The 46,208-nt window shown below is 73.5% G+C and carries 39 protein-coding genes (1 of these 39 only partly in view); 9 read left to right on the top strand and 30 right to left on the bottom strand.

The annotated features are described in order from the left end of the window. On the bottom strand, window positions 1–137 hold a 137-nt coding region (locus AB0K05_RS40705; protein WP_364236648.1), incomplete at its 3' end, for a polyketide synthase docking domain-containing protein. Further along, entirely contained in the window at window positions 127–8,841 is an 8,715-nt protein-coding gene (locus AB0K05_RS40700) for an SDR family NAD(P)-dependent oxidoreductase (RefSeq protein ID WP_364236639.1), read from the bottom strand. The genes AB0K05_RS40700 and AB0K05_RS40705, both read right to left, overlap by 11 nt. A 257-nt stretch (window positions 8,842–9,098) precedes the next feature. Between AB0K05_RS40700 and AB0K05_RS40695 the strand changes: the two genes are divergently transcribed. Together AB0K05_RS40695 and AB0K05_RS40690 are read left to right on the top strand one after the other, a co-directional pair. Next, on the top strand, window positions 9,099–10,469 hold the full coding sequence (locus AB0K05_RS40695) for a condensation domain-containing protein (RefSeq protein WP_364236636.1): 1,371 nt from the start codon (window positions 9,099–9,101) through the stop codon (window positions 10,467–10,469). Between the two features lie 19 nt (window positions 10,470–10,488). Further along, on the top strand, window positions 10,489–11,997 hold the full coding sequence (locus tag AB0K05_RS40690) for an amino acid adenylation domain-containing protein (protein WP_364236634.1): 1,509 nt from the start codon (window positions 10,489–10,491) through the stop codon (window positions 11,995–11,997). A gap of 9 nt (window positions 11,998–12,006) precedes the next feature. Here the strand turns inward: AB0K05_RS40690 and AB0K05_RS40685 are convergent, their stop codons facing one another. Then, window positions 12,007–12,213, bottom strand: a complete 207-nt coding sequence (locus tag AB0K05_RS40685; protein ID WP_222708855.1) for a phosphopantetheine-binding protein — start codon at window positions 12,211–12,213, stop codon at window positions 12,007–12,009. A gap of 295 nt (window positions 12,214–12,508) precedes the next feature. On the opposite strand from AB0K05_RS40685, the gene AB0K05_RS40680 reads away from it, so the two are divergent. Genes AB0K05_RS40680 through AB0K05_RS40670 form a run of 3 tightly spaced genes read left to right on the top strand, consistent with a single transcriptional unit; the run spans window position 12,509 to window position 16,241 of the window. After that, window positions 12,509–14,158, top strand: a complete 1,650-nt coding sequence (locus AB0K05_RS40680; RefSeq protein WP_364236631.1) for a condensation domain-containing protein — start codon at window positions 12,509–12,511, stop codon at window positions 14,156–14,158. Window positions 14,159–14,163: 5 nt separating this feature from the next. Further along, complete coding sequence (locus AB0K05_RS40675) at window positions 14,164–15,069, top strand: LPD16 domain-containing protein (protein WP_364236628.1); 906 nt, start codon at window positions 14,164–14,166, stop codon at window positions 15,067–15,069. Between the two features lie 5 nt (window positions 15,070–15,074). Further along, window positions 15,075–16,241 (top strand): cysteine desulfurase family protein, encoded by a 1,167-nt coding sequence (locus tag AB0K05_RS40670; protein ID WP_364236625.1) that lies wholly within the window; start codon window positions 15,075–15,077, stop codon window positions 16,239–16,241. A gap of 45 nt (window positions 16,242–16,286) precedes the next feature. On the opposite strand, the gene AB0K05_RS40665 is transcribed toward AB0K05_RS40670, so the two are convergent. From AB0K05_RS40665 to AB0K05_RS40570, 20 genes are all read right to left on the bottom strand, one after another. Further along, window positions 16,287–17,291, bottom strand: coding sequence for a hypothetical protein (locus AB0K05_RS40665; protein WP_148030036.1), 1,005 nt, complete (start codon window positions 17,289–17,291; stop codon window positions 16,287–16,289). Window positions 17,292–17,306: 15 nt separating this feature from the next. Next, the gene (gene rfbA / locus AB0K05_RS40660) at window positions 17,307–18,185 is read right to left on the bottom strand and encodes a glucose-1-phosphate thymidylyltransferase RfbA (protein WP_364236620.1); all 879 of its coding nucleotides are present in this window, start codon (window positions 18,183–18,185) and stop codon (window positions 17,307–17,309) included. 22 nt (window positions 18,186–18,207) lie between these two features. Then, window positions 18,208–19,359 carry an ABC transporter permease gene (locus AB0K05_RS40655; protein ID WP_364236617.1) on the bottom strand — a complete coding sequence of 384 codons (1,152 nt, stop codon included), beginning with the start codon at window positions 19,357–19,359 and terminating at the stop codon, window positions 18,208–18,210. Continuing rightward, window positions 19,356–20,528, bottom strand: a complete 1,173-nt coding sequence (locus AB0K05_RS40650) for an ABC transporter permease (protein WP_271280389.1) — start codon at window positions 20,526–20,528, stop codon at window positions 19,356–19,358. The genes AB0K05_RS40655 and AB0K05_RS40650 overlap by 4 nt, the downstream gene beginning before the upstream one ends. Before the next feature lie 14 nt (window positions 20,529–20,542). Beyond that, entirely contained in the window at window positions 20,543–21,481 is a 939-nt protein-coding gene (locus AB0K05_RS40645; protein ID WP_271280388.1) for an ABC transporter ATP-binding protein, read from the bottom strand. Further along, the gene (locus AB0K05_RS40640; protein ID WP_271280387.1) at window positions 21,478–22,506 is read right to left on the bottom strand and encodes a right-handed parallel beta-helix repeat-containing protein; all 1,029 of its coding nucleotides are present in this window, start codon (window positions 22,504–22,506) and stop codon (window positions 21,478–21,480) included. Before AB0K05_RS40640 ends, AB0K05_RS40645 begins: the two co-directional genes overlap by 4 nt. Beyond that, complete coding sequence (locus AB0K05_RS40635) at window positions 22,503–23,030, bottom strand: 4'-phosphopantetheinyl transferase superfamily protein (RefSeq protein WP_345483254.1); 528 nt, start codon at window positions 23,028–23,030, stop codon at window positions 22,503–22,505. Before AB0K05_RS40635 ends, AB0K05_RS40640 begins: the two co-directional genes overlap by 4 nt. Further along, window positions 23,027–23,827 carry an alpha/beta hydrolase gene (locus AB0K05_RS40630; RefSeq protein ID WP_261808376.1) on the bottom strand — a complete coding sequence of 267 codons (801 nt, stop codon included), beginning with the start codon at window positions 23,825–23,827 and terminating at the stop codon, window positions 23,027–23,029. The genes AB0K05_RS40635 and AB0K05_RS40630 overlap by 4 nt, the downstream gene beginning before the upstream one ends. 35 nt (window positions 23,828–23,862) lie before the next feature. Next, window positions 23,863–24,720 carry an ester cyclase gene (locus AB0K05_RS40625; protein WP_271279720.1) on the bottom strand — a complete coding sequence of 286 codons (858 nt, stop codon included), beginning with the start codon at window positions 24,718–24,720 and terminating at the stop codon, window positions 23,863–23,865. After that, a complete protein-coding gene (locus AB0K05_RS40620) occupies window positions 24,713–25,243 on the bottom strand; it encodes a phosphopantetheinyl transferase (RefSeq protein ID WP_271279721.1) in 531 nt (176 codons plus the stop codon). The genes AB0K05_RS40625 and AB0K05_RS40620 overlap by 8 nt, the downstream gene beginning before the upstream one ends. Then, on the bottom strand, window positions 25,240–26,148 hold the full coding sequence (locus AB0K05_RS40615; RefSeq protein WP_148030029.1) for an ACP S-malonyltransferase: 909 nt from the start codon (window positions 26,146–26,148) through the stop codon (window positions 25,240–25,242). Before AB0K05_RS40615 ends, AB0K05_RS40620 begins: the two co-directional genes overlap by 4 nt. Window positions 26,149–26,162: 14 nt before the next feature. Beyond that, on the bottom strand, window positions 26,163–27,032 hold the full coding sequence (locus AB0K05_RS40610) for an alpha/beta fold hydrolase (protein WP_148030028.1): 870 nt from the start codon (window positions 27,030–27,032) through the stop codon (window positions 26,163–26,165). After that, window positions 27,029–28,267, bottom strand: coding sequence for an FAD-dependent oxidoreductase (locus tag AB0K05_RS40605; RefSeq protein ID WP_148030027.1), 1,239 nt, complete (start codon window positions 28,265–28,267; stop codon window positions 27,029–27,031). Before AB0K05_RS40605 ends, AB0K05_RS40610 begins: the two co-directional genes overlap by 4 nt. A 5-nt stretch (window positions 28,268–28,272) precedes the next feature. After that, a complete protein-coding gene (locus tag AB0K05_RS40600) occupies window positions 28,273–29,001 on the bottom strand; it encodes a nitroreductase family protein (protein ID WP_364236608.1) in 729 nt (242 codons plus the stop codon). Beyond that, the gene (locus AB0K05_RS40595) at window positions 28,998–31,397 is read right to left on the bottom strand and encodes a beta-ketoacyl-[acyl-carrier-protein] synthase family protein (protein WP_364236605.1); all 2,400 of its coding nucleotides are present in this window, start codon (window positions 31,395–31,397) and stop codon (window positions 28,998–29,000) included. Before AB0K05_RS40595 ends, AB0K05_RS40600 begins: the two co-directional genes overlap by 4 nt. Before the next feature lie 33 nt (window positions 31,398–31,430). Next, window positions 31,431–32,507 (bottom strand): glycine cleavage T C-terminal barrel domain-containing protein, encoded by a 1,077-nt coding sequence (locus AB0K05_RS40590; protein WP_271279724.1) that lies wholly within the window; start codon window positions 32,505–32,507, stop codon window positions 31,431–31,433. Window positions 32,508–32,510: 3 nt separating this feature from the next. Then, window positions 32,511–32,999 (bottom strand): 3-hydroxyacyl-ACP dehydratase FabZ, encoded by a 489-nt coding sequence (gene fabZ / locus AB0K05_RS40585; RefSeq protein WP_148030023.1) that lies wholly within the window; start codon window positions 32,997–32,999, stop codon window positions 32,511–32,513. Next, complete coding sequence (locus tag AB0K05_RS40580) at window positions 32,996–33,286, bottom strand: phosphopantetheine-binding protein (protein ID WP_148030022.1); 291 nt, start codon at window positions 33,284–33,286, stop codon at window positions 32,996–32,998. The genes fabZ and AB0K05_RS40580 overlap by 4 nt, the downstream gene beginning before the upstream one ends. 48 nt (window positions 33,287–33,334) lie before the next feature. After that, the gene (gene fabG / locus AB0K05_RS40575; RefSeq protein WP_187281015.1) at window positions 33,335–34,084 is read right to left on the bottom strand and encodes a 3-oxoacyl-ACP reductase FabG; all 750 of its coding nucleotides are present in this window, start codon (window positions 34,082–34,084) and stop codon (window positions 33,335–33,337) included. A gap of 75 nt (window positions 34,085–34,159) precedes the next feature. Next, the gene (locus AB0K05_RS40570; RefSeq protein ID WP_261808894.1) at window positions 34,160–34,306 is read right to left on the bottom strand and encodes a hypothetical protein; all 147 of its coding nucleotides are present in this window, start codon (window positions 34,304–34,306) and stop codon (window positions 34,160–34,162) included. On the opposite strand from AB0K05_RS40570, the gene AB0K05_RS40565 reads away from it, so the two are divergent. After that, window positions 34,253–35,818: an FAD-dependent monooxygenase gene (locus AB0K05_RS40565; RefSeq protein WP_364236646.1), complete on the top strand. Its 1,566-nt coding sequence runs from the start codon at window positions 34,253–34,255 to the stop codon at window positions 35,816–35,818. The genes AB0K05_RS40570 and AB0K05_RS40565 overlap by 54 nt on opposite strands. 269 nt (window positions 35,819–36,087) lie before the next feature. Here AB0K05_RS40565 and AB0K05_RS40560 read toward each other — a convergent pair whose 3' ends face one another. Beyond that, window positions 36,088–37,527 carry a BTAD domain-containing putative transcriptional regulator gene (locus AB0K05_RS40560; RefSeq protein ID WP_148030020.1) on the bottom strand — a complete coding sequence of 480 codons (1,440 nt, stop codon included), beginning with the start codon at window positions 37,525–37,527 and terminating at the stop codon, window positions 36,088–36,090. Next, the gene (locus AB0K05_RS40555) at window positions 37,527–38,693 is read right to left on the bottom strand and encodes a macrolide family glycosyltransferase (protein ID WP_364236600.1); all 1,167 of its coding nucleotides are present in this window, start codon (window positions 38,691–38,693) and stop codon (window positions 37,527–37,529) included. The genes AB0K05_RS40560 and AB0K05_RS40555 overlap by 1 nt, the downstream gene beginning before the upstream one ends. Window positions 38,694–38,899: 206 nt before the next feature. On the opposite strand from AB0K05_RS40555, the gene AB0K05_RS40550 reads away from it, so the two are divergent. Beyond that, window positions 38,900–40,000: a DegT/DnrJ/EryC1/StrS family aminotransferase gene (locus AB0K05_RS40550; RefSeq protein WP_271279804.1), complete on the top strand. Its 1,101-nt coding sequence runs from the start codon at window positions 38,900–38,902 to the stop codon at window positions 39,998–40,000. A 4-nt stretch (window positions 40,001–40,004) separates the two neighbouring features. On the opposite strand, the gene AB0K05_RS40545 is transcribed toward AB0K05_RS40550, so the two are convergent. The 3 genes from AB0K05_RS40545 to AB0K05_RS40535 are packed head-to-tail and all read right to left on the bottom strand — an operon-like array spanning window position 40,005 to window position 42,450. Beyond that, complete coding sequence (locus AB0K05_RS40545; RefSeq protein WP_219548604.1) at window positions 40,005–40,577, bottom strand: dTDP-4-dehydrorhamnose 3,5-epimerase family protein; 573 nt, start codon at window positions 40,575–40,577, stop codon at window positions 40,005–40,007. A gap of 40 nt (window positions 40,578–40,617) precedes the next feature. Then, complete coding sequence (locus AB0K05_RS40540) at window positions 40,618–41,838, bottom strand: class I SAM-dependent methyltransferase (RefSeq protein WP_271279805.1); 1,221 nt, start codon at window positions 41,836–41,838, stop codon at window positions 40,618–40,620. Between the two features lie 18 nt (window positions 41,839–41,856). After that, entirely contained in the window at window positions 41,857–42,450 is a 594-nt protein-coding gene (locus tag AB0K05_RS40535) for a DUF1707 domain-containing protein (protein WP_271279806.1), read from the bottom strand. 133 nt (window positions 42,451–42,583) lie between these two features. Here AB0K05_RS40535 and AB0K05_RS40530 point away from each other — a divergent pair, with 133 nt between their 5' ends. Next, entirely contained in the window at window positions 42,584–43,966 is a 1,383-nt protein-coding gene (locus AB0K05_RS40530; protein WP_271279807.1) for an NDP-hexose 2,3-dehydratase family protein, read from the top strand. On the opposite strand, the gene AB0K05_RS40525 is transcribed toward AB0K05_RS40530, so the two are convergent. Continuing rightward, complete coding sequence (locus tag AB0K05_RS40525) at window positions 43,947–44,792, bottom strand: TIGR03621 family F420-dependent LLM class oxidoreductase (RefSeq protein ID WP_148030013.1); 846 nt, start codon at window positions 44,790–44,792, stop codon at window positions 43,947–43,949. The genes AB0K05_RS40530 and AB0K05_RS40525 overlap by 20 nt on opposite strands. After that, entirely contained in the window at window positions 44,789–45,493 is a 705-nt protein-coding gene (locus AB0K05_RS40520) for a 4'-phosphopantetheinyl transferase superfamily protein (protein WP_148030012.1), read from the bottom strand. The genes AB0K05_RS40525 and AB0K05_RS40520 overlap by 4 nt, the downstream gene beginning before the upstream one ends. Window positions 45,494–45,805: 312 nt before the next feature. On the opposite strand from AB0K05_RS40520, the gene AB0K05_RS40515 reads away from it, so the two are divergent. Further along, window positions 45,806–46,208, top strand: the start of a protein-coding gene (locus AB0K05_RS40515; RefSeq protein ID WP_148030011.1) for an aldo/keto reductase. It continues 551 nt past the right edge of the window; 403 of the gene's 954 nt are visible here — the first part of the coding sequence; its start codon is at window positions 45,806–45,808; its stop codon lies beyond the right edge, outside the window.

Here is a 46,208-nt window from a genome sequence, read left to right as displayed (position 1 = left end):
GGAAAACGACACGCCATCCCCACGATCGCCACCGGCTCATGCCTGCGCCCCTGATCCTCAGCCAGCCGCTGACGCGTCTCCGCCAGCTCGACGGTGACCTTCTTCAGATAGGCGCGAAGCTTGTCCTCATTCGCCATGGTCCAGCCCTTCCTGTGGCGATCTCAGAGGAGATGTCATCGTTCGGTTGTCGATCAAGGCGAAGATCTCCTCGTCGGAGGCGGACACGATCTCCTCCGCGGCGCCGTTGGACCTGGTGGGCGCGGCAACCAGCGTGTCCGCCGGGGTCGCGCCGATCCTGGTGAGAGCGCTCTGCAGAATGGCGACGAGCCGGTCGCGTACGGCGTCCGCCTCGCCGTTGGCGGCGAGCATCACGGATTCGGCCTGGTCCACCGCCGTCCGCAGGGCGTCCTCGGCGGAGGGCGTCTCGGGGGCCAGCGTGCGGAACAGGTACTCGGCGAGCGAGCGGACCGTGGGGTGGTCGAAGACCAGCGTGGACGGCAGCCGCAGCCCGGTGCCCGTGGTGAGGCGGTTGCGGAGTTCGACGGCGGTCAGGGAGTCGAAGCCGAGCTCGTTGAAGGCCCGGTCCACGTCGATCGAGTCCGCGCCGCCGTACGCGAGGACGGCGGCGACGTGCGAGCGGACCAGCTCGGTGAGGTGGGTCAGCGCGCCGGCCTCGCCCAGCGCGGCGAGACGCTCGGTCAGCTCGGCCGGTCCCGCCGAGGGCTGGGCCTCGGCCCCGGCCGCCGCCCGTCGGGGCATGCGGACCAGGCCGCGCAGCACACTCGGCAGCTCCTCGTTCTCCGCGCGTGCCCTCAGTCCCGCCATGTCCCAGCGGGCCGCCACCACCACCGGATCGGCGTCACCGGCCAGGGCGGCGTCGAACAGCGCGAGCCCTTCCTCCACCGGCAGCGGGGCGATCCCCGCGCGGGCCAGCCGCGCCCGATCGGCCTCGCCCATGGCGCCGCTCATGCCGGACTCGACATCCCAGAGCCCCCACGCCACCGACACCGCAGGCAGCCCCGCCGCACGCCTGGCGACCGCCAGCCCGTCCAGGAACGCGTTCGCCGCCGCGTAATTGCCCTGACCCGCGTTGCCGACCACCCCGGCCAGCGACGAGAACAGCACGAAGAAGCCCGGCTCGGAGGACCCGGTCAGCTCGTGCAGGAACCAGGCGGCGTCCGCCTTCGGCCCCAGCACCCCGGCCACCCGCTCCGGAGTCAACCCCTCCACCAGGCCGTCGTCCAGCACCCCGGCGACGTGCACCACACCGGCCAGCGGACCAGCCGACGCCACCACGTCCGCCAGTTGCGCGTGATCGGACACGTCGCAAGCGGCCACCCGCACCCGGGCACCGGCTTCCTCCAGCTCCGCCACCAGCCCGGCCGCGCCCGCGGCCTCAAGCCCACGCCGCGACAGGAGAACCAGGTCCCGCACCCCGTGCCGCGCCACCAGCCGACGCGCCACCAGAGCACCAAGCCCACCGGTCCCTCCGGTCACCAGCACCGCACCAGCCACCTCAGCGGGCTCGGAGACGGCGGGAGCGGTGGCTGCCGGGCGGCGCACCAGGCGGGGGACGAGGACGGTGTCGTCGCGGCCGGCGATCTCGGTCTCGCCCGCGGCCACGGCTGCGGCCAGCAGCCCCCAGGCGGAGAACTTCTCGGGCACGTCGGCCAGCACGAACCGGCCCGGCTGCTCGCTCTGCGCCGCCCGCACCAGCCCTCGCACCGCCGCGCTCGCCGGGTCGTCACCCCGGGTGAGGCAGACCAGCCGCGACCCGGCGAACCGCTCGTCCCCGAGCCAGCCCTGGACGAGGTCGAGCGCCTGGCCCACCGCGTCGTGCGCGGAGTACGGCAGGTCGCCGGGGTCGGCCTGGCAGGGGGCCAGGACCAGGTCGGGGACGCCGGCCGCGCTCATCTCGGCCAGTGACGCGAGGTCGTAGTAGCGGGGCGGCTCGATCCCGGCCGCCGCCAGCTCGGCGCCGATCTCGTCGGTCAGCTCGTCGGAACCGGCCAGCGCCCAGCGCAGCTCGGACGCCCCGGCCACGACCGGCTCGACCCACTCGACGACGTGCGCCGCGGAGCCGGTGGAGCTGACGGGGGCGGCGTTCCTGGGCATCCGGCGCAGGACCAGCGTGTCCACGCCGCCGATCCACTGCCCGGCGCCATCGAAGATCGTCAGCGAGACGCGGTCGTCGCCCGACCCGTCGATCCGCACCCGCAGCGTCCGCGCGCCGGTCGCGACCACCCGGACCCCGTTCCAGGAGAACGGCAGCAACAGGCCGGAATCGTCCGCCGACTCCAGCACCACCAGGTGCAGCGCGGCGTCCAGCAGCGCGGGGTGCAGCGTGAAGCGCCCGGCCTCGCCGCTCACCGGCTCGGGCAGGGTCACCTCGGCATAGGCGTGATCGCCCGCGCGCCAGGCGGCCCGCAGCCCCTGGAACGCGGGGCCGTACTCGTAACCGCGCTCGGCGAGCCTGCCGTACAGGTCGTCCAGGTCCACGGGCTCGGCCTGCGGCGGCCACGAGATCGGCGCGGCCGGGGCGGTGCCGGAGAGCCGACCGGCAGCCTGGGCAGCGAGCGGACCGGCGGCCTCGGCGGTGCCGCCCAGCGGACCGGCGGCCGGGGCGGTGGCCGAGCCGAGCAGGCCGGTCGCGTGCCGGATCCAGCCCTCCTCGGCGTCGCCGCCCGTGCGGCCGTGGACGGTGACGGTGCGGCGGCCCTGCTCGTCCGGCCCGCCGACCGCGAGCTGCAGTTGTACGGCTCCCGTCTCCGGCAGGAACAGCGGGGCCTCCAGCGTCAGGTCCTCGACCTCGTCGCATCCGACCTTGGCCGCGGCCTCCAGTGCGAGCTCGACGAAGGCGGTGCCGGGCAGCAGCACCGCACCCTCCACGGCGTGGTCGCCGAGCCACGGCGCGGTGGCCAGGGACAGCTGCCCGGCCAGCAGGAACCCGTCCTCGGCGGCGAGCGGGACACCGGCTCCGAGCAGCGGGTGCCGGGACGGGGCCAGCCCGCCGCCGGCGGTGACCGGCTCCGCGTCCAGCCAGTGCCTCGCGGCCTCGAAGGGGTAGGTCGGGAGCCCGTCGTCGTGGCTCGTCGCCGGGCCGAGCGCCGCGGGCCAGTCCACGTCCACGCCGAGCACCCAGGCCTGGGCGGCGGACTTGAACAGGCGGGCCGCGCCGCCGTCGCCGCGCCTCAGCGTTCCTGTGGCGCCGCCGGACGCGTCCGCGAGCGTGTCCTCGACGTGCCCGGTGAGCACCGGGTGCGGGCTGCACTCCACGAACACGGGGGTGCCCGAGCCGGCGAGCGACTCCACCGCCTGGCGGAACAGCACCGGTCGCCGCAGGCTGGTGAACCAGTAGTCAGCCGTCAGCCTGTCCGTGTCGATCGTGCCGCCTTCCAGCGACGAGCAGAACGCGACCTCGGCCGGGCGTGGATGGACGCCGCCGAGCGTCTCCAGCAGTTCGTCGCGCAAGGCGTCGATGTGCGGGGTGTGGGCGGCGTAGCCGATCGCGACCCGGCGGATCCGTACGGTGTCGCCGTGGGCGGCGGTGAACTCCTCCAGCGCGTCGGCGTCGCCCGCCACCACCGAGCTGTCCGGTCCGCTGTGGATGGCGAGCCAGAGCCTGCCGGCCCACGGCTCCAGCATCCGGGCGGCCCGCTCCGCGTCGACGGGCACGGCGAGCATGCCGCCACGATCGCCCAGCCTCGTCAGCGCCCGGCTGCGCAGGGCCACGATCTTGGCGGCGTCCTCCAGCGAGAGCGCGCCCGCCACGCACGCGGCGGTGATCTCGCCCTGGGAGTGGCCGAGCACCGCGGCCGGCCGCACGCCGAGGGAGCGCCAGACCTCCGCCAGGGAGACCATGACCGCGAACAGCACCGGCTGGATCACGTCCGACCCCTCCAGCGCGGGCGCGCCGGGAGAACCACGCAGCACGTCCACGACCGACCAGCCGATGTGCGGGCGCAGCGCCTCCTCGCAGCGGAGCAGGGCGGCCCTGAACGTCTCGTCCTCGTCCAGCAGGTCCACGGCCATGCCCGCCCACTGCGAGCCCTGACCGGGGAACACGAACACCGGCCGGACCCCGGGCGCCGCCACCCCGCTCACCACCGCGGCACTGGACCCGCCTTCCGCCAGCGCGGCCAGCCCCGCCAGCAACTCCCGCCGATCCCCCGCCACGATCACGGCTCGGTGCCCGAAGCTCGCGCGCCGGGCCAGCGCCCGCCCCGCACCGGCCAGGTCCCGATCAGCGACGCCTTCCCCGTACGCGAGCAACCGCGCAGCCTGCGCCCGCAACGACTCCGCCGACCTCGCCGACACCGGCCACACCAGCGGACCACCACCGGCCGCGAACGCCTGCGCCAGCGGACCGTCACCGGCCGCCGACACGGGCTCCGGCGGACCGTCACCGACTTCCGGCACCCGTGCCAGCGGACCGCCAGATGACGGAGCCGGCGCGCCCTCCAGGATCACGTGCGCGTTCGTACCGCTGACCCCGAACGAGGAGACCCCGGCCCGCACCGGACGCTCGCCGGGCAGCTCCACCGCTTCGGTCAGCAACCGCACGCCGCCGGACTCCCAGTCCACGTGCGGCGTCGGCTCGTCAGCGTGCAGGGTCGGCGGGAGCGTACGGTGCTCCAGCGCTTTCACCATTTTGATCACACCGGCCACCCCGGCGGCAGCCTGGGTGTGACCGATGTTCGACTTCAGCGACCCCAGCCACACCGGCCGCTCGGCCGGACGTCCACGCCCGTACGTGGCCAGCAACGCCTGCGCCTCGATCGGGTCGCCCAACGTCGTGCCGGTGCCGTGCGCCTCCACCACATCCACATCGCGGGCGTCGAGCATCGCGTCGGCCAGCGCCTGACGGATCACCCGCTCCTGCGCCGGGCCGCTCGGCGCGGTCAACCCGTTGGAGGCGCCGTCCTGGTTCACGGCGCCGCCGCGGATCAGGGCGCGGACCGGGTGGCCCAGGCGGCGCGCGTCGGAGAGGCGCTCCAGCAGGAGAACGCCCGCGCCCTCGGCCCATCCGGTGCCGTCGGCCGCGGCCGAGAACGCCTTGCAGCGCCCGTCGGCGGCCAGCCCGCCCTGCCTGCTGAACTCGACGAACATCCCGGGGCTGGACATCACGGTCGCGCCGCCCGCCAGCGCCATCGCGCACTCACCCCGCCGCAGCGCCTGCACGGCCAGGACGACCGAGACCAGCGAGGACGAGCAGGCGGTGTCGGTGGTGAGGGCCGGGCCCTCCAGGCCGAAGGTGTAGGCGATGCGGCCGGAGACGACGCTGAGCGCGGTGCCGGTCAGCAGGTGGCCGTCGGCGAGGCCGGCGGTCCGGTGCAGCCGGGGGCCGTACTCGGGGGCCATCGCGCCCATGAACACGGCGGTGGCCGAGCCGCGGAGGTCGGCGGGGTCGATCCCGGCCCGCTCGATGCTCTCCCAGCAGATCTCCAGGAGGAGCCGCTGCTGCGGGTCCATGGCCGCCGCCTCGCGCGGGCTGATGCCGAAGAAGGCCGCGTCGAACCGGTCGGCGTCGTACAGGAAACCGCCGTACCTGGTGTCGCTGGTGCCCGAGCGGTCGGGGCCGGTGGCGAAGAGCGCGTCCAGGTCCCAGCCCCGGTTGGCGGGGAACTCGCCGATCGCGTCCTGGCCGGTGCCGGCGAGCCGCCACAGGTCCTCCGGCGAGGCCACCCCACCGGGGTAGCGGCAGCCCATCCCGATCACCGCGATCGGGTCGTCGGCTTCCGCCTGCCTCGGTCGCGGCCGTACGACCGGCGTGTCCGGCGCCGAGGCGGTGAGCAGGGCGTACAGATGGTCGGCGAGGCGGGCGGGCGTCGGATGGTCGAACAGCAGCCCGGTCGGGAGCTTCAACCCGGTCGCGGCGCGCAGCCGGTCGCGCAGTTCGAGCGAGGTCGCCGACTCGAAGCCCAGGTCCTTGAACGTCCGGGCAGGCTCCAGCGCGGCCGCGTCATCATGGCCGAGCAGCCGGGCAGCGGTCTCCAGAACCAGCTCCCGCACCTCAGCCGAACTCCGCGCGGACCGCACCTCCCGCTCCTCGCGCGACACCGCGTCCGGCGTCCCGCCGTCGCCATCACGCACCACGTCCGGCTCTCGGCCGGGCACGCGATCGCCGGGGAGGTGTGACGGTCGGTGAGCGTCCGGGGTGGCGGGCCCGTACGACCGGCGCTGGAAGGGGTACGTGGGAAGGTCCGCGAGGCAGGAGCGCGGCGTCTCGCGCACGGCGGGCCACTCGACCGGGGCGCCCGCCGCGTACGCCCGGGCGAGCGAGCGCAGCACGCGGCCGGCCCCGCCCTCGCCGCGGCGCAGTGTGCCGATCACCACGGCCTCGCCCCCGGCGTCCTCCGCCGTCTCCTCCACCGCCGTGGCGAGGACCGGATGCGGGCTGCACTCCACGAAGAGGTCGCAGCGTTCCCCGATCGCCACCCGCACGGCCTGGGCGAACCGGACCGGGTTGCGCAGGCTGCGGTACCAGTAGCCGGCGTCGAGCCCCGAGGTGTCCATCGGCTCGCCGGTGAGCGTGGAGACGAACGCCGTCGCGGCGCTCACCGGGCGGATCGGGGCCAGCGCGGCCAGCACCTCGTCGCGTACCTGCTCCACCTCGGCGGTGTGGGAGGCGTAGTCGACCGGGATGGCCTTGGTGCGGTGGTCGGTGAGCCGACCGGCCAGCTCGTCGAGCAGCTCGCGCGGCCCGGCGACGACCACCGCGCGCGGCCCGTTGACCGCCGCCACGGACACCGCCAGCGGGCCGATCGCCCGCTCGACCACGTCGAGGGGCGCCGCGACCGACAGCATGCCGCCCCGGCCCGCGATGCCGGCGATGGCGCGGCTGCGCAGCGCCACGACCCGCGCCGCGTCGGGCAGGCTGAGCGCGCCGATGACGGTGGCGGCGGCGATCTCGCCCTGGGAGTGGCCGACGACCAGGTCCGGCTCGACGCCGTGGGAGCGCCACACCTCGGCGAGCGCGACCATGACCGCCCACAGCGCGGGCTGGACCACGTCCACCCGGTCGAGTCCGGGGGCGCCGGGCCGCTCGCCGAGCACGTCGACCAGGGAGAAGTCCGTGTGCGGCGCGAGCGCGTCCGCGCACTCGGCGACGCGGGCGGCGAACACCGGCGACGCGGCCAGCAGTTCGCGGGCCATCCCCGGCCACTGCGACCCCTGGCCGGGGAAGACGAAGACGCGCCGCCCGCCCGTCGCCGCGCCGAGCACGACGTCGTCGTGCGGCAGGCCGCCGGCCAGCGCCCGCAGCCCGGACAGCCTGGCCTCCCGGTCCGCGCCCAGCACCACCGCGCGGTGCTCGAAAGCGGTGCGGCTCCTCAGCAGGCCGGCCGCGATCCCGTCCGGCTCGGCGCCGGGCTCCGCCGCGACCTCCGCGAGCCGGCCCGCCGCCGCGCGCAACGCCTCCGGTGACCGCGCGGAGACCACCCACGGCCACCCGGCGTCCCCGCCCGCGCGGGCTCCGGGGGCAGGGGAGTCCCCGGACCGCCGCAGGTCAAGATCTTCGGGGCGGGTCCGGGCGAGGTCCTCCGGTTCGGGGGAGCGCGGGGGTGGTTCGGCGAGCAGGAGGTGGCAGTTGGTGCCGCCCATGCCGAAGGAGCTGACGCCCGCCACCAGCCGCCCGCCCGCGGCCCAGGGGACGGTCTCGCGTACCACGCGCAGGCGCAGATCCGTCAGCGGGATCTCCGGCGGCGGCGACGCGAAGTGCAGGCTGGCGGGCAGCTCGCGGTGCTTGATGGCGAGCACCACCTTGAGCAGCCCGGCGATGCCCGCCGCGCCCTCCAGGTGGCCGATGTTGGTCTTGACCGAGCCGACGGGCAGCGGGTCGCCGTCCTGCCGGGCCGTCCCGTACGCCGCCCCGAGAGCCGCGGCCTCCACCGGGTCGCCCACCCTGGTGCCGGTGCCGTGCAGCTCGACGTAGCCCACGTCGCCCGGCGCCACGCCGGCGTGCGCGCAGGCCAGCCTGATGGCCTCCTCCTGCGCCCGCCGGCTGGGCACGGTCAGCCCCTCGCCGCCGCCGTCGTTGTTGACGGCCCCGCCGAGGATCACGGCGTGTACGGTGTCGCCTTCGGCCAGCGCGTCGGCCAGCCGCTTCAGCACGACCACGGCCCCGCCCTCGCCGCGCACGTACCCGTTGGCGCGGCTGTCGAAGACGTGGCAGCGGCCGTCCGGCGACAGCGCGCCGAAGCTGCCGATGGCGTCGGTGGTCTCGCCGCTCAGGTTGAGGTTGACGCCGCCGGCCAGGGCGAGCGCGGTCTCGCCGCGGCGCAGGCTCTCGCACGCCAGGTGCACCGCGACCAGCGAGGACGACTGCCCCGCGTCGAGGGTGAGGCTGGGGCCGCGCAGGCCGAGGAAGTAGGAGACCCGGTTGGCGATCATGGCGCGGTTCGCCCCGGTGTAGGCATGCCTGCCCGGCTGGGCGCCGGCCCGCGCCAGCAACGCGGCGTGGTCGTTCGAGATGGCGCCCAGGAACACCCCGGCCGCCCTGCCGCGCAGTCCGCCGGGGGCGGTACGGGAGCTTTCCAGGGACTCCCAGGCGAGTTCGAGCACCAGCCGCTGGTGCGGGTCCATCGCCGCGGCCTCGTTCGGGGAGATGCCGAAGAACGCCGCGTCGAAGCCGTGGACGTCCTGGAGGAAGCCGCCGCGGCGGTACTCCGTCGCCTCCGGCCACCGGTCCTCCGGCGCCTCGGTGACCGCGTCCACGCCTTCGCGGAGCAGCTTCCAGAACGCCCCGGGATCGGCGGCTCCGGGCAGGCGGCAGGCCATGCCGACGACGGCGATCGCGTCCGGACCGCCGGTGACCACCGGCCGAATCGACTCGTCACCCATCAATTCGCCACCCCAAGCCTCTGGCTTCTCGACGCCGCCGCTTTATCAGGAACGACTGTGCGGAACCGCCCGTCAATTGATCCGGTCGCGGGCTTTCGCTTAGTTATTGCGACTTTACGGGGCGACTTCTCGTCCGGCCCATGGCCCGCTGCTGGCACATTGTTGCCGCCATTACTTGCCATCGCGCGAGGCCTTGACCGGGGCGCTTCCCGTCCGCGATGAATAACGAGCGGAGAAAGCCGGTTCGAGGAGAGCACATGTCGGTCGAGGCACCCCTGAGTCACGGCCAGCTCTTCAGCTGGCGCGAGATCGAGCGCTACCCGCCTGGCTGGGGTCACGAGGCGAACCTGCCGTCGACGTGGGACCTGCGCGGCCTGTCCCCCGCGCTGGTGGACCGGGCGCTCGAACGTCTCGTCCGGCGGCACGAGACGCTGCGCACCACCTACCACCTGCGCGACGGCCTGCCGGTGCAGCGCGTCCACGAGGAGGTGCGGCTGCCCGTCGAGCGGGTGGACCGCCAGGTCGCCGACCCCACCGAGCACGAGCGGGTCAAGCTGGAGCGGCTGGCGATCCCGTTCCCGATGACCGGCGACCTGAACTGGCGCGCGCTGATGGTCACCTACCGGGGCGCGCCGATGTACCTCAGCCTGACCTTCTCGCACCTGATCGTCGACGTGTGGTCGATCCATCACCTTCAGGACCAGTTCAAGGCCCTGGTGGCGGGCTCCGGCGCCGCCGTCGAGACCGGCTTCACCCCGCGCGAGCTGGCGCGCAGGCAGCGGGAGGAGTCGTGGCGGCCCAGGCAGGCCGCCTCCGAGCGCTACTGGCGCGACGTGCTGGCCGGCGGCCTCACGGACCGGCTGCCGACGCTGCCGGCGCGTACCGAGAAGGAGCGGCTGGAGCTGACGCTGACCTCCCGCCGCCTGGGCGGGCTGGCCGCGCAGGCGGGCAGGACGCACGGCGTCACCCCGCCGGCCGTGATCATGGCTTTCGTCGCCGCGGGTCTGGCCCGCCACCTGGACACCGACCGGGTCACGATGAGCCTGATGTCGTCCAACCGGTTCGCCCAGGAGGACCAGCACAACATCGGCACGATGAACCAGCTCATCCCCTTCGTCACCGCCGTGGACCGCGGCGCCACGCTCGCCGAGCACATCAAGCGCCTGCACTGGGCCGGTGCCAAGGCCTACCGCCACTCCTGCTACGACTTCGACCAGGTCACGGCGATGGCCGCGCGGGCCGGGGAGGATCCGGGTCACGACTGCTGGGTCAACCACCTGTTCCGGGCCTGGTTCAACTACGTCCAGGTGGACCGGCGCCCCGCCGACCCCGCCGACCAGACGCCCGCGACGCTGCGGTGGACGCCGCTGGCCCAGAGCTACGGGCAGGCGTTCCGGGTCCGCGTCGAGGTGGACGACGGCGAGACCCGTGTGCTGATGCTGGCCGACCCCGACGTCCTGCCCCCGGAGGCGATGGTCGACATCATGCGGACGCTGGCGCTCGGCCTGCAGCTCGCGGTGACCGACCCCGGCCGGGTGCTGAAGGACCTGTGGAGCGGGCACGGCTGGGACCTCCCGGAGGCGCTGTTCCCCCGCGAGCTGCCCGAGCGGGCGGCGCGCGCGAGCTGACCGACGATCGGAGACACCCGTGGCACGCACCCTGTACCAGTGGTTCGCCGGTTCCGCGGCGCGGTACGGCGACCGGATCGCGCTGGAGACCGGCGGCGCCCGCCTCAGCTACGCCGACCTGGACGCGCTGTCCGCGCGCCTGGCGGCGGAGCTGGTCCGCGCCTGCGACGGCCCCCCTGCCAGGGCCGGCCTGTACGCGGCGCGCACCCCGCTCGCCTTCGCCGGCTACCTGGCGATCCAGCGGCTCGGCGCGACCGCGGTGCCGCTGAACCCGGCCGTGCCCGGCGCGCGCAACCGCACCGTGGCCGCCACCGCCGGGCTCGACGTGGTGCTGGCCGACGCGACGGCGCCCCCGCCGCCGGAGCTGCCCGCCCCCGTGCTGTCGCTGGACACCGACGGCCTGGCCGCTCCCCTGACGGCCGCGGGTGAGGCCGATCCGGACGATCTCGCGTACGTGCTGTTCACCTCGGGCTCGACCGGCGCGCCCAAAGGCGTGCCGGTGCGGCACCGGAGCGTCGACGCCTACCTCTCGCACGTCGTCCCCCGGTACGGGCTGGGTCCCGGTTGCCGGGTCTCCCAGACCTTCGACCTGACCTTCGACCTGTCCGTCTTCGACATGTTCGCCACCTGGGGCGGCGGCGCGACGCTGGTCGTCCCCGGTAAGTACGACCTGCTCAAACCGGTCGCGTTCGTGAACAGGGAACGGCTGACCCACTGGTTCTCGGTGCCCTCGGTGGTGTCGCTGGCCATGCGGCTGCGCCGCCTCACGCCGGGCGCCATGCCGTCGCTGCGCTGGAGCCTGTTCTGCGGGGAGCCGCTGTCGCTGCGGCAGGCCGCCGCGTGGCAGGCGGCGGCGCCGGAGAGCGTGCTGGAGAACCTGTACGGCCCGACGGAGCTGACCATCAGCTGCACCCAGTACCGGCTGCCCGCCGACCCGGCCGGCTGGCCGCGCACGGCCAACGGCACCGTGCCCATCGGCCTGCCGTACCCGGGGGTCGAGCACGTGGTGCTCGACGGCGACGGGCGGCCCGCGGCGGAGGGCGAGCTGTGCCTGCGCGGGGTGCAGCGCTTCCCCGGCTACGCCGACCCGGCCGACGACGCCGGCCGGTTCACCTCGTTCGACGGGGTACGCGCCCGCGACGGCGAGCCGGTGACCGGGGAGTCCTGGTACCGGACCGGCGACCGGGTCGCCTGGCGGGACGGCCTGCTGGTGCACCTCGGCCGGCTGGACCAGCAGGTGAAGATCTCCGGCCACCGGGTGGAGCTGGGCGAGATCGAGGCGACGCTGCGCGGCCTGCCGGGCGTGCACGAGGCCGTCGTCGTCGCGTTGCCGGGGGCGGACGGGGAGCTCGAACTGGAGGCGGCCTGCACCGGTCACGGGCTGGACGCGGTGGCCCTGGCCAAGGGGGTCGCCGCGGTGCTGCCCGGGTACATGGTGCCGCGCTCGGTCACCGTACTGGGGGAACTCCCGCTCAACGCGAACGGCAAGGTGGATCGGCGTGCGGTGGCGGGCGCCCTGCGCGGCTGAAGGGAGGCCTCACGGGCCGCGGGTCACCAGCGGCGACAGGGCCTCCCACAGCGAGCCCACGGTGGCGAACGTCCTCTCGTCCAGGATCTCGTCGGGCACCTGGACGCCGTAGGCGTCCTCGATGTCCACGATCAGCCGCACCACGCCCATCGAGTCGAGACCGAGGCCGGCCAGGTCGTCGAAGCCCGACAGCGCCCCCGAGTCGGCGAAGGGCAAATGCGACCGCAGAATATTCTGGAAATCGTGAGGTATTTCAAAAATCGCCATCGGGACCTCACAAATAAAGTCTGCTCGTATCGATTCTCGACGTCTCACGCGGCACCGGTCAAGGCGGCGGGCCGGCCCGCCACTGGCAGGTAGTGGCGGTCTGTTCCGGCCAGTGGCGACGGGTTGTCATACGCGTCCCGGCGGCGAATTCTCAATCATGTCGGCCTGTCCCTCACATGCGCGGCGGTGGAGGTCCCAATTGTCCGCTGTCAAGTCCGCGAACCTCTGCTGGGGGCATCGCTACATGTGGCTGAGGATTCACCAGCTGCCGCCCCGGCACCAGCCCGAGTCGCACATCCTGCTGCGCTTCTCCATACCGCCGAGCCTCACGGTGGCCCACTGCCGGGCGATGCTCACCTCCCTGACCCGCCGGCACGAGGCGCTGCGCACCACCTTCCACGCCGACGGCGGCCCGCGGCAGCGGGTGCACGCCCCCGGCCCCTGGCCCATCGTCCAGGCGAGCGTGGAGCGGGACGGCACGCCCAGCCCGGCCGAGGTGGTCGAGGACCTGACGGGCAGGCCGTTCGACCTGGCCGCCGAGTGGCCGATCCGCGCCTGCGTCATCACCTCCGGGGGTGCTCCCAAGCAGGTCGTCGTGGTCTTCAACCACCTGGCCGTCGACATGTGGACGCTGGAGAGGATCGAGCAGGAGCTGTGGGCGCAGGCGCAGGGCATCGCCTCCCGCCGCCCCGCCTCCCTGCCGCCGGTGCGGCACCAGCCCGCGGACCTGGCCCGCTGGGAGGCGTCGGCCGAGGCCGCCGCCCTGGCCGCCGAGGCGCTGGCGTACTGGGAGAAGCAGGTAGCGCTGCTCCCCGCCGACCCGTTCGCCACCCGCCGCACGCCGGAGCCGCCAGAAGAGGCCCGCTACGCGACGCCGACTTCGCCTTCGGCCGCCCGGCACGCGCCGCAGGAGGCTCGGCACGCGACGTTGACGTCGCCGTCGCTGTTGGAGGCCGGGCGGCGGATCGCCATCCGGCACAAGGTGTGGCCGTCGGCGGTGCACCTGGCCGCTCACACCGCCCTGCTGGCCGCCTACACCGGCCAGGGCGCGGTCGGGCAGCTCGCCTTCGCGGGCAACCGCGGGTCGCACGCCTACCAGGACGTGCTGACCTGCATGTTCTCCCCGATGCTGCTGCGGGTGGACTGCTCCGACGACCCGCCGTTCAGCGAGCTGGTGCGGCGGGTGGCCGCCGAGAGCGAGCAGGCCGCCCGACACGCGTACGTGCCCTATGACGAGGTCGTCGAGTTGGTGTCCCGCGAGGGCTCCCGGCGCGGCGTGCCGGTACGGCTGGGCTCGGAGGTCAACTTCCTCAACCAGCGCACCCTGGTCTACAAGGGCAGGCGCACCACGTTCACCTGGAACCGGGCGCCGGAGGCGTGGTCGCACTACGGCGCGGACACGTACATGCGGATCGACGAGTGGCGCGACGCGGTCGTGCTCGCGCTCCAGGCGGCATCCTCGATCATGGACGCGGCCGCCGTGGAGGCGTTCCTGCGCGGCCACGAGGCCCTGGTGCTCGCCCACGACGACCCGTCCACCGACCTGCGCGTCAGCGAGGTGGCCGCGCTGGCCGGCTTCACCCCGCCCAGCGCGTCACCGTACGCAACCGGGCCGGCCACCGAGGTGTCTCCTGAGGCAGTGGCGGAGCTGGTGCGGGCGGTGTCCGAGGTGCACGGGCTCGGCCGCGTCGACCCGTCGGACAGCTACGTCCTCGCCGGGGGCCGAGTCCTGCGAGCGCCCGAGGTGCTGGCCCGCCTCCGCGAACACGGCTGGGCGGGCCTGACGCCGCGCGCGCTGGCCGAGCCCACGCCCCTGGCGACTCTGGCCGGCCTGCTGGCCCCGGTACGCCCCGCCGAGCCCTTACTCCCGACCCACCAGAAACTCGGAGTGTAAAGATCATGGGTAACGTTCTCAGCGACCGGGTGACCAAGACTCACCGGCTCGTGGCATCAGAACAGGAGCTCCGCGAGGCGATCGGCCACGAACTGGCTGGCCAGGACCTCGGCGAGCCGGTCATCATGGGCGGCCACTTCATGCTCTTCGAGGACGACGCCACCGGCCGCCTCGTCCCCGGCGTCATCGAGGAGCAGCACGACGAGACCATGCGCCGCCGCGTCGCCGGCCGCGTGGGGATCTTCCCCGGCTACACCTGGCGCCTCGCGGCGGACCTGGCCAGGCCCTACGTCGAGTCCGGCGTCGGAGCCCGGCTGCTGCTGCTGATCAACGACTGGCAGTACGTGCCCAGGACGGGCCGTCCGGCCTCCGAGCTGCGCGCGGAGTTCTTCGAGGGGTTCACCGAGCTGCCCGCCGGATACCGCGACGACCTGGCCGCCGCGGGCCTGTCCGAGGACCTCGTCCTGCCCAGCCGCAAGCACCCGCTCGCCTTCCCCGAGACCTGGCTGAAGTACCGCTTCCAGAAGGCGGCCGACAAGTTCGTCAAGCAGGGCCTGCTGGAGAAGCGGTTCCTCGGCGCCGACGAGCCGGAGGAGGGCGTCCGGGACACCGAGGTGGCGTTCGTCGACGCCGACGGCAACTACCGCACGCTGATCAGCTGCGGCGTGACCGGCTGCGCCGGCGAGATCACCGAGATGATCGCCGAGGTGCACCGGGCCGGTCACCGCACGATCCTGATCTTCGCGCCGGGTGAGTGCCTGATGCCGGTGCAGACCGGCGTGGAGATCGCGCTGAGCCTGTACGGCCTGCGCGGCATGCGGGTGGTCATCGCCGACCCCGGCGGCAGCGGTGAGATGTCCGAGGACGAGATCTACGGCAACCTCGTCTCGGTCAGCACCTTCAGGAGCTGATCATCATGAAGGTCATCTACCTGGACAACTGCGCCACGACCCGTGTCGACGACGAGGTGGTCGACGCGATGCTGCCCTTCCTGCGGGAGGACTTCGGCAACCCGTCGTCCCCGCACCTGCTGGGCAAGCGCGCCCGCCGGGCCGTGAACGGCGCCACCGAGTCGGTGGCCCGGCTCATCGGCGCGGACCCCGCGGACCTCGTGTTCACCTCCGGCGCGACCGAGAGCAACAACCTCGCGCTGCTCGGCATGTTCGGCCACGAGGACCGCGCCCCGGTCAACGCCGCCGTCTGCCCCACCGACCACAAGTCCTCGCTGTCGATCGGCCGCGCGCTGGCCGGGCGCGGCCTGGACGTCAGGACGATGCGGGTGCGCCCGGACGGCCGGGTCGACCTCGGCCACCTGGCGGGCCTGCTCGACCCGTTCTCCCGGGTGGCCACCGCCTCCTGGGTCAACAGCGAGATCGGCACCGTCCAGCCCGTCCGTTCGATGGCCGCGCTCTGCCACGAGGCCGGCGCCATGCTGCACGTGGACGGCGCCCAGGCGGCGGGCCGGATCCCGGTCGACGTCCGTGAGGCCGGGATCGACACCATGTCGATGTCGGGGCACAAGATCCGCGGTCCCAAGGGCGTCGGCGCGCTGTACGTGCGCCCGGAGATCCGGCACCGGCTGCGGCCCGTGCTGTTCGGCGGCGGGCAGTACGCGCTGCGCAGCGGCACGATCCCGACCCACCTCGTGGTGGGCATGGGCAAGGCGTGCGAGCTGGCGTCGGCCGGGATGGCCGCCGGGACGCGGCGGGTGCGCGAGCTGCGCGCGACCGCGCTGGAGATGCTCATGACCGGCTTCCCCGGCGTCCGTGTGAACGGCGACCCGGACGGCGGCGTCCCCCACGTGCTGAACGTCGTGCTGCCCGGCGTGCGCGGCGAGAGCCTGGTGTCGAGCCTGCGCTCGGTGGCGCTGTCGACCGGTTCGGCGTGCAACTCCGGCTCCCAGGAGCCGTCCCACGTCCTGACGGCCATCGGCCTGGACGCGGAGGACGCCAACAGCTCCGTGCGGATCTGCCTGGATTCCCGGCTGCCCGCCGAGGACCTAGTACGGGGCCTCGAACTGGTCCTGGAGCGGGCCCGCGCGCTCGCCGACGTGGTCGTGGCGCTGGACGGGCCCCGCAGGTAGGAAGAGGCCGTCCGCCGCGTTCCCGGGAACGCGGCGGACGGGACGTCAACCGGCGGCCCCGAGGTATCTCCTGGCGGCCTGCACCCCGGCCTGGAACCTGCTGGTCGCATCCAGGTCGCGCATCAGCGAGGCGATGTGCCTGCGGCAGCTGCGCACCGACATGCCGAGCTTCCTGGCCACGACCTCGTCGGTGTAGCCCTTGGCCATCAGCGCGGCGATGGCCTGCTGGAGGTCGTCGGCCACGTTGGCGTAGCCGACCTCGACGCCCTCCAGCGGGGTGGCGGTCTCCCACAGGTGGTTGAAGAGGTCCAGCAGGAACTGCGCGATGCCGTGGTTGTGCACCCGGGCGACGCTCGCCTCCCCGTCGTCCTCCACGCCGAACATGACGACCAGCGCCCGGTCGAAGACGACCGCCGACCTGGGGACGTGGCTGACGGTGAAGACCGCCGCGCCGGCGTCCGTCAGCCGCTTCAGCAGCATCCGGGTGGACACGTCGGCCCGGTTGCGGTGCTGGCAGATGAGGCGCACCGTCACCCCTCTGGCCAGCAGCGTCAGATACATCTGTGACAGGTCCTCGACGTCGCCGCCACCGGCCTGCATCGCCAGCACCTCGTCGCGGCAGGCGTCGCCGGCCGTCTTCAGGAAGCCGCGCACCTCCATGGCCCCCACGAGATACTCCACCGCGCCGGCCGCCGAACCTCGGCCGGCGCCGGCGTACTCCGACTGCAACGCCCCCATCCGCTCGCGGATCTGGTCGATCAGCTCGCGGCGCTGGTAGATCTCCCGCTCCACCGAGGAAACCAGGGAGGCGGCGGCCAGCTCGGGGTCCACCGGCACGAACCGTACGCCCTCGCTGTCGTCGACCCTGAGCAGCCGGCTCTCCACCAGGTTCGCCACCGCCTCGCGCACGTCGCGGACGGTCAAGCCGAGATCTTCCGCGGCCACCTCGACGGCCTCGATCACGCCCTTGCGGGAGGCGTAGCGGTACACGTCGGTCACCAGATCGCCGAAGGCGGGCGATCTGCCCGGGAACAATGTCGTCACACTCATCGATCGGTCTTCCTCTCACCTGTTCATGAACTGCTCGGCCACCGAGATGACGTACTGGCCGTAGGTGGACTTCTCGAGTTCGACGCCGAGCCGATGACAGGCCTCGGCGTCGATGTAGCCCATACGGAGAGCGATCTCCTCCAGGCACGCGATGCGCACTCCCTGCCGGCGTTCCAGTAGCTGGACGTACTGGCCCGCCTGCAGCAGCGAGTCGGGGGTCCCGGCGTCGAGCCAGGCGAAGCCGCGGCCGAGGTCGACCAGCTTCGCCCTCCCCTGTTCCAGGTAGGCGCGGTTGACGTCGGTGATCTCCAGCTCGCCGCGCGCCGACGGGGTGAGGTTCTTGGCGATGTCCACGACATCGCCGTCATAGAGGTAGAGGCCGACGATCGCCCGGTTGGACCTGGGCCGCTCCGGCTTCTCCTCGATGGACAGCAGCCGGCCGCCGGCGTCGGTCTCGGCGATCCCGTACCGGTGCGGGTCGTGTACCGGGTAGCCGAACAGCACGCAGCCGTCGACGGCGCGGCACTCCTCGCGCAGCAGCTCCTGGAAGTTGTAGCCGTGGAAGACGTTGTCGCCGAGGATGAGCGCGACCGGCTCGCCGCCCAGGTGGTCGGCGCCGAGCACGAGCGCCTCGGCGATCCCGTTGGGCTCCGCCTGCTCGGCGTAGGTGAGGCGGAGGCCGAGCCGGGAGCCGTCGCCGAGGAGCCGGCGGACCTGCGGCAGGTCCTGCGGCGTGGAGATCAGCAGGATGTCGCGGATCCCGGCCAGCATCAGCACCGACAGCGGGAAGTAGATCAGCGGCTTGTCGTTGACGGGCAGGAGCTGCTTGGAGACCGCCAGCGTCGCGGGCAGCAGCCGCGTGCCGCGCCCCCCGGCGAGCAGTATCCCCTTCATGCGAACCATCCCCTCCCGGCGTTCAGGTGACCCGGGTGCGCCGGTCGAACAGGACCAGGGAGCCGCCCAGCAGCAGGACGGCCATCCCGGCGAGCACGGCCACCTCGGTCAGGACCGCGCCGAGCCCGGTGCCCGGCCGGGTGAGCGTGAGCAGCGCGTCCATGCCCCAGGCGTGCGGGAAGGCGTGGCCGATGGCGTTGATGACCTCGCCCGAGGCCTCGCGCGGCCACAGGCAGCCGCCCAGCATGCCCAGCACGACGCCGAGCGGCGGGCCGATCGCGGGCGCCTGGTCGGGCGAGCGCAGCAGCGTGCCCACCAGGATCGCGGCGCCGGTGGCGACCAGCGCGAACACGCCCACGACGACGGCCACGGCGAGCGGGTCGCCCCACGAGACGCCGAACGCCAGCGAGCTCACCACCATGATCAGCACGGCCTGGGCGGCGGCCACCAGGAACCTGCTCACCGCCTCGCCGAACAGCACCGACCGCTGCCGCACGGGGGCGGTGAGCGCCCGCTGCAGCATGCCCAGCCTGCGGCTCTCCACCAGCGCCGCGGCGACCGCCATGGAGTTGATGAAGGTGAACAGCAGCAGGTTGGCCGGGGCGGTGTAGGCGAAGCCGCGCGGGTCGCCGCCGGTCGTGGCGGAGTCGTTCACCGAGACCCGGCCGGCCTCGGCCTGGGCCTGCCGCACGTACTCGGCGGCCTCGGTCTCGGTGGCGCCCGCGGCGGTCGCCGCCCTGGTGGCCTCCAGCACGGCGGCCACCCGGCTCACCGAGACGTCCACCGCGCCGCGCGCGGCCATCCCGCTGCCGTTGGTCCCGGTCATGACCAGCTCCAGCCGGGTCGAGCCGGAGGGGACGACCAGGCCCGCCGCCAGCGATCCCTCCCGTACGCCGGAGCGCAGGTCGGCGGCGTCGTCCATGGGGATCACCGTCAGGTCCGGATGGCGGCGCAGCTCGGCCAGCACGGCGGTGGTGACCGGGTCCGAGCCCTCGGCGACGACGCCGACGGGCAGCCGGTCGGAGCCGGCGGTGCCACCGCCGAGCGCCATCCCGACGAACGCGATGGACACGAACGGCATGATCACCATGAAGAACAGGCCGACCCGGTCGCGCGTGAGGCGTCGCAGGTTGGCGGCCACGAGCGCCGCCACCGGCCGCGGGCGTCCGCTCATAGCAGCAGTCCCTTCCTGAAGCCGGCGACGGCCGTCCCGCCCGCCGCCAGCGCGATGGCGCACAGCACGCCGATCGGGCCGGCCACCGCGCCGACGGAACCCGCCGCGCCCGCGCCCGCCAGCTCGGTCAGCGCCGTGGAGGTCCAGCCGTTCGGGGTGAGCAGCGCCACCGCGCGCAGCGGCTCGGGAAGGTCGTAGAGCGGGACCAGGCTGCCGCCGAAGAACGCCGCCACGAACGAGACGACCATGATCACCCCGTCGGCCTGCGCGTCGGTCCGCACCCGGCTGGCCACCAGCATGGTGATCGCGGCGGCGGCCAGCACGTGCGCGACCAGCACCGCGAACACCGCGACCGGATCCCCCCAGGTGGTGCCGAAGATGAGTGTGGAGGAGGCCCAGCAGACGCAGACGCTGACCACGCCCAGCCCGAACCCGACGACTCCCTTGCCGGCGACCGGCACCCACGCCGCGACCGGACCGGCCCGTATCCGGTCCAGGGTGCCGAGCTTGCGCTCGGTGAGCAGGCCGCGGAACGAGGCGCCCACCACGAAGAAGGCGAACAGCGCCGCCATGCCGGAGCCGTAGTAGACCGACAGATCCACCTTGCCGCCGGAGAGCGGGTCCTCGGCCAGGGTGAGCGCGGGACCCGCGGCCCCGTTCCGCTCCACCAGCTCCTTGACCCGCTCGCCGGGCACTCCGGCGAGCAGGACCGCGTGCACGGCGAGGGTCCTGGCGTCCACCACCGCCGAGATCCGGTCCACGACGGCGCCCGCGACCACCCCGGCCAGCGGCGACTCCGGCGAGGTGAGCACCGCGACGTCGCCGCCGCGCCCGGCCCCCACGCTCTGGCTGAACCCGGCGGGGAACACGATGGCCGAGCCGATCTCCCCGGCGTCCAGCGCCCGCCGCGCCTGCTCCTCGCCGGGCAGGTCGCGCAGGGTCACCGCCCCCTTCAGCTCCTCCGAGGCCAGCACCTCGCGGCGCACGGAGGCGGGGAACTCGCCGCGGTCCAGGTCCACGAAGCCGACGGTGGCGCGCAGCGGCGGATCGTCGCCGCCGAGCGCCAGGCCGAACAGGGTGGCCAGCGTCACCGGCACGATCACCGCGATGACGATCGCGGTGCCGTCGCGCAGCCGGGTGCGCAGTTCGAGTGCGCTCACCGTGAGCATCGCCCGCCACATGGTCAGTCCCGTAAGGAGGTGCCGGTGAGGTGCAGGAAGGTCGCCTCGAGGTCGGGCTCGATGACCTGGGTGGCGGTGACGGTGGCGCTGCCCTCCACGGCGGAGATCAGCGCGGGCAGCAGGTATCTGCCGCCCTCGGCGATCAGCCGTACGGACTCGGCGCCGGTCCTGGCCGCCTCGATGACGCCTTCGACGGTGCGGAGCTTGGCGTAGGCCGCCTCCACGTCCCCGTCGAGCACCAACTCGATCTTGTCGGCGCTGCCGACCATGGCGATCAGCTCGCGCCTGGTGCCCTCGGCGATGATCCGGCCGTGGTCGATGATCGCCACCCGGTCGCAGACCCGCTCGACCTCCTCCATGTAGTGGGAGGTGTAGAGCAGCGACATGCCGTCGCCGACCAGGAGTTCCAGGCCGTCGAGGATCGCCTTGCGGCTCTGCGGGTCCACCCCCACGGTCGGCTCGTCCAGGATCAGCACGTCGGGGCGGTGCAGGAGGGCGGCGCCGATGTTGATCCGCCGCCGCATCCCGCCGGAGTAGGTGTCCAGCCTGCCGTCGGCCCGGTCGGACAGCCCGATCAGGTCGAGCACCTCCTCGATCCGGGCGGCGAGCCCGCGCCGGGCCAGGCCGAACAGCCTGCCGAAGAAGCGCAGGTTCTCGCGGCCGGTCAGCTCCGGGTACAGGGCGATCTCCTGCGGGACGTAGCCGATCCTCGCCTTGGCGCGCCTCGGGTCGGCCGCCAGGTCCGTGCCGCCGACCAGGACGGTGCCGGCGTCGGGGCGCAGCAGGCCGACGAGCATGGAGATCGTCGTGGTCTTGCCGGCGCCGTTCGGGCCGAGCAGGCCGTAGGCCTGGCCCGGCGCTATCGAGAAGCCGACGTCCTCGACCGCCGTCACGTCCCCGTACCTCTTGCGCAGGCCCTCGCAGGCCAGCGTGGCCGTCACCGCGGGCCCCAGCCCTCGGCGGCGGTCAGCCCGGGCGGCTCGCCCTTGTCGGCGACGTTCCCGGCGAACACCTGCCGCGCCAGGTCGGTGCCGAGCTGGTGGTCGAGCGGGCTGTTGCCGGTGATCCGGTTCCACAGCACGTGGTTGTCCAGGGCGTCGTCGCCGCCCCACTCCTTGGAGGAGCCCATCACGAAACCCGCCCCCATCACGGACTCCCCGCTGGGGTGGTTGTCGTGGATGTGGTTGTCGACGACGCTGACCCGGTGGGTGCCGATCAGCGCCAGGCCGACGCCGGAGATCGGCGGCCCCGCCGCGCCGAGGCCGTCCGGCTCCACGCCGGCGGCCAGGTCGTTGCCGTACAGGTCGTTGCCGGCGACCAGGCAGTCGCGCACGCCTCCCTCCGGCTCGCCCTCGTAGACCTGGTTGAGCAGCAGCACGCCGATCGCGTTGCCGTGGCAGGAGTTGCGCACCACCCGCGCGCCGGAGGAGTTGTCGACGAAGATGCCGAAGGCGTTGGCGAAGGTCTCGTTGCCGTCGAGCAGCGCGCCGGAGCGGGGGCAGAAGCTGAGGGCGACGCCGCCGTACTGGCTGCCCGAGGCCCGGCAGCCGGTCACCGCGCAGCCGCTCGACTCGCGCAGGTAGACGCCCCACACGGCGTTGTCCTCGGCGGTCACCTCGTGGACGGTCACGCCGGAGACGGTGTGGGCGTAGATCCCCGCCCCGGAGAAGCCGCGCACGGACAGCTTCTCCACCCGCACGTCGGCGACGCCCTCGCCGTGCACGGTCACGCCGCTGACCACGTCGTCGCCCGCGTCGTGCAACCTGGGCACGCCGACCGGCCCGCCCTCGCCGGGCGCCAGCACGGTCCGGCCGGCCCCGGCCCCGGTCAGGGTCACCCCCGGGTGCCTGATCCACACGTGCTGCCGGTGGACGCCCTCCGCCAGCGAGATCCGCGCCCCCGGGCCCGCCTCGTCCAGCGCCCGCTGGATCGACTCCCCGGGCCGTACCGTCATCGTCCGCGTCATCCCACGCTCCCGTCCACGAACACGATCGCCAGCGATACGAACAGGCCGTCGCCGCTCCCCCAGCGGGCGGCCCCGGCCACGATCCCGCCGTCGCCGCTCCGCCGTCGGGCCGCACCCGCCGCGGTCCCGGCGAGGGTTCGGCCCGCGCCGTCCGGGGCTGGGCGCAGCCGCGCCAGGGCGGCCCGGCCGCTCGCGCCCCGGACCGTGTACGCCGCGCCTCCGGTCAGCCGCAGCCCGGTCGAGGCGGCCAGTTCGCCGGCCGCCTCCTCCAGCAGGGAGGCGCTCCAGCCGGACGGCGGGCGGGCCTCGGCCTCGAAGTCGTGCCAGGTGAACCCGGGAGGCCGGCTGCCCACGGCCTTGATGAGGCTCTCCTTGACGGAGAACGCGGCCGGTCCGGGCCCCAGCGCGCGCTCGGCGGCGGTGGTGAGCCGGCGGGCGAACACGTCCCCGCCCCGGCGGGCCGCGCGGGCGATCCGGTCGACCTCCACGATGTCCACGCCCATGAGGGCGGCGCCGGCGCTCACGCCAACGCCCCGGAACAGCGGTCCGCGAAGGGCATCAGCGCGGCGGTGTACTCGTCGGCGCGCTCGACCATCGGGATGTGCCCGCAGTCCTCCACGAGCAGGATCTCGTTGCCCGGGTAGCCGGCCAGCACCTCCAGCCACGGATCCACGGGCGTCATCCTGTCGTGCCTGCCCCAGAGGTACATGGCCGGGCAGGACACGCGGTCCAGCGCCGCCCGCACCCGGTACCCGCGGGTGGCCTTGAGGCTGCGGGCCATGCTCACCATGGACTCGGGCCGCCGCAGCATGTCGCCGACCTCCGCCATGCGGTCGTCGGAGAACAGGCTGCGCCCGCCGTGGAACAGCGCGGCCACCATGCGCTCGCCGAACTCGTCGCCGAACGGCCGCACGCTCCCCCGCCGGTCGAAGCTGAGGCCGACGTCAGGGTCGGCGGTGAGGCCGGGCGCGCCGCTGACCACGATGCCGAGCACCCGGTCGGGGCGGCGGCCCGCCAGGTCGATGGCGACCAGGCCGCCCAGCGAGTTGGCGCACAGGATGATCTCGCCGGCCCCCGCCTCGTCGCAGGCGCGCAGCAGTGCGTCGCCGAGCCGCTCGATCGAGCCGGCGACCCGGCGGTCGAGCGCGCAGATAGCCTCGTTCGTACGCAGCACCGGCAGGCCGGCCCGCTCCAGGTGGCGGTAGGGGTGCTCCCAGATCCAGCCTCCCGCGAACAGCGCGGACATGAACACCACGGCGGGCCTGGGGCTGTCGCCGAGCCGGTGCTCGGCGGTGAAGTCCATCATCGAGGCTCCGGTCACTTCCGTCTCCACATGGTTCGCAGGGGGCTCGGGCATCACAGCGTGGCGGCGTCCTCCGGGGTCCACCCGCACGCGCACGCCGCGCCTTCGCGGGTCGCGACGACGGCGGCGCAGCTTGGGCAGCGGGCGTAGTCCCGCGCGGAGGCGGGGTACCAGACGCTGGTGTGCACGCGGGTGCACAGGCCGCTCCTGAAGAAGCGGCGCATGGCCCGCTGGTGCGGCCGGGCGTGCACCGCGCGCAGCGACTCCGGCCGGTCGAAGGCGCTCAGCGTGAACTTGCGGTCGCCGGCGTCGAAGGTGGCCGCCCCGAGGAAGCCGCGCGACGCCCGCAGCGACTTGACGATCTCCACGCTGAGCAGGTCCACGTCGGCGGCCTCCGCGTCGTCGCGGATCTCCAGCCAGGTCAGCACCAGCGCGCCGGGGCGCTCGGTGCGGCCCGTGGGAACCCTGGCGCTCATGCCGTACTGGCGGGTCTCGTCAGCGGCCGGTACGAATCGCGCCGCGTAACCGAGCGCCTCGGCGAGCGCGAGCCTGTCGTAGCTCCTGCGGACGTGCGCGCCGTCGTGGTCGAGCGTCACCAGGTCGGTGCCGGACACCGTGACGGTCCCGTTCGTCGCCGGCATCCCCAGGTACGCCCCGCGATGATCGGCCCGCAACGTCCAGAAGACGGCGACCTCGTCCTCCCCGCCCACCATCCGCTCCACGAGGAACCGCTGACCGGCGAACCGCCCCAGCACCCGCGCCGCGTACCCGGCCAGCCCGTCACCGCTCAGCACGCCCCCCGAGTCGGGATCGGCATAGGACGCCACCGTGGCCGCCACCGCCGCCGGATCCCCCGCGCTCCAGGCCGCCAGCTGCGCCTCCACGACCTTCCGCACCTCCACGTCACCCACGCGCCCCTCCCCACTCCAGAAGGCGGGAGGAGAAAGGCACGACGCCCTCCACCACCCCACCCCGGCGGTCCTCCTCCGCTCCACCCCGCTCCGTCGAGCCGCGCACCACGCGGCGGTCGTCCTCCGGGAGGTGGGGGGAGGAGAGGGCGACGGCCAGGGCGTGGCTGCCGGTGTGGCTGATGGAGACGCGGATGCCGCGGGGGTCGGTCCGCCGGGCAAGGTCGGCGTGCAGGTGGACGGCCGGGGGGTGGCCGTCCAGGCAGGTCGCGCCGGCCTGGCAGGCCGGGGTGGGCAGGGGCAGGATCTCGACCTGGCCGAGGTGGGTCGCGGTCGGCGGCAGGCCGAGGAGCCGCAGCACCGCCCGCTTGCCGGCCAGCCGCCCGGCCCAGTGGTCCAGGGTGCGCCCCGACGACCGCACCCGCTCGGCGGAGGTGAAGACGTCCTCGACCCGCATCCCGTCGAGCAGCTCCACCGGCCGCCTGAGCCCGGCGTAGCCGACCGCCGCGCCGCCCCAGCGCTTCACGCCGCCACCTCCCTGGCCAGGCGGCGCAGGGTGCCGGGATCGGCCATGCTCAGGCAGCGCGCCCCTGCCCGGCGGGACAGCCCGGCCAGGACCTTGCTGTCGCCGACCTCCACCCCGGGCGCGACCGCGTCGACCGCGCCGACCGTACGGGTCCACAAGACCCTGCCGGTGAGCTGCGCCACCAGCGCCCGGCGGAGCGCGCCGAGGTCCGTGGTGGGCTCGCCGGTGACGTTCGGCACGACGGGGACGCGGGGCTCCCGCATCGGGGCCGCGTCCACCGCCGCCGCCCAGCCGGGCACCGCGCCGGCCATGAGCGGGGAGTGGTAGGCGCCCCCCACCTTGAGCGGCACGATCTTGGTGGCGTCGGTGGCGAGCTTCTCCAGCCGGTCCAGAGCCGGGACCGCACCGGAGACGACCACATGACCGGGCGCGTTCTCCAGTCCCACCACGACGGGCTCCCCCGGCGCCGCGGCCGCCGACGCCAGCTCCTCCACCCGCTCCGCGGACAGCCCCATCACCGCGCGCATACCGCCCGCGATCCGCCCGGCACCGGCCATGAGCCGGGCGCGCGTCTCCACCAGGCGTACGGTCCCGGCCAGGTCGAGCACGCCCGCCGCGTGCAGAGCGGTCAGCTCGCCCACGCTGTGCCCGGCCACGACCGCGGGCTCGTACCCCTCTTCCGTCAGCACGGCCAGGGCGGCGAGGTTGCAGGCGGTCACCGCCACCTGGGCGTGCTCGGTCGACACCAGCCGGTCGAGCGGGCCGCGCGCGCACAGCGGCGAGATCGGCCGCGACAGCAGCGCGTCGACCTCGTCCAGCCGGTCGCGGGCCACCGGCCTGCGGCGCAGCCACGCCCCCATGCCGACCCGTACGGTGCCCTGGCCGGGGAAGAGATAGCCGAACATGAAGTGAGCTCCATTCACAGGCGGCGGCGCGGCCGGCGCTCCTCGTGGGCCGGCCGCTCGGTACCGAGGAAGCCGAGCAGCAGCTTGTTGACCTGGTCGGGGGCGTCGAGGGGCAGCCAGTGCCCGGCGTCCTCGATCCGTTCGTAGCGCCAGGGCCCCTTGACGAACTTGCCGGAGGCGGCCATGCCCTCCTCCAGCAGCGCCTTGTCGCCCGCGCCCCAGATGCCCAGGGCCGGCGCGAGCACCGGCGGGAAGCGGCGGGTGATCCGCAGCTCGGAGGCGGGCGAGCGGTTGGCGCGGTACCAGTTGAGCCCGGCGGTCAGCGCGCCCGGCCTGGCCAGGTCGCGCAGGTAGCGGTCGTGGTCGCCGTCCCTGCCCATGATCTCCTTGAACAGCCGCCAGCCGTTGCGGCGCAGCAGCTCCTCGCTCACGCCGGGGAACTGGTAGAAGAGCATGTACCAGGAGGCCGCCCGCTGCTCGATCGACGGCGTGGCGAAGACGCCGGGGTGACCGACCGACAGGGCCACCAGGTGGTCGATCCTGCGCGGCATGAGGAAGGCGTACATCCAGGCGATGGCCGCGCCCCAGTCGTGGCCGACGAGGTGCGGCCGTCTCACGCCGAGCTCCATCGTCAGCGCCACGACGTCGTTGACGATGGTCTGCATCCCGTACGCCTCGACCTCCTGCGGCTTGCCGGAGTCGCCGAAGCCGCGCAGGTCGGGCGCGATGACCCGGAAGCCGCCTTCGACCAGCGCGGGGATCTGGTTGCGCCACAGGTAGGAGGAATCGGGGAAGCCGTGCAGCAGCACGACAGGAGGGCCCTCGCCCTCGTCGACGTAGGCGAGGTCGACGCCGTTGACGTGGACCGTCTTCTTCTCCATCATGCCGTCTCCCTGAACAACCGCTCAGCGAAGAACTCGCTGAAGCCGAACTCGGGCACCTCTTCGGGGGCGACCATGTTGAGCAGTCCCGTCACCTGCGCGGCGAAGTTCCTGGCCATCAGCCGGCGCACCCGGCGCCTGCGCTCGACGGCGGCGGGCCCGAACTCGACGTGCAGCCTGCTGATGATGGAGGCGCCGAAGTCCAGCCGCTCCAGGCGGAACTCCCGCTCCTCGACGTACGGCGCGAAGGCGGCAGGCGACCAGTCGGCCGAGCCGAGCAGGATGTCGCAGACGGTCCTGGAGTCGCGCAGCGCGCAGGACAGGCCGGTGCCGAGCACGGTGTCGGCGTTGCCGGCCTCGTCGCCGATCAGCACCACGCCCTCGGTCAGCGGCGGCCCCTCGGGGACGCTGGACACCGACGGCCACACCGACAACGGCCCGGCGGGCGTGGCCGCGGTCACCGCCTTGCCGTGGTCGGGCAGGCACTTGAGCTCGTACGCGGCCAGGAACCGGTCCACGCCGCCGGGCCCCCGGTAGCGGTGCTTGTTCACGGTGGGGAAGTTGAGATAGAGGCGGGCCCGGCCGTAACCCTGCGGGAAGACCATGAACATGACGTCGCCCTCGGTGCCCATGGCCTGCACGTCGGGCGGCCAGCCGTCCATGCCCTCGACCATCATGCCGCCGCCCCAGTGGTGCATGGAGTTGCGCATCGTGATGCCCACCTGGCGGCCGACCGTGCAGCCCCGGCCGGTCGCGCCGAGCACGATCCGGGGGCGCAGCTCACGCGGGCCCAGCGGCGTGCCGTACGAGACGACCGGGCGCGGCCCCGGCGTGACCGTGATCTTGGCGGCCGCCATCTCCAGCCGGGCGCCGGCGGCCACGGCCTGCTCCGACATCAGCTCGCACACGGCGTGGTGCGGGAAGGCCATCGGGCCGCCGAAGCCGGGGATGAAACCGGTCATGTCCACGGCCTCGACCTCGTCGTCGGCGACCGCCTCGTCCCAGGTCATCCACTCGCGGATCTCCCAGCCGCCGCCGTCCCAGAAGCAGTCCTCCACGCCCAGGCGGCGGGCCTCCCTGATGCCCCACGGCGCCAGCCACTCGCCGCGCACCAGGTCCTTGTAGGCCTCCTGCTTCTCCAGCACCACCACGGACAGGCCGCCCGCCGCCAGCTTGCAGGCCGCGGACGCTCCGGCGATGCCGCCGCCCACGATGACGACGTCGGGCTGCTCGGACACGTGTGTCAACTCCCCCACCTCTCCCAGTAGGTGCGTTCCTCCGCGCTGTAGCGCTCAGCCGGGCGAAAGTCGGTTCCCAGGGTGTAGGCGACCGGGATCATGCACACCTGCGTGACCCCCGACGGGATGCCGAGCAGGCGCCCGACCTCCCGTTCGTGGGGGACGTGCAGGCAGGTGATGGTGCTGCCGAGGCCCCTGCTGCGCAGCGCGAGCTGGAAGGACCAGATGGCCGGGAAGATGGAGCCGTAGAAGATGCTGGCCCTGGTCTCGCCGTGCCGCACCAGGTGGCCGGGGTCCTCCGCGACCTTGTCCGCCATCCGCACCCGCCACGCCTCGTTGATGGCCGCGATGTCCGGCGGTCGGCCGAGCACGCACGGGATGACGAGGACCGGCACCGCTTCGAGCGTCTCGGTGAGGGCGAGCGCGGAGGCGTAGTTGCGCTTGGCACGGGCGTCGTTGCGGCGGCGGCCGGCGTTGGTCCAGATGTCGTTGCGGTGGAAGGTCCAGGACGAGCGGATCATCTCCGCCAGCTTCACCTTCACCGCCGGTTCGGTGATCACCAGCCAGCGCCAGTTCTGGTGGTTGTTGGCCGTCGGCGCCTGCACCGCGACCTCCAGCGCCTCCCGTACGATCTCGGGCGGCACCGGCCGGTCCAGGTCGAGCCGGCGGCGCACGGACCGCGTCGTCGTCAGCAGCCGGTCGGTCTCGGCCACGTCGAAGGGCGGTGTGCTCATACCGCCCCCAGCAGAACGGCGCCCGACACCGACCCGGGGGCGGCGGTGAGCGCGAGCGCCTGCTCCACCGGCCCCGGCAGCACGGGATCGGTCAGATACCGGCCGAGGTCACCGGCGACCGGCCGGGCGAGCCCGGTGAGCGCCGGCGCGATCCCGTCGCGGACGGCCAGCGCGGCCATGGCGATGTTCATCGCCCCGCTCGCCGCCTGGCAGTCGCCGATCAGCGCGGCCGACGAGGTCAGCACCCCGCCCGCCGCCCCCAGCACCGCCGCCGCCTCCTCGCGGTCCCGCGACGAACCAGCACCCACCCCGACCACCACCCCCGCCCGCAACCCCAGCCCCCGCGCCACCCCGCCCATTGCGGAGGTCGAGGAGATGGGGGAGGTCCCGGAGTCCGGCGACTTCGCGGAGACCGCGAGTTCCGCCGTGGCCACGGACGTCGCCCCTCCCGCACCGACCGCTTCTGTAGGCGAACTGAGAGATTCAGCGGTTCGCGCGCCCGCCGGGACATGGGCGTCCGTGGGGTCGTGGGTGGCGTGGGTGGTGGCGAGTACCCGGGCGTAGGCCCGGCCGCCGCGGCCCGCGCAATGGTCGGCGGACTCGACGACGAAGGCCACCGCCGCCGACCCCGGCACCGGCTCCGCAGCGCCTGTCTCGTACGGGGTCGGCGGGTCGGAGGGGTCACCGAACGCCTCGCCGGGCCGCTCGTCGGCCGCGACCACCAGGACCACCTCGGCCTTGCCCGCGCTGATCAGCTCAAGGGCGCAGTCGAGCGCGATCGAGGCCGACGCGCCGCCGTTGCAGATGGTGGTGGTCGGCCCGCGCAGGCCCAGCGTCTGGCAGACGGCTCCGCCGGTGGCGTTCAGCACCACGTTGGAGAAGCTCAGGACCGCCGGTTTGTTCGGGTTGAGCGCGATGCTCTCGTCGAAGCCGCCGGTGCTCTCGGCCGACCCCGCGCCGGTGGCGAAGATGAGCCCGACGTCGTCCAGCGCCTTCCTGGGCAGCTTCAGCCCCGCGTCCTCCCACGCCAGGCGCGAGGCCGCGATCGCCATCCGGGACAGCCGGTTCATGTGCCGCCACAACGAGCGCGGCGCGTACGTCCGCCCGTCCAGCGACGGCGGGCGGCCCGCCGCGCGAACCCCGGCCGAGATGGCGGCGCTCACCTCGGCGATGCCCGTGCCCGCGCCGGTGACCGGCCCCAGCCCGGTGATCACCGCCTCCCTGCGGGGCGGGTCCTCGTACGCGCGCGGCCCGCGTGGCCGCGTCAGCACGAGGGAGACGTTGTTGCCGCCGAACGCGTAGTTGTTGGACACGACCGTCTCGATGTCCATGGGCCGGGCCACGTTCGGCACGAAGTCCAGGTCGGTGGCCGCGGGCTCCCCGTCGAAGCCGATGGTGGGCGGGGCCACGCCGTGGCGCAGCGCCAGCACCGCGGCGACCGCCTCGACCGCGCCCGCCGCGCCGAGCGTGTGGCCGAGGAAGGACTTGATGCTGCTGGTGGGCACCTGCCCGGCGCGCTCGCCGAACACCAGGCGCATCACCTTGGCCTCCATGGCGTCGTTGGCCGGGGTGCCGGTGCCGTGACCGCTGACGTAGTGCACGTCGCCGGGCGACAGGCCCGCGTCGGCGAGCGCGCGGCGCATGGCCGCGGCCCCTCCCCTGCCGGTCGGGTCGGGCGCCGTCGCGTGGTAGGCGTCGGCCGACAGGCCGTAGCCCGCGACCTCGGCCAGCGGGACCGCCCCCCGGGCCAGGGCCAGGTCCAGCGGCTCCAGCAGCAGGAAGGCCGCCCCCTCGCCCAGGTTGAGCCCGTCGGAGCGGCTGTAGGGGCGGCACGGGCCGGTGCTGAGCGCCTGCAGCCCGGCGAAGCCCGCGTACGTGCCGAACAGCAGCGGGTCCACGCCGCCGGCCAGGACGGCGTCCGCCTCGCCGGCCAGGATCTTGTCCTTGGCGAGGCCGACCGCGTTCCCGCCGGCCGCGCAGGCGGTCGAGACCAGGATGCGGGGCCCGCGCAGGCCCAGCCGTTCGGCGACCACGTCGCCGGTGCGGTGCATCGGCTGGTAGCGCCCCGCCTGGTCCGGCGTCGCCTGGCACTTGCCGAGGATGATCCCGAACCGCCCGGGGTCGGCGGCCGTCAGCCCCGCCATCGCCTGGCGCGCGGCGACGAGCGCCAGCTGGGCGGTACGGTCGAGAGAGGCGTCGGCGTCCGGCAGTTGCGACGTGATCCACTCGTCGGGCACCTGACCCGCGTGCCTGGCCTCGAACACCGCGTACGCCTCGTCCCGCACGGGGGTGAGGCCGCCGCTGCCGCTGGTCAGCCGGAGCCAGAAGTCCGCGGGGTCGCGACCGGCCGCGCAGATGATGCCCAGGCCGGTGACGACGACGGGCCGCAGCGCCATGGATGTCTCCTTCACGAGAAGCGGGCCGGCCGATCAGATGATCGGCACGCTCCAGCTCTTGGGGACGATGTAGGGACTGGTGAGCGTGGTGACACCGACGCCGCCGGCCGACAGTTCGAGCCCGGCCGCGGCCAGGTCGCGGTCCACGCGGGCCAGGCCGAGGGTGGCGTTCAGCCCGACGCTGTGCACGGCGTGCACGACCTCGCCGATGACCTGGTCGCCCGCCATGAGCCGGGTGCCCGGCGCGGGCACGCCGACCGCGCAGGTGAAGCCGACGGTGGAGCGCCCGGCGCCCGACTCGAAGGCCTCCAGCACGGCCTCGCGGCCCACGAACGACTCCTTGGTGATGTCGACCAGCCAGTTGGCGCCGATCTCGATCACCGAGGCGCCCGGGGTGGCCTCGTGGCGCGGCATCGGCTGGCGGACCTCGAGCATCGCCAGTTCCAGGGCCTCCTGCCCGGCGGGGCGGGCGTGCTCGACCGACAGGCTCCACAGGCCCGGGGCCGACTCCCGGGGCACGATCATCTGGTATCCGTACTCGCCGGTGAAGCCCGTCCTGGCGAAGACGACGTCCACGCCGTCCCAGGTGGCCTCCGCCACGGACTCGAACGGCAGTGAGGCCAGCTCGGCGTCGATCAACCGGCCGACGACGCCCCAGGCGTACGGGCCTTCCAGCCCGACGATCGCCAGGTCCTCCGAGCGGTCGGCGATCTCGGCGCCCTCGTCGTTCCGCGCCCGCAGGTGCTCCAGCAGGCGGGCGCCCGCGCCGCAGGAGCTCTCCAGGAGGATCCCGTCCTCCCGGCCGAAGGCGATCACCTGGTCCACGATCCGCCCGTCCTCGTCGAGGACGAGGCTCATCATGCAGCGGTCGGAGGTGAGGTACTCCACGTCGCGGGCCAGCACCCGCTGGGCGAACTCGACCGCGGCGGGGCCGGTGATCTCGATGAGCCGGTGCCCGCCGAGGTCGATGACCGCGGCGCGTTCCCTCAGCGCCGTGTACTCCTCCGACAGCGCCTCGGGCGAGGCCGAGAAACGCAGCGGCACGGTCGCGTCGCCGATCTCGCCGTAGACGGTGCCCTCAGGATGCGTGGCCGCGAGGACGTTGGTCATGGTTCACACCTTTCGCACAGAACGTTGACCCGCCGGATCGGCGATCGTGAGAATTCCTTCGGCGGCCACCTGGCCCGCCACCCGGGCCGACACGCGGAACTCCGCGAATCCGCCGCCGCCTCCGGTCCGCTCGGCCGTCAGGGCGAGCTGGTCGCCGGGGACGACCGGGCGCCGGAAGCGCATCGACCTGACGCCCGCCAGGTAGCTGATCTCGCTGGCTCCGGCCAGGGCGAAGACCACGCCGGCGAGCTGGGCCAGCGCCTCGACGATCACGATCCCGGGCAGCACCGCCTCGTTCGGGAAGTGGCCCTGGAACCACAGCTCCGTGCCGGCGACGTTCTTGGTGGCCGTGCCCTTGACCCCCGGCTCCACCTTGCCGACCCGGTCCAGCAGCAGCATCGGCCAGCGGTGCGGCAGCACCGCGCGGATCTGGTCGTGGGTCAGCCCGTTCACCGGCCGCAGGCCGGCGGGCTTCGCCTCGGTAACCGTCATCCCCGGGCCCGCAGCGCCGGGTTGATCTCGTCGGCCAGCCGCGACACCGAGCCGAAGACGGCCATCTCGCTGTCGTAGAGCGCGACCCCGAACTCCGCCTCGATGGCGACGTAGAGTTCGAGCACGTCGAGGCTGTCCAGCTCCAGGCCCCGGCCGAACAGCGGCTGGTCGTCGGTGATCCAGCCCGGCTCGATCTCCAGGTCGAGCCGCGAGACGATCATCTTCTTGATCTGGTCGCAGGTCTGCTGGCGTTCGGCGGCCTTCGCGCGCAGTTCGTCGATGGTCATGATTTCTCCTAAGAACACGGCCTAGTGCCTTGGGTCGGGAGGGCCGGCTCACCCGAGGCCGCCGCCGTGGGCGACGACCACCGAGCCGGACATGTACGACGCCTTGTCGGAGGCCAGGAAGCTGACGATCGAGGCGATCTCCTCGGGCCGGCCCATCCGGCCGAGGCGGATGCGCGACTCGTACTGCTTCCTGATGGCGACGGGGACCTTGCGGGTCATGTCCGTGGCGACGAACCCGGGCGCGACGACGTTGGCCCGCACGCCGTGCGGGGCCGCTTCGTTGGACAGCGCGTGCGTGAAGGCGATGATGGCGCCCTTGGAGGCCACGTAGTTCGTCTGGCCGGGGAAGCCGCCGTCCAGCCCGCTGGAGGAGGACAGGGTCACGATCGAGCCGCTGCGCTGGTGCTGCATCAGCTTCAGCGCCTCCCGGCAGGTCAGGAAGGTGCCGATGAGGTTGGTGTCCACCGGGCCGCGGAACTGCTCCAGGCTCATGGCGATGAGGAAGCGGTCCTGGGTGATGCCGGCGCTGGTCACCAGCACGTCGAGGCGGCCGTGGTCGGCCCGGATCTCCCGGAACACGCGACGTACCGACTCCTCGTCGGTGACGTCCGCCCGCGCGCTCGTCGCGCTGCCGCCTTCCTCCTCGATGAGGGCGACGACCTCCTTGGCGTCCTGTTCCGACCTGGCGTAGTTGACGATGACGTGGGCGCCCTCCCTGGCCAGGTCGAGCGCGACGGCCCGGCCGATCCCGCGCGACCCCCCTGTGACCAGGGCCACGGAGCCTTGGGTGAACAGCATCGGCGTCTCCAGGAATTCGGCAATCGCAGAATGACTTGTCTGGATCTACCCCATGTAAGCTACTAACTGGGGATATCACGCCTGTATCATGCGGATATCCCCACATTGACTGAGGTAATCGACATATTCGATGCTGACGCCATGGATCAGCGCGAGGCCGATGTATTGGTGGTCGGGGGCGGGCCCGTCGGATTGTCCGCGGCCATCGAGCTTTCCCGCCACGGAATATCCACCTTGCTGGTCGAAAAACACGAGGGGACGTCGCATTTCCCCAAGGCCCGGCTCATCACCACCCGCACGATGGAGATTTTCCGTTCGTGGGGAATTCAGGACGAGGTGGAAGCCGCGGGAATGCCGCGCGAGGAGTTCCTCGCCGTGGGCGTCGGCAGCTCGCTGACCGCGGACGATTTCGTCCGGTCGGCGGCGGCGCTGCGGCGCGACGCCCCGCACAGCCCCACCTACACCTTCCTCTGCTCCCAGGACCTGCTGGAGGTCATCCTGCGCCGCACCGCCGAGTCGGGGCCGGCGACGGAGGTCAGGTTCGGCACCACCATGACGTCGATGCGCGAGGTCGCGGGCGGCGTCGAGGCGGTCGTCTCGGGCGGCGGCGAGGAGACCCTGGTGCGCTGCCGGTACGCGGTCGCCGCCGACGGCAGCCGCAGCGGGGTGCGCGACTCGCTCGGCATCAAGGCCGAAGGGCCGCCGGTGCTCGGCCACATGATCAGCATCATGTTCGAGGCCGACCTGGGCTTCCTGCCCCGCGACCGGCGGGCCGCGCTGTCCTTCCTGCGCGACCCCCCGTGCGCCGTGGAGGCGGTCGACAGCGGGCGGCGGTGGATGGTGCAGACCGGGTACGAGCCCGAGGAGGGCGGCAGCCCGGCCGACTTCACCGAGGAGGCGTGCCTGGCCGCCGTGCGCGCCGCCGTCGGGGTGCCCGGCCTGCCGGTCACCATCCTCGGCGTGATGCCCTGGCTGCAGCAGGCCAAGGTCGCCGACGGCTTCCAGTCCGGCCGGGTCTTCCTGGCCGGGGACGCCGCGCACGTGGCGACGCCCCAGGGCGGTTTCGGCATGAACTGCGGCATCCAGGACGCCCACAACCTGGCCTGGAAGCTGGCCGCCGTGCTGCGCGGCGCGGCGGGCCCGGCGCTGCTGGACACCTACACGGCCGAACGGCGTCCGGTCGCCGTGTGGACCGTGGACGAGAGCCTGAACAACGCCCTGATCACCTTCAACATGATGGAGGGGCGGCTGTCCATGCGGGAGGCCGTCGACCAGCAGGCGGGCCGGCGCAGCTGCGAAGGGCTGGTGCTCGGCTTCGCGTACGAGTCCGCGGCCGTGGTCCCGGACGGCACCCCCGCGCCCGCGCCCGCCGACCCCTACCGCACCTACGTCCCCTCGGCCCGGCCCGGCCATCGCGCCCCCCACGTGTGGCTTACCGGCCCCGGCGGGCAGGTCTCGACCCTGGACCTGCTCGGCCCCCGCTTCACCCTGATGACGGCGGACCCCGCGTGGGCGCGCGCCTCCGCCCAGACCGGCGCCGACCTGGCCACGGTCCAAATCTCCCCCACCGGCGCGTACGACTCGGCGACCTGGACAGAGGAGTACGGCGTCGGCGAGACCGGCGCGGTTCTCATCCGCCCGGACGGCCACGTCGCCTGGCGAACCACGTCCCCTCCGCACGACGCGGCGCAAGAGCTGTCCACAGCGCTCTCGGCCATCCTCGCCCGAAACTGACACCCGCCCCAACCGCGAGCGCGCAGGTCAAAGGCACCCCGAACGCGGGTGCGGCGCAGGCGGGCGCGCAGATCAGGCGCTCCTCGGACGCGGGCGCGGCGCACGCGGGCGCGCAAATCAGGCGCTCCTCGGACCCGGGCGCGCAGATCAGCGCCGCCCCGAACGCGGGCGCGCAGAGCATGGGCGCGGCGCACGCGGGCGACGCGGACGCAGGGAGCGCCGCGCGGGTCAGACGCGGGCGACGCGGGTGCAGGGAGCGGCCGCGCGGGTCAGACGCGGGCGACGCGGGTGCGGAGGCGGGCGGCGCCGAGGCGGAGGGAGAGCGGGTTGCCGCAGGAGGTGGCGACGAGGTCGGTCACCGCCTCGGGGCCGAGCGCCGTGCCCGCCGCCCCCACGAGCATGTCCGCCAGCTCACGCGCCGCCTCCTCCCCCAGCGGCGCGAGGAACACGCGGTGCGCGCCCTGCCTGGCGACCAGGTCGTCCAGCGGATCGGCGCTGGTCACCACAACCCGGCAGCCCGCCCCGCCCGGCAACAGGGACGCCACCTCGTCGCCGTCGCCGGCGTTGTCCAGCACCACCAGCATCCTTCGGCGGGCGGTCCGGCTGCGGTACAGGGCCACCTTCTCGGCATGGTCGGCGGGAAGGTCACGCTCGCCGAGCGCCCGCAGGAACCGGTCCAGCACGGCGTGGCCCTCGATGCCCGCGAGGTCGGCGAAGAGCTGGCCGTCGGGGAACCAGTCGATCCTGGCGTGCGCCCACCGCAGCACCAGCGTGGTCTTGCCCACCCCCGGCGGACCCGTGACCACAAGAGCGCCGGGCGCCTCCCGCCCGGGCCGCAGCGCGGCGTCGAGCCCGGCCAGCTCCCCGTCCCTGCCCACGAACGGCAGCACCTGCGGCGGCAGCTGGCTGGGCACGACCGGGGCGGGCCGCTGCGCGGGCGGGCGCATCAGCGCGGTCTCGTCGCGCAGGATCTGCTCGTGCAGCCGCCGCAGCGCGGGCCCCGGCTCCAGGCCGATCTGCTCCAGCAGGAAGCGCCGCGTCTCCTGGTACGTGCGCAGCGCCTCGGCCCGGCGCCCGGCGCGGTACTGGGCCAGCATCAGCTGGGCGCGCACCCGCTCGCGGAACGGCGACTCGGCGACCAGGGCGAGCAGCTCGGGGATCACCTGATGGTGCCTGCCCAGCTCGATCTCCAGCTCCAGGCAGGTCTCCAGCGCCTCCAGCCGCCACTCGGCCATCCGCGCGACGTCGTACCGCAGCCCTCTGAGGTCCTCGAACGGGCTGCCGCTCCACAGCGCGAGCGCCTCGCGCAGCAGCGTGACGGCGCCCTGCTGGTCGCGGGCGGCCTGTTCGCGCGCCCGCGCCACCATGGCGGTGAACCTGAGCCAGTCGATGCTGTCGTCGGGCGCCCGCAGGAGATAGCCGGGGCTGGAGGTCTCGATCACGCCCGCGCCGAGCCTGCGGCGCAGCCGTGACACGCAGATCGCGACCTGCCGCCAGGCGCTGCGCGGCGCGGAGCCGGCCCACACCGCCTCGACCAGCCGGTCCACGCTGATCACCCGGTTGGCGTTGAGGAGCAGGCAGGCGAGGATGGCCAGCTCCCTGTTGGCGCTCATCGGCAGCTCGTCGCCGTCCTTGAACACCCGGAGCGGCCCCAGCACGCGGAACTCGAAGGCGGGCCCCGGCGCGGGCCCGGACAGCGGCGCGCCCATCAGGCGGCCCCGGCCGCGCGGCGCCGGAGCACGTCGGCGGCTCGTGAGGTGCCGCCGGCGGACCTGATGTCGCGGCGCATCGCCTCGGCGTTGCGGCGCGACTCCGGGTCGCCCGCCACCGCGAGGACCGCGTCGACCAGGCTCTCCGGGGTCAGCTCGGCCGGCTCGACGACCCGGCCGAGCCCCAGCTCGCCGATCCGCCGCGCGGCCGGCCGGTCGACGGCCGTGGCCGGCACCACGACCATCGGGCAGCCCCAGTAGAGGGCCTCCATGGCCGTGCCCATGCCGCCGTGGGTGACCGCCACCGAGGCGTGTTCGAGCACGCGCAGGTGGGACACCCACCGGCGCACCTCGATCGTGGGCGGCAGCGGGCCGAGCTCGGCCGGGTCCATGCCGTCGCCCAGCGTCACCACGCCGTGCCAGGGCAGCTCGGCGAAGGCGCGCACGCAGGTGCGCACCAGGTCGGGGCGCCCGCTGGCGACGGTGCCGAAGGACAGCAGCGCGACCGGCAGCCCGTCGCCCGGCGGCTCCCATCCGGACAGGAAGGCGCGCTCTCCGAGGCACGGTCCGACGAACGCGAACCGCTCGTCGAAGGTCTCGCCGGCGAACTGGAACGAGCGCGGCAGGGTGACCAGGTTGGAGTCCTGGACCTCCCACCACAGCTCGGCCGGGTCCGCCTCGACGCCGTGCGCGAGCGCCAGGTCCCGCGTCCTGCCGAGCATGTCGTCGACCCAGCCGGGCAGCTCCCGCTCCGCTTCCTGCCCGCCGTAGATGGACGAGAGGTAGGAGAAGTGGGCGTTCGACGCGAACACCGGGATCAGCTGCGTGGCCGGGAGCTTCCACTTCCTTGCCAGGACGCGGCCGGCGTGCAGGATCGAGATGTCGTAGACGATCAGGTCGGGCCGGTCGCGCAGCCGTTCGGCCGCCCGCAGCATCGCCGCGCTCTCGTCCAGGAAAAGGGAGAGCAGGCCCAGCGGGTCGTCCTCCAGCTTGCGCAGATCCACCGACTGGTAGGCCGAGTCGTAGCAGAGCACCGTGGCGCCCGCGCTCTCGATCTGAGGCGCCATCGCGCGCGCGGTCAAATAAGTGACCCGGTTTCCCCGGCGGACCAATTCGGCGACCACGGCAAGGTGGGGAATCACATGACCGTGATCGGGCTGACACATGAAAAGAAAGTGCCGCGTCATGTCACCTCTCCCGCTGGTTCAGCGTATCGGTCGCTCACTCAAGCTAATGATCGGCCGCCGGAAGGCAGCACCCCTAAACTCCCCCTCACCGCGGTTCGCCTCCCCCTGATTCCACCCCCATTCCTAGGGGTTCCGCGCGGCCCGCGGCGCTGTTTACCCTGGCCGCAATTGCGAGGAGGACGACGATGCCCACGCGGGTCTGGGACTATCTACCGGAATACGAATCCGAGCGAGCCGACATCATCGACGCCGTCGAGACCGTGTTCCGCTCCGGTCAGCTCGTTCTGGGCGAGAGCGTGCGCTCCTTCGAGGCGGAGTTCGCCGCCTACCACGGGGTGCGCCACTGCGTGAGCGTCGACAACGGCACCAACGCCATCAAGCTGGCCCTGCAGGCGCTGGGCGTGGGCAGGGGCGACGAGGTCGTCACCGTGGCCAACACCGCCGCGCCGACCGTGGTCGCCGTCGACGCGGTGGGGGCGGTCCCGGTCTTCGTCGACGTCGACCCTCGGACGTACCTGATGGACGTCGGCGAGGTGGAGGCGGCCCTCACGCCGCGGACGCGGTGCCTGCTGCCCGTCCACCTCTACGGCCAGTGCGTCGACATGGCGCCGCTGGAGCGGCTGGCGGCCCGCCACGACCTGGTGATACTCGAAGACTGCGCGCAGGCCCACGGCGCCCGCCACCACGGCCGGCCGGCGGGGTCGATCGGCCACGCGGCGGCGTTCTCCTTCTACCCGACCAAGGTGCTGGGCGCCTACGGCGACGGCGGCGCGACGATCACCTCCGACGGCGAGATCGACCGCGCGCTGCGGCGGCTGCGCTACTACGGCATGGAGGAGACCTACTACGTCGTCGAGACGCCCGGCCACAACGCCCGCCTGGACGAGGTGCAGGCGGAGATCCTGCGCCGCAAGCTGACCCGGCTCGACCGCTACGTCGCCGGCCGGAGAGCGGTGGCCGCCCGCTACGCCGACGGCCTGGCCGGCACCGGCCTGGTGCTGCCCGAGACCGCCGAGGGCAACGAGCACGCCTACTACCTGTACGTGGTGCGCCATCCGCGGCGCGACGAGATCATCGAGGCGCTGCGCGGGTACGACATCCACCTCAACATCAGCTACCCGTGGCCGGTGCACACCATGAAGGGCTTCGCGCACCTGGGTCACGCGCCGGGCAGCCTCCCGGTCACCGAGGCGCTGGCCGGGGAGATCTTCTCGCTGCCGATGTACCCGTCGCTGCCGCCCGGCCTCCAGGAGAAGGTCATCTCCGCGCTCCGCGACGTCCTGTGACAGCTCAGGAGGTGTACTCCGGCAGCAGGCCGGCCGCCGCGGCCTCGCCCAGGGTGCGCGCGGTCCTGTCGCGTTCCGAGAGGATCGGCGGCGGGCCGGCGGGCAGCCGCAGCCCGATCTCCTCGTCGAACACCGAGAGCGTCAGCTCGTTCTCCGCGCGGTACTCCGCCGAGAGCAGGTAGCTCACCACGGTGTCGTCCTCCAGCGCGACGAAGGCGTGGCCGACGCCGGGCGGGAAGTAGACGGCGCGGCCGTTGCCGGCGGTCAGTTCCACCTCGTCCCACCGGGCGAACGTCGGCGACCCCACCCGCAGGTCCACCACCAGGTCGAGGACCCGCCCGCCCGCGCAGTAGACGTACTTGGCGGTGCCGGGCGGCGTGAGCGTGTAGTGGATGCCGCGCACCACGCCGCGCCGGGAGACGTTCCTGCTGGCCTGCGCGACGGGGAACAGCGGCCGCCCGACCGCGGCCACGAACGCCCTCTCCTGGTAAGGCGAGGCGAAGTCGCCCCGCTCGTCGCGGAAGACGTCCGGATCGAACGCGTACGCGCCGGTCACGGCGAGCTCACGGTGCCTCACGGGCGCCCTCCGGCCCGCCGCGCACGGCCGGGGCCCACGGTCAGGCCCCCACGAGGTGGACCTCGGGGACGTACAGGATCCAGCGGCCGCCCGCCTCCCGGAAGGCGGTCTCCTTCGCCATGATCTCCTCCGCGTGGTTCCAGGCGAGCAGCAGCGCGTAGTCGGGGTACGGGTCGGCGAACGCCTCGGGCCCGCGCACCGGGATGTGGGAGCCGGGCGTGAGCCTGCCCTGCTTCGCGGGCGTCGTGTCGCAGACGAACGACACCAGGTCCGGGCCGATGCCGCAGTAGTTGAGCACGGTGGCGCTCTTGGCGGTCGCGCCGTACCCGTAGACGCGGGCGCCCTGATCGCGCAGGCCCGTCAGCAGCGCGACCAGGTCGTCGCGGTTGGCGGCGACCCGGGCCGCGAAGTCGCGCAGCGTCGCGAGTTCGGTCAGCCCCCGGGCCTCCTCCTCCGCCAGCAGGGCGGCCACCGCCGGGGTGGGGGTCCGCGCGCCGCGTCTGGCCAGCGTGTACCGGACCTCGCCGCCGTGCACCGGCAGCCGTTCCACGTCCACCAGCTCGAACCCGTGGCGGCGGGCCATGGCGCGGACGGAGGCGGCGCAGAAGAAGTAGAAGTGCTCGTCGTAGATCTGGTCGAAGGAGCGGCGCGTCACGATGTCGCCGAGGTAGGGGTCCTCGAAGACCAGCACGCCCCCGGGGCGCAGCAGCGCGTCGGCCCCGCTCAGAATGGAGTCCACGTACGGGATGTGGCAGAGCGTGTTGGCCGCGTAGATCACGTCGGCGGGCCCGTCCGCGGCGCGGACGGCGGCGGCGACGCCGGCCTCGAAGAAGTCCTTGCGCACGCGCACGCCCCGGGCCGCCGCCAGGTCGGCCACCCCGCCGGACGGCTCGACGCCGAGATGCCGGACCCCGGCGTCGGCGACGGTCTTGAGCATGGTCCCGTCGTTGCAGCCCAGCTCGACCACGAACGGGTCAGGACCGGTCAGCTCGGTGGCGAGCAGCCGCTTCGCCACGCCCTCGAAGTGCTCGCGCATCACCGCCGACCCCGAGGAGAGGTACGGATAGCTCTCGTGGAACATCCGTTCCCTCGGCACCTCTTCGAGGAGCTGGGCCATCGAGCAGTCCTCACAGACCCCGACGGCCAGGTGGAAGAAGAACTCGGGCGCCGGGTCGCCGGGGAGGACGAAGTGGTCGGAGAGCGGCTGCCTCCCGAAGTCGGCGAACCCGTGCAGCTTTCCTGAACAGACGCGGCACTCCATGCGCTCCTCCATGATCGTTCAGCCCTCGGGATGGCGGTAGCGCACCCACACGTCCCCGGTCTGCACGTATCCGGTGAGCCGGATCAGGACACCGTCGTGGGCGAGCGGCACGGGCGGGCGGTTGAAGACCGCGCCCATCCAGCGCCGTACGACTCCTTCCTCACGGACCAGCCAGCCGCGCGGCAGGATGACGACCACGTCGCCGAACCAGGAGGTGATCTCCACGTCGAGCACGATCTCCCGGTGCGGGCAGTCGGCCATGGTGAAGTCGATCTTCACGGTGCCGAAGCGGCCCGCCTTGGCGCTGATGTACGGGGGCACCGACCAGCGTCCGTGGCGCACGACCTTGCCGCTGCGGGTGTGCAACTCCAGCCCGCCCGTGGTGGGGACGGACAGCGGCATCGTGGGACTGACCGGGACCGGCAGGCCGACCTGCGGAAGGTCCGCCACCAGGGCTTCCAGCTGTCCACGGGTGATGGCGGTGTAGGCGCGGTCGACCCGCTCGTTGAGCTCTTCGAGGGTGATGCGTCCCTCGCCGACCGCGACGCGGAGCATCTCGGCCACTCTCTCGCGATCCTGGTCGCTTGCTCGCATGTCCGGCTGCTCGGTCATGGCGTCCACCCTAGAAGGCTATGAAGGGTCTCACCGGCGCATAACCCCTATTTCCCCGAGGCCGACCCGACAGGGGACCGAGGCCGGGCCGGTAGGGGTTGAGCGGCGTCGCCGCGCCGTGACAGGTTCGGCCGTGACGGGGGCCAGGGGTGAGGAGGCTGCCATCATCGACGTTCGCGGCTGGCTGGCGGAGATCGCCGGTCACACCTTCATGCAGGCGACGCGGGTGCCCCTGGACGAGCTGACCGGCTGGCGGGAGGACCCGGAGACGGGCGACATCCGCCACCGGAGCGGGCGGTTCTTCACCGTGGAGGGCCTCGACGTCCGGCATCCCGCGGGGCCGGTGACCTCCTGGACGCAGCCGATCATCAACCAGCCCGAGGCGGGCATACTCGGCATCCTGCTCAAGCGCGTGGACGGGGTGCCATACCTGCTGATGCAGGCCAAGAACGAGCCGGGGAACGTCGGCGGACCGCAGCTCTCGCCCACCGTGCAGGCCACCAGGAGCAACTACACGCGGGTGCACGAGGGGCGGCGGGTGCCGTACCTCGGCTTCTTCCGCGAGCCGCGCGGCCGGGTGCTCGTCGACGTGCGCCAGTCCGAACAGGGCGCGTGGTTCTACCGCAAGCGCAACCGCAACATGGTGGTCGAGGTCGCCGCGCACGTGCCGGCGGCCGAGGGCTTCCGCTGGATGCCGCTGCGGCACGTGCACGAGCTGCTGGCCGTGCCCGACCTGGTGAACATGGACGCCCGTACGGTCCTGGCCTGCCTGCCGCCCCAGGGCGGCGCGCGGGACGGTGACGAGGGCTTCGGCGCGCTCGTGGCGCGCTCCCGCGTGCCGGGGCGGCGGGCCGCGCACGGCATGGGCGAGATCCTGAGCTGGCTGAGCGGCCTGCGTTCCACGACCGACATCCAGGCCAGGCCGCTGGCGCTCGGGCGGCTGCGCGGGTGGCGGCGGGCCGGCGGCCGCATCGCGCACGACACCGGCAGGTTCTTCGAGGTCATCGGGGTGCGCGTGCGGGCGCACGGGCGCGAGGTCGGCGGCTGGGACCAGCCGATGATCGCGCCCGTCGGCACCGGGGTCGTCGCGTTCCTGGTCATGCGGATCGGCGGGGTGCTGCACGCTCTCGCGCACGCGCGCGCCGACCCCGGCTACACCGACGTGGTGGAGCTGGCCCCGACCGTGCAGTGCACCCCCGGCAACTACGACCACCTGCCGCCGCGCGCCCGGCCGCCGCTGCTGACGGAGGTGCTGGCGGCCCGGCCGGACAGCGTGCGCTTCGACACGGTGCTGTCGGAGGAGGGCGGCCGCTTCTACCGGGCCCGCAACCGCTACCTCGTGGTGGAGACCGACGAGGACCCGCTGCCCGGCCACCCGGACTTCCGCTGGCTGGCCCTGCACCAGCTGGACGAGCTGCTGCGGCACAGCTACTACCTCAACGTGGAGGCCCGCACCCTCGTCGCCTGCCTGCACGGCCTGACGCGCGACGAGCGGCTCACCGCAGCAGCTCGATGACCTTGCCGAAGTCCTCCATGGCCGGCTCCATCACGGTGAAGTAGGACAGGCGGAACCTCTCCCGGTGCTCGCGCACCTGCTCCGCGATCTGCGCGGGCGTCCCCACGAACAGCGTCGGCAGCTCCAGCAGCCGCTCGGGCGGCAGGTCCGGGGCGTAGCGGCGGACGGTCTCCGCGCCGGCCCGCCGGTCGCGGGTCAGCACCGTGGCCTTGGACAGCACGTTCAGCTCGATCCGCGGAGCGCGCGCCCCCGCCTCGGCCAGGACGAACTCGACCCGCCGCAGCAGCGTCTCCGCGTCGACCAGCGCCGTCCTGCCGTACTCCGCCCGGTAGGGGGCGCCGGTGAAGCTGACGATCTCGGCCCTGCGGGCGGCCAGCCGCAGCACCCGGTCGCCGTGGCCGCCGATCATCAGCGGCGGCCCCTTGTGCCGCAGCAGCGTGTCGAGCGTGCCGACCAGCTCTTCCAGGCGGCGGACGCGCGAGGCCGGGTCGTCGGGCAGGCCCAGGGCCGCGAACTCGGACCTGACGTAGCCGGTGCCGACCCCCAGCTCCAGCCGTCCGCCGATGAGCCGGTCGGTGGTGGTGACGTCCCTGGCCAGCAGGACGGGGTGGTGGAACGCGGCGTTGAGCACGTACGTCCCGATGACCGCCCGTTCGGTGGCCTCGGCGGCCAGCGTCGCGCTGGGGAAGGGCGAGAGCAGGTTCAGGTGGTCGGGCACCGCGATGACGTCGTAGCCCAGCGCCTCCGCGCGCCGGCACTTGGCCGCCCATCCGGCCCCCGAGCAGTCCTCGGTGATCAGGACGACACCGAACCGCAGAGGGGTCATCGGGCGGCTCCTTCGGAGCGGCGGGCCTGCCGGGGCACGGCGGCGGCCCGGGGCTCGATCATGGCGATGGCGGTGAGGAGGAGACCGCGCCCGGCCGTCCACCGGCCGTGGAACCCGGTCAGCGGCCGGCCCTGCCAGCGCGGCCCCGGCACCATCAGGCGCGCGTGGAACGTGCCGCGCTCCGGGTCCAGCACGATCGCCGCGTCCTGGAAGTCCAGCCAGCGCCTGGCCAGCGGGAACCACGCCTTGTAGACCGACTCCTTGGTGCTGAACAGCAGGCGGTCCCAGTTGAGGCCCGGGTGCTCGGCGGCCAGGCGGCGCAGCATCTCACGCTCCCTGGGCAGGGTCACCGCCTCCTCCACGCCGGACGGCAGCGGGGCGTCGGGCTCGGCGTCGATGCCGACGGTCCCGCCGACGGCGCCGACGGCCGCGGCGCGGTAGCCGTCGCAGTGGGTGATGCTGCCGATGAGGCCGGCCGGCCAGCGGGGCTCGCCGTAGGTGCCGGTGAGGACGGGCACCGGCGGCAGGTTCAGTCGTTCCATGGCCTTGCGCACGCAGTGGCGGGCCGTGGTGAACTCCTGGCGCCGTTTGTCGGCCACCTGGCGGACGAGTTCTTCCTCGGCGGGCAGGAGCACGGCGTCGGGCGGGTCGCCGAAGGCGTCGTAGGAGTGGATCGTCGCGGGCAGAATCGCTTCGATCACCCGCATCTCCCTCCTCGCACCCGTCGCCGCGGGAAACCCCCGCACAGTAACGAAATACCACGATTTCCTGCGGCCCCGAAAGAAGGACCTCCGCCTCTGTCACCGGAATTAGGGGGCTGATAGGGGGGTCTCTGCCGGGCCCGGCCTTGAAACCCCTACTGCCGCAGGGGGAGTCTGTGGCTTAACACATCTCGGGCAAATCACGGCACCTGCTCCACCCGAGTGGTCGTAAAATACCGGCGATTCACCGGGAACTGTTCCCGATAATGGACGCATGAAGGGAATTCGGTGCGTTACACGAGGCTAGGCCGGATGGGGCCTCTCATCTCGAACATCGGGCTCGGCTCGCTGGCTCTGAGCGGCGCCTACGGCAGCGTCGACCCCGCCGAGGCCGAACGGGTGGTCCGCCGGGCGCTCGACGCCGGTGTGACCCTCCTCGACACGGCCGACTTCTACGCCGCCGGCGAGGTGGAGCGCCTGATCGGCCGGGCCGTCGCCGGGCGGTCCGACGACGTCGTGGTGGCCACCCGCGGCGGGGCCCGCGTGCGCGGGCCGGAGGAGCCGGTGGAGTTCGACGGCAGGCCCGACTACCTCGAACAGGCCTGCGAGTCCTCGCTCAAGCGCCTCGGCGCCGACCACGTCGGGATCTACTACCTCTACTGCCAGGACTCCCGCGTCCCGATCGAGCACAGCATGACCCGCCTGGCCGCCCTGG

Source organism: Nonomuraea sp. NPDC049486 (genome assembly GCF_040676925.1).
In the GTDB taxonomy this organism is placed as follows: Bacteria; Actinomycetota; Actinomycetes; order Streptosporangiales; family Streptosporangiaceae; genus Nonomuraea; species Nonomuraea ferruginea.
The sequence above is the reverse complement of the archived record's forward strand: the minus strand, read 5'-3'. Positions and strand labels throughout refer to the sequence as shown.

What these genes read in the sequence shown, in the direction of transcription:
- AB0K05_RS40535 (WP_271279806.1), bottom strand. Translation starts at nt 42,450, where the DNA reads ATGACCGAGCAGCCGGACATGCGAGCAAGCGACCAGGATCGCGAGAGA.
- AB0K05_RS40595 (WP_364236605.1), bottom strand. Translation starts at nt 31,397, where the DNA reads ATGGCGCTGCGGCCCGTCGTCGTCACCGGCCTGGGCATCATCTGCGCG.
- AB0K05_RS40670 (WP_364236625.1), top strand. Translation starts at nt 15,075, where the DNA reads ATGAAGGTCATCTACCTGGACAACTGCGCCACGACCCGTGTCGACGAC.
- AB0K05_RS40655 (WP_364236617.1), bottom strand. Translation starts at nt 19,359, where the DNA reads ATGAGCGGACGCCCGCGGCCGGTGGCGGCGCTCGTGGCCGCCAACCTG.
- fabG (WP_187281015.1), bottom strand. Translation starts at nt 34,084, where the DNA reads ATGCTGTTCACCCAAGGCTCCGTGGCCCTGGTCACAGGGGGGTCGCGC.
- rfbA (WP_364236620.1), bottom strand. Translation starts at nt 18,185, where the DNA reads ATGAAGGGGATACTGCTCGCCGGGGGGCGCGGCACGCGGCTGCTGCCC.
- AB0K05_RS40550 (WP_271279804.1), top strand. Translation starts at nt 38,900, where the DNA reads ATGCCCACGCGGGTCTGGGACTATCTACCGGAATACGAATCCGAGCGA.
- AB0K05_RS40695 (WP_364236636.1), top strand. Translation starts at nt 9,099, where the DNA reads ATGTCGGTCGAGGCACCCCTGAGTCACGGCCAGCTCTTCAGCTGGCGC.
- AB0K05_RS40600 (WP_364236608.1), bottom strand. Translation starts at nt 29,001, where the DNA reads ATGAGCACACCGCCCTTCGACGTGGCCGAGACCGACCGGCTGCTGACG.
- AB0K05_RS40610 (WP_148030028.1), bottom strand. Translation starts at nt 27,032, where the DNA reads ATGATGGAGAAGAAGACGGTCCACGTCAACGGCGTCGACCTCGCCTAC.
- AB0K05_RS40540 (WP_271279805.1), bottom strand. Translation starts at nt 41,838, where the DNA reads ATGGAGTGCCGCGTCTGTTCAGGAAAGCTGCACGGGTTCGCCGACTTC.
- AB0K05_RS40650 (WP_271280389.1), bottom strand. Translation starts at nt 20,528, where the DNA reads ATGCTCACGGTGAGCGCACTCGAACTGCGCACCCGGCTGCGCGACGGC.
- AB0K05_RS40560 (WP_148030020.1), bottom strand. Translation starts at nt 37,527, where the DNA reads ATGGGCGCGCCGCTGTCCGGGCCCGCGCCGGGGCCCGCCTTCGAGTTC.
- AB0K05_RS40590 (WP_271279724.1), bottom strand. Translation starts at nt 32,507, where the DNA reads ATGACCAACGTCCTCGCGGCCACGCATCCTGAGGGCACCGTCTACGGC.
- AB0K05_RS40700 (WP_364236639.1), bottom strand. Translation starts at nt 8,841, where the DNA reads ATGGGTGACGAGTCGATTCGGCCGGTGGTCACCGGCGGTCCGGACGCG.
- AB0K05_RS40680 (WP_364236631.1), top strand. Translation starts at nt 12,509, where the DNA reads ATGTGGCTGAGGATTCACCAGCTGCCGCCCCGGCACCAGCCCGAGTCG.
- AB0K05_RS40665 (WP_148030036.1), bottom strand. Translation starts at nt 17,291, where the DNA reads ATGAGTGTGACGACATTGTTCCCGGGCAGATCGCCCGCCTTCGGCGAT.
- AB0K05_RS40615 (WP_148030029.1), bottom strand. Translation starts at nt 26,148, where the DNA reads ATGTTCGGCTATCTCTTCCCCGGCCAGGGCACCGTACGGGTCGGCATG.
- AB0K05_RS40675 (WP_364236628.1), top strand. Translation starts at nt 14,164, where the DNA reads ATGGGTAACGTTCTCAGCGACCGGGTGACCAAGACTCACCGGCTCGTG.
- AB0K05_RS40555 (WP_364236600.1), bottom strand. Translation starts at nt 38,693, where the DNA reads ATGTGTCAGCCCGATCACGGTCATGTGATTCCCCACCTTGCCGTGGTC.
- AB0K05_RS40580 (WP_148030022.1), bottom strand. Translation starts at nt 33,286, where the DNA reads ATGACCATCGACGAACTGCGCGCGAAGGCCGCCGAACGCCAGCAGACC.
- AB0K05_RS40525 (WP_148030013.1), bottom strand. Translation starts at nt 44,792, where the DNA reads ATGACCCCTCTGCGGTTCGGTGTCGTCCTGATCACCGAGGACTGCTCG.
- AB0K05_RS40640 (WP_271280387.1), bottom strand. Translation starts at nt 22,506, where the DNA reads ATGACGCGGACGATGACGGTACGGCCCGGGGAGTCGATCCAGCGGGCG.
- fabZ (WP_148030023.1), bottom strand. Translation starts at nt 32,999, where the DNA reads ATGACGGTTACCGAGGCGAAGCCCGCCGGCCTGCGGCCGGTGAACGGG.